Origin of the sequence: Streptomyces sp. NPDC059850 (assembly GCF_042731515.1) — a bacterium.
Lineage (GTDB): Bacteria > Actinomycetota > Actinomycetes > Streptomycetales > Streptomycetaceae > Streptomyces.
This window is the reverse complement of sequence record NZ_JBHWJI010000050.1, coordinates 1-54563: the sequence shown is the minus strand read 5'-3', so window position 1 is coordinate 54563 and position 54563 is coordinate 1. Positions and strand designations below refer to the sequence as shown.

Below are 54563 nucleotides of genomic sequence, written 5' to 3'. Positions count from 1 at the left end.
GGTTCGGCCGCGACCCGGACGGCGCGTACAGGCCGTACCAGCTCGCGCTGTAGCGGTTGGCCGTGAAGCTGGGCTTGGCACTGGACTTGCGCTTGATGTTCGCGCCGACACCGGCGGTGTTCCAGTTCTTCCGACCGGTGTCGAAGTACTTGACCCATTGACTGTTGATGCCAACGGTCTTGACGCTGAACGTCCGCTTGGGCATGCCCCCGCTGTAGTACGTGGCATGGGCGGGTGTCGACCCGGCCAGCGTGCCCACGATGGCCAGCGAGGCGCACGACGTCAGGGTCAGTAACGCACGCGGATATCTTCGGTTCAAAACTGTTCCTCCGTGAATCGAGCAGGCGACTTGGCCGAATGCGTGAGCGCATTTCTCCACGGTTGGTGCAGCGTGAGAAATCCATGTCCTGGGTGTCAGGTCACAGGAAAGGATCCGAAAGGAAATGGGGATGCGGAAAGTCAACGCATCCTGAAATGTACTGTCTTCCCCCTTTTGATCCCCCGTTGACCGGCTGCTTCGCCCGTGCATGCCGAGGCGGTCAGCCGTTTACCGAACATGCACCGCATTTGCCGTGTCGATGTTCGAGGCCAAGCTTCACAGGCGGCGCACACCCGGGCATCCGCCTCAAGAAGGAGCAATGCGGCAATGTCCTCCTACTTGAGGCGGTGTCCCCCTAGGGGATATCCCGTAGCCGGTGGGGCGCCTCACGCGTTGACGGGGACCGGTGGCTGTCCGGCGCGCGGGCTGCGGGCGGCCGCCTTCCGGCGAGGAGGGCCGCGAGGGGCGCGACGGCCAGCGCGGCGGACATCGTGGTGAAGCCCGCCGAGAAGGTGGCCACTTGGGCCGCCAGGCCGAGGAGGAGGGAGCCGAGGCCGGTGCCCGCGTCGTAGCCGATGTTCCAGGCGACGGAGGTGAGGTGGCGGTTCTCCGGGCCCGCGTGGTCGAACGCCTGGACCAGGGTGACGCTTTGCAGCCCTCCGTAGGCCACGCCCAGCAGGAGCAGCCCGGTCAGGAGCAGCGGGGTGGTGACGGGTTCCGGGCCGACGGCCAGGGCGATCAGCAGCAGGCCCGCGCTCGCGGCCACGGTGAGGACGCAGGTGATCGGGCGCGGGGCGATCCGGTCCGCCAGGGATCCGCAGCCCCAGCGGGCCGCCGCGGCCGTGGCGGTGAGGGTGAGCAGGCACGCGGCGGCCAGCGCCGGGGTAGCGGTGAACTGGGGGGCGAAGGTGAGGACGGCGCCGCCTCCCGAGGTGACCAGCAGCAGCACGGCCAGCGGCAGCGCGATGCGCCGGAGCACCGCAGGCGTGGGCGTGGGAGTGGCGGGCCGGTGCCGGTCCTCGGCTGGGGCGGGGCCGTCGACGCGGGCCGCGACGGCGCGGCCGAGCGCGGGCGTCCAGGGCAGGGCGAGTACGGGGAGCACCCCGCAGGCGACGATGGCCGGGAGGGCGAACGCGCCGACCAGCCAGGGCGCCGCCGGGGTGAGGACGACTTGGGGGACGGCGACGGCGAAGCCGTAGAGGCCGATCGCCGCGCCTTGGCGTCCGCGCGGGGCCAGCGCGGCCGCGGCGATGGATCCGCAGACGGTGACGATCCCGAAGCCCGCCCCGCGCAGCGCCGTGGTGAGCAGGATCGTCGGCAACTGGTCGCCGAGCGCCTGCAGCGGCGCGGGCAGGCCGAGCAGCAGGGCGCCGAGGGCGAGCGTGCGGGTCCAGCCGAGCGTGCGCAGCGTGGCGTTGACGCAGAGCTGCGCGAGCACGGTCGTGGCCATCAGGACGGCGGTGACGAGCCCGGCGCCGAACTCGTCGGCGCCGCCGCTGACGGCCCACGCCGGAGAGACGGGCAGCAGGAGCGCGAACCCCGAGAAGCAGCAGAGGACCACCATCAGCAGCTGCGGGATGCCGGGTGCCCCTATGACGGATTCCTTGGGCCGTTGAGTCATACACCTAAGGTTGCCCTCTACCGGGGACGGCCAGGGACGGCCAGGGATAGCCAGCGGACAGCTAGGCGGCGTCCCGGCCCCCACGCCGTACGGGCCACAGGTGCACCGCCACTGCCGCCCCCGCCGATGCCGCGATGGCCAGGGCCATCGGCAGCGCCGCGCCGTCGCCGCCGAGTCCCGCCAGCGGTCCGGCGATGCCGCCCAGCGCGTACTGGAGCAGCCCCAGCAGCGCGGACGCCGTACCGGCCACCTCGGGGTGGCCGGACATCGACAGGGCCGTGGAGTTCGGCATGATCAGGCCGATACTGGAGACCAGCGCGAAGAGCGAGACGAGCACGGCGGCCACGCCCAGGTCGGCGAGTACGGACAGCAGCAGCGCCCCGCCGCCCGCCGCGCACAGCGCGAGCCCGGCCCGGAGCAGCGCGGAGGGCGAACGGCGGCGCAGCAGCCGGGCGTTGCCCTGCCCGAGCACCGCGATGCCGAGCGCGTTGACCGCGAAGACGATGCTGAACTGCTGCGGGTCCAGGCCGTACGTCTTCTGGAGCACGAAGGAGGACGCCGAGATGTACGCGAACATCGCGGCGAACGCGAACCCGCCCGCCAGCGCGGGCCGCACAAACCCCGGGTCGCGCAGCAGCGCCCCGAAGCTGCCGACCGTCTGTCCGAGCCCGCCCCGGCGCCGCCGCGCGGGCGGCAGGGTCTCCCCCACGACGGCCAGGGTGGCCGCGAGCAGCACCACGCCGATGACCGCGAGGACGACGAAGACCCCGCGCCAGGAGGTGAAGCGCAGCAGCTGCCCGCCGAGGACCGGCGCGAGGATCGGCGCCAGGCCGTTGACCAGCATCAGCAGCGAGAAGAAGCGCGCGGCGGCGGTGCCCTCGTAGAGGTCGCGGACGATGGCCCGGCTGATCACGATCCCGGCCGCGCCCGCTATCCCCTGGACGGCCCGCAGCCCGGTCAGGGCCGTGACGTTCGGCGCGAAGGCGCACAGCACGGACGCCACCAGATACCCGGCGAGCCCGATGAGGAGCGGCACCCTCCGCCCCCACCGGTCGCTGAGCGGCCCGGCGATCAGCTGCCCGACGGCGAGGCCGATGAGGCAGCTGGTCAGGGTCAGCTGTACGGCCGCGTCCGGTACGGCGAAGTCCCGCGCGAGGGCGGGCAGCGCGGGCAGGTACATGTCCAGCGACAGCGGACCGAACGCCGACAGCGCCCCCAGCACGATGAGCAGCCGCAGCGCACGAGGGGGCGAGGGCGGGGCGGAAACGGAGGGCGAGGTGGCGACTTCCATGACCACCACCGTACCGAAATCACTGACTGCTCAGCAATTGACGAGTCAGTGATTTACGCGGCACTAGACTGCCCGCCGAGATCACGGGCGAGATCCATACGGGAAGGCAGGCACGCCATGGGGGCACGGAAGCGCACCGCCGCGGAGGCGGCCCGCGGGCCCCTCGTCCACGAGTTCGGCCTGCTGCTGAGGGCGGCGACCCACCTGGAGCAGCGCATCAACGCCGCGATGCGCGCCGAGTCCGGCATCAGCCACGTGATGTTCGAGGTGCTGATCCGGCTCTGCAAGAACCCCGGCGAACAGGTCTCCCAGCGCGCCCTGTCCGACGACCTCGTCCTGACCAGCGGCGGCGTCACCCGCCTGATCGACCGCATGGAGGAAGCGGGCCTCGTCCGCCGCGTCCCCTCCCCCGACGACCGCCGGGTGACACTGGTCGAGGCGACCCCGGAGGGCGAGAAGACGTTCGTGCACGCGGTGGACGTCCACGCCCGCATCGTGGAGCGCTACTACGTAGCCCCCGTGACCGCCGACGACCGCACCCGCCTCGCCGCCTCCCTGGAACGCATCACCACAGCCCTCCAGGACGAGGACTAGACCACGGCGAGCCGGTCCACCAGCAGTTCCACCCTCCGCTCGGTGTCCTCCCGTGGCTGCCGCCCCGACCGGGCCAGGGTCGCGAGGCCGTGCAGGGACGCCCAGAACAGCTCGGTGAACAGCCCCGGGTGGACGCCCTCCCCGGCCACCTCACCCAGACTCTCCAGCAGCGCGGCGAACGCGTCCTTCAGCGGCTCCGGGGTGTCCTCCCGCGCGAACACCAGACCGCCGTCGAGCAGGAACATGGCGTCGTAGACCGCCGGGTGGGACTCGGCGAAGCCGAGGTAGGCGCGGGCCAGGGCGGCGACCCGGGCGCGCGGTCCGTCCGCGGCGGAGGCCGCGGCCCGCACGACCGCCGCCAGTTCGGCGGCACCTTCGAGGGCGACGGCGCCGATGATCTCGCGCTTGCCGCGGAAGTGGCTGTAGAGGACGGGCTGGCTGTACTCGATGCGCTCGGCGAGCCGACGGGTGGTGACCGCGTCCCAGCCCTGCTGCTCGGCGAGTTCGCGGGCCGTCGCCACGATGAGGCGCTCACGATCCGCCCGTTCGCGCTCCTTGCGTTCCTGTACCGACATGATCCGACCCTATCACCGCTAGACAGGCGAGCGGCAGCAGTTCTAGTGTTGCCTCATCACCTAGCACCGCTAGACACCGGAGGGTTCATCGTGCTCACCACACTTGAGGTCGTCACCATCGTGGTCGTCGGGGTGATGGTGGGGGTGGAGTTCGCCGTCGCCTTCGTCATCAACCCGATCCTCAACGCCCTCCCCGAGGACAGTGGCCAACTCGGCCGCGCCCACGGGGCCCGGATGCTCGGCGCCGTGATGCCGGTCTGGTACATCGGCTCGCTCGCCCTCGTCGCGGCCTGGGCCATCGCCGGATGGCACCACGACGGCGTCGGCCTCGTCGTCACCGCAGGCGCGCTGCTGATCCTCAGCGTGATCATGTCGCTCCTGCTGCTCGTCCCGATCAACAACCGGAGCAAGACGTGGACCCCCGAGAATCGGCCCGCCGACTGGAAGCAGCAGTCGAACCGCTGGGACCGCTTCCACTACATCCGCGTCGCCGTCATCGTCGCCGCCTTCGCCCTGCTCGCCGCCGCCCTCGCCTGAGCCCGCTCGCCGCGGGACCGACTCCCCTCCGGCGTACTCAGCGAGGAGCGGTACCGCCCGGGGGCTCCGTTCCCAGGAGCGCGAGCAGCCCGGGAAACCTCTTCTCGATGTCCGCGCGTCGCAGGCGGATGCCCTTGCGGTTGCCGTAGTCGATCTCGTCAATGAGACCCGCCTCGCACAGGACCCGGAAGTGGTGGGTCTGGGTCTGCTTCGAGATCGGAAGATTGAACGAGTTGCAGCCCCGCTCGCTGTCGCTGCGATCGGAGACCAACTCCGTCATCACCGAACGACGGTGCTCGTCGGCGAGGGCGCGAAACACCGCACCCAGATCGAGCGCATCGGCCTCCGGGCCCATCCGATTCCTCCCGGCCACGCGGCACTCCCTTCAGGTACGACTTGCATCGTACCTGAAAGGCGTGCTCCACTGAGGTACGAAATCTTTCGTACCTTGGTCCGGTTGTGCTGCCCCGTGCCGCCGCGCCCTGAGACCCGGCCCCGGCACTCGCCGGGGACCTGGTCATCGAACACTCCGAGAGGTCATCGTCATGAAGAAACCCGAGGTGCTGATAGTCGGTGCCGGAATCGCAGGGCCCGCACTCGCGTACTGGCTCTCCCGGAACGGCTACCGGCCGACGGTCGTCGAACACGCCCGGCAGCTGCGCTCCGGTGGTAGCGCGATCGTCGTGAAGGGGCCCGCGATCCCGGTCGCCGACCGCATGGGCATCCTCCCGCAGCTCCGCGGGCTCGCCACCCGCAATCGGTCGCTGACCCTGCTCGACCCCGGCGGCAGGCGGATCCTGCGACTCCCGCTCACCTCGGACGAGGCGCCGACGGTCGAGGTGACCCGAGCCGACCTGTCCGAGGTGCTCCACCAGTCGGCGCAGACCGAGGCCGAGTTCTTGTTCGACGACACGGTCACCGCTCTCGACCAGGACGAAGGTGGGGTCGACGTCACCTTCCGGCGGTCCGCGCCACGGCGCTTCGACTTGGTCGTCGGTGCCGACGGGATGCACTCCACCGTACGGCGCCTGGTATTCGGACCCGAGCGGCAGTTCGTGAGCGACCTGGGCCTGTACGGCGCGACCGTCCCGCTGGAACCCGACGCCGTCGAGGACCCGAGCGAGATGACGATGCTGACCGCGCCGAACCGGATGCTGGTCCTCCACCCCTCGCGGACCACTCCGCTCGCGATCTTCACCTTCCGGGCCGCACAGCCGACGCCCCACGACCGCAAGAACATCGCCCTTCACAAGCAGATCGTGGCCGACGCCTACGCCGACGTGCGGTGGCGGGCACCGGAACTCGTGGCGGCGTTCCTCGACCACCCGGCTCCGTTCTTCGACCCCCTGACCACCGTCCGGATGCCCTCGTGGTCCCGCGGACGGGTCGTACTGCTCGGGGACGCGGCGGCGGCGACAGCCCTGCTGGGCGACGGGTCCAGCATGGCGATGGCGGGCGCGTACGCCCTCGCGGAAGAGCTAGCCGCCCATCCCGGTGACCACGCCCGCGCCTTCGCCGCCTACGAGTCGCGGCTCCGCCGTGAGGTAGGACCGCGGCAGCGACGCGTCGGTCTGCTCTCCAGGCTCATGGTGCCCCGCACCCGGCCGGGCCTCGCGGTGCGCAACGCGGTGGGCCGCGCGGTCGGTCGCACGAACCGGATCACCTCTCGCGAAACCGCGAACCGGTAGACCGGGTCCGCACCGACCGCTCACCGGTCGGTGCGCAGCTCCGCGGTACGCCCCTGTGACCCGTATCTCGGCGCTACCCGTTCACAGCCCGAGGACCAGTTCGCGGACAGCGGTCGGCCGGGACAGGAACGGGTGGTGCCCGGCGTCGAGTTCCACGACACGGCCCGCCCTCCGGGCGAACTCGCGTTGCAGCTGGGCGGGGGTGCCCCTGTCCTCGGCATAGACGAGGTACGTCGAGGGCACGTGCTGCTACGCCGCCGCCTTCACCGGCTGCCCGAGGACCGCCAGGCTCTGCGAGGCCGTCTTGTCCGCGGCCTGTCGCTGGATCTCCGGATCGCAGTCCTGGAGGAACGTCCCGGCCAGCGCGTCGGGCCGGACGGTGAAGGTGCCGCCCTCGGGATCGACGGCGAGGAACGGGGCGGGCTCCTCGCCACCGAACGAGGACAGGCTCTGCCCCACCTCGGGCAGGTAGCTCGACACGAGGAGCAGGTGGCGCACGGCGTCGATGCCCGCGGCGGCTTCCGCGGTGACGATCCCGCCGTAGCTGTGGGCGACCACGACGGTCGGCTCGTCGCTCGCGCTCAACACGCGCCGCACCGCCGCGACATCGTCGGCCAGCCCGGGCCCTCCCGCGCCCACCGGCTCCCCCGTCTCGCCACAACTCGGCAGCGCAGGCGCCTCGCTGACGACACCCCGCTCGGCCAGCAGCTCACCGGTCCGGTGCCACCACCACCCCTCATGATGGCCTCGTCGCCTTCTTTCCAATCGCCTATGGAGCGATATGAGGCGCACGGTGTCCCCGCACGCCGGGACGGCGACGAATCTCGCCGCCGCGCGGCCCCGCCCGCCGCGCACAACCAGCGGCGGCAGCAGCCCGCCCGGGGGCCTGGGGGCTTGCCCCCAGTTTCGGGAAGGGGCGGGGTGGACGCGAGCGACCCGCTCGCCGCGCACGACCGGCGGCAGCAGCCCGCCCGGGGGGGGCTGGGGGCTTGCCCCCAGTTTCGGGAAGGCGTGGGGTGGGGGCCGCTGGTGACGCTGCCGTGGCCGTGCCCCTCGCAGGTGAGGAGCACGCCGCCGCGGCCGGGCTGCCGGGCCACCGAGACCACCCACGGGTGGCCGGTGGCGGGGTCGTGCAGCGCGTTGGACACGAGGATCGGCGGGGCACCGGATGCGTCCAGGCGGTGCTGCGGGTTGGCGGTCGGCGCACCCAGACACGCCGCTGCCATGTGGATCGGGGGCACATAAGGCAGGTCGGGCCGCCGCAATGCGAATCTGTCCCCTAACGGCATAGATCTCCTCGATCCAGACGTACCGCGGTGATGAGGATGTCCTTGAGCCATGCTTCGTAGTCTTCAGGGGCCCAGTCGGCGTCGATGACGAGGCTGTCGTGGACGTCGGCGCTCATCAAAGCGACGGCGATGTCCACGGCCTTGGGGTGGACGCCGCAGCCGGTGGCGCGGACGCGCTCGATGACCGTCTCGACCCCGAGCCTGTTCCGTCGCGCTCCCTCCGCCTGGGTGGTCGCGATGTCCGGGGAGACCACGGCGCCGGTGTTCAGCATGGTGACGATATCGCCACAGCGCTCCCGCACCTGGCGGCTGGCCCTCGCCAGCAGTCCCAGCAGGGCGTCGGGATCGGTCAGCTCCCCCGCCTCGGCCATCAGCTCCGGCAGACCGGCTTCCTCGTCCATCAGGTCGACCAGCCCGTTGAGCACCCCGGCCTTGGAACCGAAATGCGCGTAAATGGTCTGCGGCGCGACACCGGCTTCTTTGGCGATGGAGCGGATCGGCGTGCGGGCGTAGCCATGTTCGGCGAACAGCCCGCGCGCGGTGGTGAGGATCGTGCGCAGCGTGAGCGCCTCGCGCCGGTCACGCAGCCGGACGACTCCCGGCAGATCCGCCATGTGTATGCTCCCAACTAGAACACCGTTCCAGGCATTGGAACGGTGTTCTGCAGACTATCAAGCTGCCACAGGAGGCGGGAGAACCGCATGAAGCTCGTGGTTTTCGGGGCGAACGGCCCCACAGGACGGCTTGTCACCCAGCGGGCGCTGGCGGAGGGCCATACCGTGACGGCCGTGACCCGGCGGCCCGAAGCCTTCCCGATCGAGGATCCGCGCCTGCGAGTGGCGGGCGCCGACGCGCTGAACGCGGCGGCGGTGGATGAGGTGGTGGCGGGCCATGACCGCGTGGTGTCGACCCTCGGCGTCCCGTACACCAAGGAGCCGGTCACCATCTACTCGCAGGGCGCGCGGAACATCCTGGCGGCGATGAACCGGCACGGCCTGCGGCGGCTGGTCTGCGTGACCTCGTTCGGCGTGCACCCCCAACTCGCGCCCGACGAGAAGTTCTTCTTCCGCAAAGTGGTCGGGCCGCTCCTGCTGTCGATGGGACGCCCGCTGTACGAGGACGCGCGCCGCATGGAAGAGATCGTGCGCGCCACCGATCTCGACTGGACGATCGTCCGCCCCTCAGGACTGTTCGACGCCACGACGGTCACCGACTACCGCATCGCCGTCGCGCCCGAGCGGCTGCCCGGCATGTTCACCTCCCGCGCCGACCTCGCCGACGTGCTCCTGCACGAGGCCACCGGCGATCAGCACGTTCGCGCCTGCATCGAGGTGATCACCACTCAGGGCACCCCGAGCTACGCCCGCGTGTTCCTCAAAGAGGCGCTGCACATCGGCACATGAGACCGCCACAGCCTCGGCCCGCGCCCGGGCCCGCCGGGGGCCTGGGGGCTCGCCCCCAATTCCGGGAAGGGGCGGGTAGGGGAATCAACCCCCCGAGCGACCCGCCCGCCGCGTACGACCGGCAGCAGCAGCCGCACCTGGGCCCGCCCGAACCCACCGGAGGACTGGGGACCTGCCCCCAGATTCGAACCGCCCGCCGCGAACAACCAGCGGCGGCAGCCGCACCACCGGCCCGTCCGGGCCCGCCGGGCTGGGGGCTTGCCCCCAGTTTCGGGAAGGGGCGGGGTGGGGGAATCAACCGCCCGCGAGCGTCAGCCGAGCGTCGCGGCCCACTTCTCGATGGTCGTCACCTCCGCCTGGCGCGGGAACACCTTCTCCGTCAGCACCCGGTGCACCTCCTCGTCCGCGTCGGCGCAGCCGTCGGCCAGGACGGTGAGTTGGTAGTCGAGGTCGGCCGCCTGGCGGACATCCGGGTGGATGGCCGCGCCCGGGTCCCCGGGCGTGAAGGCGCCCTCGGGGAACGCGCCGAACGTCTTGTTGCGCCCGGACACCTCCGGGTGGCCGGATCGGAAGCCCACCACCACATGCATCACGGGGATTCCGGCGCTACGGGCCGCCTCCACCGCCCGAGCAAGTCGCGGCAGGTAGTCGGGGCCAGCGATGCGGCCGACGATGCCGTTCTGGATGTCCATCACGAGCAGTGCGGTGTCCGACATGGCAGTTGGGCCTTTCGTCAGTCAGAAGCAGAAGATGAGCCGATGCGGCCCAGCGAACGGTCCGCGACCGTGATCGCCAGAAATAGACCGGCGACGACGAGCATGAACCACGCCAGACCATGCAACCCACTAGTGTCCGCGCGGGCGCCGTAGAAGACGCCGTTGGCGCCTGAGGCAACCATCGCGCCGAGGTAGAGGAACGTACGCAGCAGCCCGGCCGAAGACCCCATCCGCTCCGGGTCCGCCTGGTGGTACACCGCGTTCTGCAGCGCCAGATTGTTCAGCCCCTGCGGTACGCCCGCGACGACCGCCACAACGACCAGCAGCCACACCGGGCTGTCCCCCCGAAGCAGCAGCACCAGCACCGCGACGGCGATCTGCCCCACCGCCCCCACCAGCAACTTCCCCCGCACCGCAGCCCGTCGCCCCGTCGCCGTGGACACCGCGATCCCCGCCAGGAACAGCGGCAGTTGCGCCAGCCCCGCCTGCGTCGCGGACAGCCCCCGCCCCTCCTGGAGCCACTGGGTGTACCCGTACAGCAGGACGTACGACACGATCGCGACCAGAAGCATCCGCGCATACGTGAGCAGAAGCGGTACGTTCCCGCCCAGCACCCGCAAGTCGATGAACGGCTCCGCCACCCGCAGCTCCCGCACCGCGAACCCGGCCGCCGCCACCACCATCAGCACCGGCAAGTACCACCGCGAGGCCCCCGGCTCCATCAGGAACAGCAGCAGCGATACGAGCATCGCGGCGAACAGCGCCATCCCCGGCAGATCCAGCCCAGCAGCCCCCTCGCGCGACCGGCGCGGCGGCCGGGTCTTCGGCAGCCGCAGAAAACCGAGCAGCAGACCGGCGGCGGCCAGCGGCAGGTTGACGGCGAACGTCGCACGCCAGCCACCCAGCCCGATCAACAGCCCGCCCAGCGACGGGCCGACGACCGCCACGGTCTGGTTGGCGATCGCGAGCGCGGTCAGCACCCCGGCGGGGCTCTCGTGGCCCGTACGCCGCGCCTCGCTCCGGATCAGGTACATCGACGCCGGATACCCCGCGCACGTCCCGAACCCGAGCACCACCCGCGCGACGATCAGCGTCGCCAGGTTCGGCGCCAGTACACCGATCAGCCCCGACAGCCCCGTCAGCGCCGACCCCAGCAGGAACAGGCGGCGCGGCCCGTACAGATCGATCAGCCGCCCCACCACCGGCTGGCCTATCGCCGTCGCCAGATAGAGCGCCGACACCAGCCACGCCGTCTGCGACGGCGGAGCCCCGAAGGCCGCGCCGATCGGCACCAACGACACCGACACGATGGAGGAGTTGACCGGGTTGAGGATCGACCCCAGCATCATCGGCGCGAGCAGCCTGCGGTCGAACCCGCCGCGCGCCTGGGGCTTGGTGGTACGTCGTATCAGGCGTGTGATCATGCGTCGCTGAGCCGGTCGAGCAGGGCCAGCGAACTGAGGATGGCCTGACGCTCTTCCTCGGTGAAGCCGGATTCCAGGGCCTGGGACAGCCACTCCTCGCCCGCGCGCTGCTTGTCCTCCAGGAACGCCTGGCCCGCCTCGCTCACCGAGATCAACTGCCGCCGCCGGTCATCCGGATCGGGCCGTCGTTCGATGAAACCGCGCTCATCGAGCGCGCCGAGGGTCATCGCCATGGACTGCGGCCGTACGCGCTCGGCGGCTGCGAGGGCACTGGCCGAGGAGGGCCCGTCCCTCCTGAGCCTGCTGAGTACGGACGTCTGCGTCGGCGTGAGCCCTTCCGTGTCGTACGACTCCCGGAACCGCCGCCGCAGGCGGCCCACGACGACGCGGATCTCATGCGCGGCCTGCACGGAGGACGCGGACATGCCGGATTGGGGGGTCTCAGGCATACCCCCACCGTAATTTCGTCAGTCCAGCCTGTCCAGTGTGGACTGAACAGGCTGGGCTGTTTAATCAGTCGTTCGTGGCGAACCCGACGAAGGCGTCCCTTGCGCTGTGCGTGAGTGAGTATCGACGACCGTGCGACGAGCATTGGAAGGGAACGGGCGCTCTTGTCTCGTACGCGTGACCTTTGCGGACGGTGCTCGTTGGGTGCTGCGACGGGGGTCTTCGTACTGCGTAGGGGTGGGGGTGGGCAGACTGCGGGAGATGGTGACGCCGTTCGTGGTGCCCGGCCCGTCCGGGGTAGCCATCCGTGCTGGTCTCAAGGGCCTGACCGGGCAGGACGAGACGGTCCTGCGCCTAGTCGGTGATCTGCTGGGCTCTCTGACCTCCCGGGACCTGAAGGCCCGCTGTGCGGCCGGGCTGGATCACGACAGTGATCAGTGGTCGCAGCGGAAGCGGGCGTTGACCGGTAAGTCTTCCTCGCGGTGGGCAGGGAGCATCACCAAAGCCACGCATGATCAGTGGGCGCTGGCCCGGCGCGATCAGCTCGCGTATATCCAGTCCCTTGATGCTGGTGTGCGCACGATCGCCCAGCGGCTGTCGCTGCCGGTCGGGGCGAAGGGATTCCGGGGCTTGCCGGGCGGTTACCGTTCCCGGCAGGAGTGGTTCGCCAAGTCGCGGCGCCTGCACGTGCTGCAAGACCGGCTGGAGCGGGAGCGCGCCGACCGCGAGGCCGGACGTGTACGCGTGGTGCGGGGTGGCAAGAAGCTGCTGCGCAACCGGCACAACCTGCAAGCCGCCCGGCTGACCGAGCCGGAGTGGCGGTCGCGGTGGGAGGCTGAGCGCTGGTTCCTCCAAGCCAACGGCGAGTCGGGGAAGCGGTACGGGAACGAGACGATCCGCGTCAGCCCGGACGGTGAGGTGAGCATCAAGCTTCCCGAGCCGCTGGCCGGGCTGGCGAACGCATCCAACGGTCGGTACGTGCTGGCCTGTCGAGTCGGCTTCCGGCACCGGGGCCAGCAATGGGCCGACCGTATCGCGACCAACCGCGCCGTGGCCTACCGCATCCACTTCGATGTGGGACGTGACCGCTGGTATCTGACCGCCTCCTGGAAGATCCCGCCGGTGAGGACGGTGCCTCTGGAGGCGGTCCGGTCCGGCGGGCTGATCGGTGTGGACACCAACGCCGAACACCTGGCCGCCTGGCGCCTGGACGCCCACGGTAATCCGGTCGGCGAGCCCTGCCGGTTCGATTACGACCTGTCCGGCAGCGCACCGCACCGGGACGCGCAAGTACGGCATGCGATCATCCGCCTCCTGCACTGGGCCGAACGCCACGGTGCGGCCATCGCGATCGAGGGTCTGGATTTCGCAGCGGAGAAGACGCGTGAGAAGCATGGGCGGCGGAAGCGGTTCCGTCAGCTGATCTCCGGTATGCCCACCGCCAAGTTGCGGGCACGGCTGGTATCGATGGCCGCCGAGCTCGGCATCACCATCGTCGCTGTCGATCCCGCCTACACCAGCCGCTGGGGCGCCCAGCACTGGCAAAAGCCCCTCACCAGCAAGAACAGGAAGGCCACTCGCCACCATGCGGCAGCGGTGGCGATCGGAAGGCGCGCCCTGGGGCACCCGATCCGGCGACGGACAGCACCGCCCCCGCACGACCAGAGCGATGGTGCGGGGCATCGGACCGTCCAGGCCGCATCGGATGTCCCGGGGCGTGAGGAAACCCGCCCCCGCGTTCCCGGACCACGGACACGATCCGTCGGCACCGGACGCGGAGCGAAAGCGGGGGACCAGTGTGCCCACAACCGTTCGGAGCACACGGCTGAGCACGAGTTCTGGCACCAGGGCTCGCCCACGCTCAGTCCCTAGGAACGGTATCCGTACGATTTCACCACGCTCATCGCCAGCGAGCTGTGCGCCAATGCGGTGCGTCACGGACGCGTTCCCGGGCGGGACTTCCACGTACGCCTGACCGCGCCGCTGGACGACTCGGGACCGATCCGTATCGAGGTGTCGGACACCCGTGGCGAGCGGCAGCCCACGCTGACGACGGCGACGCCGGAGGCGGAGCGGGGGCGTGGGCTGTTCCTCGTATCGCAGTTCGCGGAGCGGTGGGCGGTTGGGCCACGGCCCAACGGTGGGCCGGGGAAGACCGTTTGGGCGGAGATCGCGACAAAATACGGGTCCTCCGCGCCTATCGTTGACGTCCATGGAACAGCGGATGCAAGCCGCCCTGCGTGTGGAGATCAGCGCGGAGGCGGATGATGGGGATCTCGCGATCCACGACCTGTACCGGTGGCTGAGGCGGGACTCGGACGTCCGGGCGCACGCCGAGCTGAATCTGCTCCCGTCCCGGAACGGCGGGCCGTTGGCCGTCATCGATCTGGTGGTCAGTCAGGGGCTGGGCGCGCTGAACCTGGCCCTCTCCTACGCGGCGTGGCGCGCGGCGCGGCCGACCGCGCCCGCCGTCCTGATCGCCGCCAACGGGCGGTCGATAGCGGTGCGGGGGGAGTGCGACGCCGGGACGGTACGTACCTTCCTGGAGGCGATGGAGACCGCGTCCGCCCCCCGCTCGGCCCCGGCGGCGGACGCGGACGGCCTCAGGTCAGGCTGATGGGTCCTTCGAGGGCCTGCAGCGTCCCCGCGGGGAGCCGGTCGTTGCCCCAGCTGCGCTCGATGTAGCCGATGATCCGCGCGACGTCTTCGGCGGGCACCCGTTCCGGTTCGCCGCGCTCCAGCGGGTCGGCGTGGAAGATGTAGAGCCGCGAGACGAACTGGTCGAACGGCAATGAGGCCTCGCCGAACCGCTCGCCGTTGCCCGCGGTGGAGACGACGACGCCGTCGCCCCAGTCCTGGCCGCTGTCGTTGTTCGGGTTGTAGAAGTACACCCGCATCACGTCCTGTGGGTCCGGCGCGGCCCGCAGGATCGTGATCGCGTGCCAGCCGACGTAGCGGGCCGCGCTGTCGGTGACGGCGACACCGGCGGGCTGCGGGTGGATCAGCGGCTGCTCGCCGTTGTAGGACGGGTGGTAGGTGGCGTGGAACTGCCGCAGGAACGCGTCGAGGTCGACCAGGTTTCCGGTCGCGACGTCGACGTTGATGTGGAACCCACGCCCCGACCACCAGCCGTGGAACTCGGGGTTGACCCACCGGTGCGGGTCCCCTGGCCGCTCGGCGCAGCGCCGCCCCATCTCGGCGTAGATCCGGTCCAGGTGGGGCACCACGATCAGCGACACGGGGTCCAGGTCCATCGGCAGCGTGCTGGCGACTCCGCTCGCGCTCTCCTTCGACGAGATCGGCTGGCCCTCGAAGTGCATGATGACCTCGTCGTCGCGGGCCGCCCAGACCACCATTTGCAGGAGGTAGTCCGGGTCGTTGTAGGACCACATCGACAGCGCGCGGGCCGACTGGCAGGTGGGGTTGTCGCCCTGACCGACGCCGAGCGGCTGGCCCAGCATCGAGAGCACCCCCGCGACCAGCCGCGCCCTCGGCCCCGGCGCCTCGCCGAAGACCGTCGTCAGCCGCTCCCGCGCGACCGGGGACAGCTCAAGCGCCAGCTGGCGCCAGAGCGCGGGCACGATCGGCGGCTGGTAGAGGATGCCTCGGTCGAGGAGCAGCGCCAGCCCGTAGACGCTCTGCGCAGTCTGCGGGTGCACGGCCACCTCGATCAGCCGGTGCACCAGTTCGCTGAAGCGCAGCAGGCAGTTCCGGCCGGTGTCGGACAGCCCGAGCGCCTCACCGACGAGGTAGTCGCTCTCGTTCAGCAGGAACCGGAGCAGTTCCGCGTGGTACGGCGACACCAGGCCGGTGTCGTGCATCGCCCGCGCGAACCCCGCCGCCTCGTACTGGAGGCCGCCGGTGTCCATCGCCTCAAGGCGGGAGCGGAAGACCTCGATGCCCGGGTCCTCGCGGCACGCCTCGGTGGTCCCGTACAGGCTCGTGATGAGCCGGTCGATGCCCAGCCCCGACGACACGCCGAGAGCGACGTCCGGATCGTCGCGGTAGCTCGCCACCCGGGTGATCAGGGCCTGCACCGCCTCGACCTGGATCGGACGCTGGCGCAGGATCCGCCAGATCTCGTCGACCAGGTTGTCCAGGACGCTGTCGTAACCGATCCCGTCGGCGAGGTGCCGGAACAGGGACCGGATGAGCTGTGCGGTCCGGCCCTGCTGGGTTCGCTCCGCCTCGCTGGGCGGGGTGAACAGCAGCTCCAGGTTCATCGCCAGCACCTGGGACAGGAACTGGCGGGCGTCCTCGGCGGGCAGCGTCGGGTGCGTGAAGTCGCCGCGGGCGACAGCGAGCATCCGCAGCTCGCTGGTCGCCTCCATGACCACGGTGTCCGCGTCTCCGCTGTGCAGGCCCGGCCTGACCAGTGACGGGATAAGGATCTCCGGTGTGGCCCAGTCCGTCCCCTGGAAAAGCCCGGCGTCCTCAAGGGCCTGCGCCCTGGCCTGGACCGCTGCGGCGCCGCCCGGCTGCATGAGCACCCGCCGCAATGCTTCCAGAACCCGCCGCAGCTTCGTGTGCTTGCCGAAGTCGCGGGTTTCGGCCATGGCCTGGATGGCGTCGTCGAGTGAGGTCACGCGCTTGTCCAGCGTCGTGACCTCACCCCTGACGTCGACGGTCGGTTTCAAAGGGTTTCCTCGGGTAGGTCTCCTGCGCCCACGGAGTCGTCAGACGTAGAAGTCGAGCTCTTCCTGCTTCTTCAACAGGTCGCGCATCCGGTAGGGGTCATCACCGAAGAAGTACAGCAGGCCCCAGTGGGTGCCGAACGCGGTCCTCTTGGTGACAGTCTCCTCAAGCGGCGTCGAGAGGTCGTGCGACTCGTAGTAGTCGTCGTCCTCGGTCTCCTCCGGGATCTCCAGGGCGCTGACGACGCGCCGGCGCGGGTAGACACCGAAGCAGCCCGCGACCCCGGACGCGTCGACCACCTCGCGCGGAAAGAAGGCGTCGATCTCCTCCTCGGTCGTCTTCGGGTCGAAGGCCAGCACCAGTGCATGGTAGGCGTTGAACCCGTATGCCCGTTCCAGCAGCTCGAACACCTTGAAGCCCGGCGGCCGGTAGGCTACCTCGCCGAAATACATCTCGCCGTCACTGGTGACGAAATACTCTGGGTGCACGAAGCCGAACTCGATGTCAAACGTCTTGATGAGCTTCTCGATCTGCGCTGTGATCTGCGGGCGGTACTGCTCCAGCTCCGGGGTCGCGGGAACGAACACCGAATATCCCAGCGTGACGTATTCGGAGATGTTGAGGAACTTGATCTTCCCGTTGTGTACCCATGCCTCGACCGCGAATTCCCAGCCATCAAGGTGGGATTCCATGAGGACCGGGAACTCCTCATCCGGAATCGAGTCGGCCTCGTCCGGGGTGCGGATGACACGGTGCCCGAGACATCCCGCCTTGTCGAACGCCTTGAGATGGATCGGGTCGTTCGGGTCACCGTCCAGCTTGAGCAGGGTCTGATTGACGCGCTTGAGGAAGCGGATCACGTCGTCCCGGTCGTGGGCTTCCTCGAATATCCCGACCCGGATGCCGCCGAGCTGCGCACGGCGCTTCATCAGCGCCTTGTCCCGCAGCAGCATGGCCTGACCGTACAGACGCGGGTTGTCCAGCAGAACGGAGTTGATCGCACCCGCCCATTCAACCGTTTCCTCGAACAGCGGGATCGCGACGTCGACCCCCTCGTTCTGAAGAGTCTCGGCGATCTCCAGGGAGCGGTCATTGAGCCGTTCGAAATTCCACAGCATGTAGGGGATGCCGTGTTCGACGCAGTATTCCTCGGCCCACTCCGGCGCCACGACAATGTATCGCCGGTCGAACCGATCGAGGGCTTCCACGGCGTTGAGACTCCAGCCGAGAAGCGCTACATAGCCTTTGTCCGGGTTCCTGGTCGTCGGCTCGACTTGTGGCATAGACAATTTCTCCTTCGGCGCGTGCGCGCATCGACGACGTGATGAGCGCCTACCCGACGATCCGCCCCGCAAGCGCCCCACCCCGCGCGCCCCCGTCACCCCGTCACCGCTTGGGCAATGAGTACACCTGGTACGGCACGGCGGTTCCCTCTTCGGCGAGCTGATCGGATGTGCCGGTGCGGGTGAATCCGGCCTTGGTCAGTACGCGTCCGGAGGCCGGGTTGGCGGGGTGGTGCATGGCCTCTACGCGGTCCAGGCCAGCGGTAGTGAAGGTGAAGGTGACGACGTACTTGGCGGCCCTGGCGAGGGCCGTGCGGATCTTCTTCTCGGCCTGGTCCAGGGTGAGGGCCTTGCCGGTGGTGTACCGGACCGAGGCGCCGCTGTAGACGCGCTGGAGGGCCGGGGCGTCGTCGAGGGTCAGCGGTCTCAGGGTCACCATGAGGTGGCCAGCTCCTGTGCGGCGGGCCGGTCGGCCGGGTCCGCCACCCGCACGGCGGCAAGCGCGATGCCGAGCCGGACCGGACCGCCAACCTCCACCGCCCTGGGGACGCTGCTGGTAAGCGTCGGCTTCTCAGGCGCTCTGGCGTGATGCGAGCCACTCGTCGTGGGTGCGTCGCACTGAGGTCCACAGAGCTGCCATGGCTTCGTCAGGCACGTCGTCGAAGGACAGGTCGAATTCACTCTCGAGCACGTCCACCCACTCGGGGAGGGACTCACAGGTGTGCTCTGTGACGTCACCACCGTTGGCATGCGTGAGGACACGTCCGCGCATCAGTGTCACTCCCTCCGCGTGGCGTCGCTGCGCGGTGACGATCTTCGCGTACCCCGATTCGGGAGAGGTCGCGTTGAAGTGGTGCCGTTTGGTGAAGACGTTCATCTCGACAGGCTGGTCGACGAGGATCACCCCTGTGAACCAGCCCGAGGGGTCATGGGTCAGCCGCCACTCCCCTAGGCCTTCAGGCTCGACGGCTTCCATCCCGAACCGCATCGGCCCCTGCGGATAAGCGCCTTGGATGAGCGGCACGGGGTCGTACAGGGCGTCGCCCAGGCCGACGTCGACCCACCAGCGACCGCTCGGACAGGTGTCGGACGGAAGACCTTCGGCGATGATCGTGGTGTGGTTGAACAGCGTGTCCTTGTCCGGTCCGGACTCCAGGTAGACACCGGCCACGTTGAGACTGACCTGGTACCCGAGTTCCATGAGCAGCGTCTGGAACGCGCTGTTGAGCTGGAAGCAGTAGCCCCCGCGTCGCGTGGTGGCGATCCTCTGCGCGCACTCGACCGGGTCAATGCCCCATCCCTGCGCGAGGTGTATCCAGAACGTGTCATACGGGACTCGCTCGACGTGTGCGCGATGCAGACGGGCCAACGCCTCGGCCGACGGCGGTTCAGCCTCGACACCGAGGCGCTTCAGGTACAGGGCTGCGGTGGAATTCATGAGGACCTCTGGATCTGGTTCGGAGCGACGCGGATGACCGCGACGGTCGCGAGGATGGACAGCCACAGCGAGTCGGGCGGCGGCGGGCAGCGCGCCGGTCTGTCGGTGGGCAGCGCCGCCACCCTCGGGCCTTCATCAACGTAACATCGATTCGATGTGCTCCTCGAATCGATGTGAGATGCTGGAGGCATGCTGGAACTCGCGATCCTCGGCTCGCTCGCCGAAGGCCCCCTGCCCGGCCATGAGCTGCGCCGCCACGTCACGTCGCTGACCGGCTACAGCCGTCCGGTCAGCGACGGCACGCTCTACCCGGCACTGAACCGGCTCACCAAGTCCGGCCTGATCGAACGGCACCCCGCACCGGAGGCAGGCGGCGGCCGCTACGTGCTGAGCCTGACCGCCACAGGTCGCGAGGACATGCTGCGACGCCTTCGCGAACCCGCCGACCACGAGATCAGCGACCTCGCCCGCTGGTTCACCCTCCTGGCGTTCCTCTCCCTGCTGCCCGACACCGCCGAGCAGCACGCGGTCCTGCGCCGCCGCCGGGCATTCCTCGAGACCCCGTCGAGCTTCTTCTACGAGGACGAAAAGCCCGTCCGCGCCGAGCAGACCAACGACCCCTACCGGCGCGGCATGCTGCTCGTCGCCCGCGCCATCACCCGAGCCGAACTCGACTGGCTGAACGAGGCGTTGGGCGACAAGCCCGCCGAGGAGGCATGACAGTTGTTGCCTACAGGCCAAACCCCCGGAGCGCGGGGGTCGGCCCATCACCCCGCTCCGGTGGCGACCCCGGCGACGGACGCGGACAGCGCGTAACCGCCGCCGGGCACGGGCCGCGCGCTACCGCTTCCGGGCTCGGGGGTGGGGGTGGGGCGGCACCGCCGCGTACGGCCGGGTCGTCGGTGCGTTCCTTGCCGTGCTCGCCCTCGCGCGGCGCATCACCACGCCCCGGGCGACCGCGTCGGTGACCAGCGGCAACCACTGGGGCCAGAACGAGCGGGACGGGTCGGTGTTCGCGGCGCCAGTGCGCAGGAAGGTCTCGAAGTCCTCGGCCTCGTCGCCGATCCCGTAGATGTCCCGCGCCTCCAGATGGACAGCGCTGTGGCGGGTGGAAGTTCGTCGGCCTCCTCCCCCTGGAGGATCAGGTCGGTGGTCTCCTCTTCCACCCACACCGTCGGTGATCCCTCGCCGCCGGTGTCCGGGGCCATCCCGACGAACCGTAGTGTCATCGCGGGTCTCCCCTGCCCGGGCCGAAGATCTCGTCGCCCTCGCCCCAGACCGCGAGGGTGTCGAGGCCGACCAGTTCGGGCCGGTGCACCCGGTGCGCCACGCACCACTCAGCGGAGGGACACGGGCCTCTCCGGCCGCGCCTTGGCCGAGAGGGCCGGTTGGTACAAGTTCAAAGTGTCCCGGCTCGTCAGACCGGCAGGTCCCAGCCGGGTCCGTCCTCGGTGCCGAGCCACACCCGTTGACCGGCCACTGAAACCGTCATGCCGAATCCCTCCGGGTGGGGTTCGCCAGCGGCCTGCCAGCGCTGCACCGCGCGCTCGACCCGATCCCACAGACGGACGGGCCCGCGCTGCACGACGGTCCACCCGCCATCGGGGTGGGGCGCTGTGCGGGCCTGCGACCCCGTGGCCACGTCCCAGAGGATCTGTTCCGCTCCCGCTCCCATGCGCTCGGCCGAGGGCGCCGCGAGCTGCGCGACCCAACCACCGGTCCAGGTCTCAAGCTTCCCCGGGTCGATCCGGCTCGGGCGCTCGTCACCGGGCAGCAGGGCCAGCGTCGGGCGGGGCGGCCGGTCGTGAGGGCGGGCGATCATGAAGCTGGTGTGGCCGGGCAGGAACCGGCCCGTGGCCTGTCCGGGGCCGGTCACGTCGAGGAGCACGAGGGCGTTGGCGTAGCTCCACCCGGACAGGGTGACCAGGATCTTTCCGCCCGGCTTCACCTGGTGCAGCCATGGGAACGGGATGTACCGGACCGAACACGTGGCGATGAGCCGGTCATACTGCCCTCCGTCCGGGTCGCCGCGCAGCCCGTCACCGATGATCAGCCGGGGCGCGAAGCCGGCTGCCTTGAGCGCCACCGCAGCGGCTCCGCCCACCACCGGGTCGTACTCGATGCTGGTGAGATGGGCGTCCCCGAGGCGGTGCGCGCCGAGGGCGGTCGAGTAGCCGGTTCCGGTGCCGATCTCCAACACCCGGTGCCCGGCCTCCGCGCCGAGCTGCTGCCACATGCGCAGCACCAGAGACGGCAGGGTGGACGATGACGATGGGGAGCCGGTCACGGCACCGTCGGTCACGTCGTAGGGCCTGATGTGACTGTCGAGCTGAGTGATCAGCGTTTCGTCGGAGTAGACCCTCTCCAGCCACCCGGGCTCGCTCTCTCGGACGGGGCGGTAGCTGGTCGGAACGCTGCCCGCCACCGGCAGGAAGTACGACCCCGTGAACAGCTCGCGGGGCACCGCCCTGGCGGCGCTGCTCCACTCGGCTTCCGTGAGGGTGCCGTTCTCGGTGAGTCGGTCCGCCAGGGCGTCGCGGAGCTGAGTCGATGTGCTCACGTGTCGGGGCCTTTCTCCAGCTGAACGGCGAGGGCGTGGGCGATTGCCGCGGTGGTCTCCGGTGGCTGCCACGCCCACTGGCCGTTGGGGTTGCACTCAAGGAAATACCAGTCACCGGCGGCGGTGACGGCGAAGTCGAACGCCCCGTAGATCAAACGGAGTTGGGAACGGTAGGCGGCGATCGCCCGTGCGACGGACTCGGGTACGTCGATCGGTGTGCACGTCATCAGGCCCTGACGGTAGCGCCAGTCGAGATCGGGGCTGTCGACCCGAGCCCCGAACAGTTGGCGGCCTACGGCAGTCACGCGCACGTCGAACACTTTGTCCACCTTGGCTTGGAACAGGTGCGGGCAGACGGATACAGCGTCAGTGATCTCGGCCGCACGTACCTCCCGGACCCATACGCTGTGCGGCTGGTCGTCAACGCGGTAGGGCGTGTTCCACAGCGGTTTGTAGATCACTCCACCGTGCTGAGAGACGGCGAACCGCCGTGCCTCGTCCGGGTCGTTGGTGATCATCGTGTCGGGCACCAGGAGTCCGCAGCGTCGTGCGGTCGAGAGCTGTGCGGGCTTGAACTCGGCAGTCCGGTTGTTCCAAGGGTGGTTGACGTAGTGCGCTCCGGGCAGCGACGCGAGGATGCCCCCTGCTCCCCACAACGCTTGTTCCGCGGCGAACCGGCGATCCTGGTCGCTCAACCCGGACGGCCCCACGTAGGGCGAGGGCCTGCGTACCCAGACGGATCGAATCCGGGTGGTGTCGAGTTCCCGGGTCGCCGTGCGCAGGGTGCCCCGCTGATCGCCCGTGCGATAGGCAACGGTCAGCGAGGCACCCGCGTGCAGGTCGGCGCCGGGGTCGAGACGGACCACGGGGACCCGGCGTTCGGCGAGAAGCCGCAGCACGACGTCCGCTGTCACGTCGCAGGGGTTGGTCAGCACCAGTACCGATCTGCGGTCATCCATCAGCCAGAACTCTGGTCCTGGTCGTACGACTCAGTGCTGTCGGCGTCGGTCGCGCCGCCCGGACCGGAGCCGTCACCGGGGGTGGTCGTGGTGGGCGTCAGGCCGCTCGTGCTGGTGCCGTGGCTACCCAGCTCGACCGTCCGGCCGTGCTCGTCCACGATCACCGCGATCTGCGTTTCGGGATCGATCACGGGCGCGTACTGCGGGACGGTGGTGGTGACCGCGTACGGCCCCATCCGTCGCGTGCCCCACGGTGCGGGCGTCGTCCCGGCCCGGTTTCGCGGCTCGCTCATGCCGTTCCCTTCTCGTCGTCGAGGTCACGACAACGCTAGGAACGGCAGAACCCCAACGCACAGCCGATTGCACGTGATTGCGCAAGAGTCAGACGAGCGAATCCCGCGCCTTGTGGATCAAGTCACGGGCGCGAGCGCCGTAGACAGCCATGTCCGCGAGCATGGTGAAGGCGTCGGCGTACGCGCCCACTTCGCTGGGCTGCGTCAACGTGAGGTGTCCCGAGACAAGCTCGACGTTGACCTGGCCCCTGTCGAAGATCCAGAACCCCTCTACCGGCATACGCGTTCGGCCGAGACGAGTAGGCACAACGCCGATGCTGATATTGGGCAGCGCACTGACCCTGATGAGCCGCTCCAGTTGTTCGGCTTGCGTGTCAGCGTCTCCAAGGCCATTGCTCAACACGGACTCTTCGACCAGGAATGCGAACCGGCGCGGCGCGTCGTGAAGCACGCGTTGGCGCTCCATTCGCACAGCCACAGCGTCGGCGACGTCATCGACGCAGACCCGCCGCCGCTGGACAGCACGCAATACGTTCTCGGTGTATCCGTGAGTCTGGAGAAGCCCCGGCACGAACCATGAGGAATAGGCTCGAAACCAGTGGGTGCGCTCGAACAGAGGCAGTACGGCTTGTTGCGCCCGCCGGAGCCCCGACCGCTCCATCCGTCGCCACTCCACCCACATCCCTTCGACAGCGCGCAGTGAGGCAACGAGGTCTTCCGCTTGGTCGTCGGCGCCGCACGCATGGCACCATGCGCGAATGTCGTCGGCGCTCGGCCGCGTTTTCGCGGTCACAATGCGGGACACCTTGGACGGGTGCCACCCGCAGAGAACCGCTACGCCCTTGCCGTCCAGCCCGGCGTCCTTGACCATCTCTCTCAGACGGTCGGCAAGGAGACGCTTGGCCTGGTGAACGCTCGATGATCCTGAAGCGGGCATGGTTCAGGTCAGCTTGTAGTCCTCATGCGGTGTGGCCCGTTCCCACACCGCCTCAAAAGCCGTGCTCACCAGTTCCAGCACCGCAGGCTCGCTACTCCATTCCCGGTCCACCACGTCCCCGTCTCCGGAAAAGAACGTGAAGAGAACAGCCGATCCGTCGAACATCCACAGATCGGTTCCAGGAAGCGCGAGGTCCGCCGCCTTACGGCGAGGCAGCCAGCGCACCAGCTCTCCCGCCGCCACATTGGCGAACGTCATGTCGTGCTCGTACTGGATGTAGTCGGTCACGGGCTCGGAGACGATACGGGCGCGCCGCATCGTGACCCCCCGGGCCGTGGTCTCGCCCACAAGATCCCGCCACGGCCCCCACCAACCAGGCAAATTGGCAGGGTCATTGGCATACCGGTGACCCGCTCGCCATCGGGCGAACTCAGGATCGTTCGGGGTGTAGCGGTCCCGCATCTCCAAGTGCACGGCGGAGTGTCGAGCCTGAGCCAATCCCTCACGGACGGGGTACTTCACCGTTGCTGCCTTCCGGTCGCGGAACATACTTCAGCATCACTGCCGGAAGCCGGATGATTGTCTCGTGGTCCGGGACGTCCGTGGAGTGGCCAGGAATGGAGCCGATCTCCTGGCACGCCTTCACCTCAGCCTCCGTTGCCTTGTACGACTGGATCAACAGGTCTCCAGTGTCTTCGTCCAACCAGATGGTCGGGGAGTCATCCACGGGGGTGTTCGGGATGATCCCGAGGAACCGTAGCCTCATGCCATCTCCCGCTGTCGATGTGATTCCGCTCGGTTGCACGACCATCACCCCGGCGGCATAGGCCATCAAGTAGGCAAATCCAGCCGCGCCCCACCGGACCGAGGCGCCGCAGTAGACGCGCGGGTGGGGTGGTGCGGTGGCCGGTTGAGCGCACCCGGGCGGGTCAGGCCGGGGGCGCGGCGGTGGTCAGGAAGCCGCGGATGTACCCGGCCACGATGTCCAGGTGGCTTTCGAGGAGGAAGTGCCCGCCCCCGGGGACGAGATGGATCTCCGCATCCGGCCGGTCCCGCGCGAAGGCGCGCGCGCCGTCCGGGCCGAAGATCTCGTCGCCCGCGCCCCAGACCGCGAGCGTGTCGGGGTCGGCCAGCTCGGGCCGGTCCAGTCCGCGTAGGTCCAGGGGGCCTTGACGCCCCCGTCCGCCCGGCGATTCGGCGGTGCTTCTCGGCCGACGCGAAGCCATCGGTCGGCGATTCGGGTGGGAACTTGCGGCCTCCGGACCGCGTCCTTCTGGACATGACGGAATCGCCCGGCCTCTCCAGCCCTGACCACTGCGCGAGCGATGACAGCGACGAAGAGTCCCTGCGGCCTGGTCCGCTCTGGCGCCATGCCCTGTGGGTTGCGGGCCTCACCCTCCTCGGGGTCGGCCCGGGCTGGGCCGACGCGTCGTACCGTTTCGGCCCCGATGAGTACGGGATGCCACTCGCCGTTCCGGGGCAGGTGCGGCCGTACCTGGTGACCTGGACCGTGACCGGCCTGACAGCGGCAGCCGCCCTGCGGGCTGTCGCCGCCAGGGTTCCGCTCATCGGGCCGGATGTCCTCGTACTCATCCTCACCTTCATGGGCACCCGGCTCTCACTGGGCTTCCGCCCGGAGCCACCGCTGCTGGGCGCCTCGGCCGCGGCCGCACTGACGGCAGCGCTCATCTGGTGCGCCCTAGCGCTGCGCCGCGGCCTTAACGGGTGAGTACGCGGCGCGGGTGGCCGGTGTGGCTCCTGGCCGTGTGCGCGGTGCCGACGCTCGGCGCGCTCGCCTGGGCGGCCATCATGCTGCTCACCCCGGCCGGTGACAGCCCGAAGGAAGCGGTGGAGCGCGAGGCGGGGCTGCACCACGACCAGCACCAATCCGCGGGGCGCTACTACATACCGACGTACGCCAAGGTGGAGCAGGACGGCACCGCAGTGCTCCGGTACAAGGTGGGCAGCGGCCCGGACTCCAGCGTCAAGGACTTCCTCCGCACGTACGACATCACCGCCAAGCCGAAGCGCAGCGGCCCGTCCAAGGTGACATACTCCGACCGCTTCGGCGACGTTCGGCGAACGTTCACGATCGCCTACAACCCGTCGCCCGATCCTGGTGGGTACGACTACGCCCGGATCACGGTCCGAGCCACGGGCACCGACGCAGTCTGAAGACGGCGTACGGCACGGCGGTTCCGTCCTCGGTGCGCCGATCGGATGTGCCGGTGCGGGTGAATCCGGCCTTGGCCAGGACGCGGCCGGAGGCCGGGTTGGCGGGGTGGTGCATAGCCTCCACGCGGTCCAGGCCTGCAGTGGTGAAGGCGAACGTGACGACTCCACTGCGCTCGCGGGGTCTGGGCAGCCCTGGCGAGGGCCGTGCGGATCTTCTCCTCGGCCTGGTCCAGGGTGAGGGCCTTGCCGGTGGTGTACCGGACCGAGGCGCCGCTGTAGACGCGCCGGAGGGCCGGGGCGTCGTCGAGGGTCAGCGCTCGCAGGGTCGCCATGCGGTGGCCAGCTCCTGTGCGGTGGGTCGGTCAGCGGAGTCCTGGGACAGGCAAGCGGGTATGGCTTCCTCGAAGGCGGGGAACGGCCAGGGCCGGACCTCGCCGACCGCCGTGGCGCCGCCCTTGGCGATGGCGCGCAGCTTGTCCATCCGGTCGGCGTCATCGTCGTAGTCGACGGGGCGGTGGCCGGTCCAGCACCAGAACAGGGAGGCCCCCAGACCCCAGACGTCGGCGGCCGGTCGCGCCTGGATGTGGCTGTCCGCCGGGGTGGCGAGGACGGCGGTGGCGATCTCGGGGGCGGTGGTGTGGGTGAGGGCACCCCGGTACGGGAGGCGGGGGCCGTCGTACGGGCCGCAGGCGAGGGCGTAGTCGATGACGGCCGCGCGGCCGTCGCGCGTCACGAGGGTGTTGGTGGGCTGCACATCGGCGTGGGCCCCCCGACGGCATGAATCCGGGCCAGGCACTCCGCCCAGCTACGGGCGATCCCCAGAAGCCACGCCCGTACCGAAGCGCGGTCCCCTTCGGCCCCTCGGGCCAGCGCCAACGCCCGCCACAACGGCGCGCCGTCGACCCACCGCACGGCCAGCCAACGGCCGCCCTCCCACGCCCCGGCACCGACCCGATAGCCGGGATCGAGGGCGCCCGCTGCGATGAGGCGGAGAAGGTGCTCGTCCTCCTGACCCATCTCGGCGGCCTTGTCGCCGTCGGGGCTGTTGGCCTTCAACGCCACCGCACCCAGCGCACCGTGGACCTTCCAGACCCGCGAGCCACGCCGATCACTCAGAAGCCGCACCGAGGCGGCCTCACCGACCTGCCCGGCGAGCCGGGCGACCGCTTCACTGGGAGGAGGCGTCTGCTCCACGTACGGATCTCCTTCAGTGTCGCCGCGCCGGATGGCGGCCCTTACGGGGACGAACGAGGCAGGGGCTCTGTGCGTCACCCGTGACGGTGACCTCCACTGGCTGGAGCTGAACCCCAACGGCCAATGGGGTTGGCTCGAAGAGGAGACCGGGCTGCCGATCGCCGCCGCTTTCGCCGATCTACTCGCACAAGGAGCAGCAACGTGACCCACTCCGACCCAGCAGCCCTCCGCCGCGCTCTGGCTGATCGCCTGGAGGAGGACGGCGTCCTCAAGACCCCCGCCTGGCGGAAGGCCGTCGAATCCGTACCCCGGGAGCTGTTCCTCCCGTCGTTCTTCAACGACGCGCTCGGCCCGGACGGCATCACCCAGTACACGCCCGTCACCCGGGCCGCCGACGAGGGCGAGCGGCTGGCGCTGATCTACCGGAACGAAACCTGGGTGACCCAGCTCGACTGCCACCGCACCGCCGAAACCGCCGACACCGCCGACGAACCGGTGACCGGCTTCCCGACCTCCTCCTCCACCATGCCGTCCACCGTCGTGGGGATGCTCGAATCACTGGACGTGGAGGACGGCATGAGCGTTCTGGAGATCGGCACCGGCACCGGCTACTCCACGGGCCTGCTGTGCCACCGCCTGGGCGAGGACAACGTCACCAGCGTGGAAGTGGACCCTGCCGTCTCGCAGCGGGCGGACGCGGCGCTGGAGGAGGCCGGGTACTCGACGTGGACCGTCATCGGGGACGGACTCCTCGGCCACCCGCGCCGCGCACCGTATGACCGAACCATCGCCACCTGCGCCCTCCGCCGCATCCCCTACGCGTGGGTCCGGCAGACCAGGCCCGGCGGGGTCATCCTGGCGACGGTGGGCCCCAGCGCCTGGTCGTACGGAACCGGCCTGGCGAAACTCACCGTCAGGGACGACGGCACGGCCGAAGGCCGGATCATCGGGCGAACCTCGTTCATGCCTGCCCGAGCGGAGGCAGCCGTCCCCCTCTCCGGAGACCTCACCGCCCGCGCCGCCTATGCCAACACCGAGCGGCGAGCCAGCGTCTCCCCCGACATCCTCAACAACTGGATGCCCGCCTTCCTGGCACAACTCGTCGCACCCGGCGCCCAGCTCGTACGAGCCGTCAGCGACAGCCAGGAGACGGTCTACCTGTTCGACACCAGTCGCGAAGCGTTCGCCGCCCTCACCGCAGACGGGGACGAGTGGAAGGTCCGGCAAGGGGGACCGGTCGCCATCTGGGACGCCGTCGAGAGCGCACTCGCCGCATGGCGGGACGCGGGCGAACCCGACATCACCTCCGTCCGCCTGGAGGTCACTCCCCGGGCGCACACCTACCGGATCGGCGATCAACCGTCCCTCCGCTGGAGCCACCCCCACCCGCCGCTGAGCACCTGAGACGCCCGGGGCCTACTTGCCGACGAGGCGCATGTGCTGGGGGTTGTAGCGGTCGCCGTGTACGCCGATGCGGGCAGCCGTGGCGTCGAGGTCGGCCACGTCGTCGGCGGACAGGGTGATCCGTGTCGCGGCGGCGTTCTCCTCCAGGCGGGCGATGCGGCGGGTGCCGGGGATCGGGGCGATCCAGGGGTGCTGGGCGAGGAGCCAGGCCAGGGCGACCTGGCCGGGGGTGGCGTTCTTGGCGCGGGCGAGGGTGGCGACGTGGTCGACCAGGGCCTGGTTGGCGGCGAGGTTGTCCTGGTCGAAGCGCGGGATGGTGGTGCGGATGTCGCCTTCGGTGAACGCGGTCGTGGTGTCGACGGTGCCGGTGAGGAAGCCTTTGCCGAGCGGGCTGAACGGAACGAATCCGATGCCGAGTTCGGCGAGCGTGGGCAGGACCTCGGCTTCGGGGTCGCGCGTCCACAGGGAGTACTCGCTCTGCACGGCGGTCACGGGGTGGACGGCGTGGGCCTTGCGGATCGTCGTCGCGGAGGCTTCGGACAGCCCGAAGTGGCGTACCTTTCCTGCCTGTACCAGCTCCGCGACCGCGCCCGCGACGTCCTCGATGGGGACGCCGGGGTCGACCCGGTGCTGGTAGAAGAGGTCGATCGTGTCCGTGCGCAGTCGGCGCAGCGAGGCGTCGGCGACCTTCTTGATCTGTTCGGGACGACTGTCGAGCCCGACCGACGTGCCGCCCTCGATGCGCCAGCCGAACTTGGTGGCGAGGACGACCTGGTCGCGCACCGGGGCGAGCGCCTCGCCCACGAGTTCTTCGTTGACGTACGGACCGTAGACCTCGGCCGTGTCGAAGAATGTGGTGCCCCGGTCGACGGCGGCGCGGAGCACGCCGATCATGTCCTGCCGGTCTCCGGGGTTGGGGCCGTAGCTCTGGGACATACCCATGCAGCCCAGACCGATGGCCGAGACCTCAAGGCCCTGGCCGAGTGTGCGGGTGTGCATCGTCGCTCCCTACGCGGTGTTGGTGGACGAGGAGACGGAGACGCTGTTCAGCCGTGGTCGGCGGCAGCGGACGCGTCCTCGGTGGCCGCCCACGCGGCCAGCAGGCGCAGCGCGTCGTGGGCCGGTGTGTTGGGCTCGGCGGAGAAGGCGGTCAGGGTCAGGCCCGGCTGCGAGGGCAGTTCCATCGCGTCGAACTCAAGGGTGATGTCCCCGATGGCCGGGTGGCGGACGGCCTTGCGGCCGGTGTGGTGCAGGCGCACGTTGTGCTTGGCCCAGGCGGTGCGGAACTCCTCGCTGCGGGTGACGAGTTCACCGATCAGGCCGGTCAGGTCACTGTCGCCGGGGGCCCGTCCGGCCTCCGTGCGCAGCAGGGACACCGTGGTGTTCAGGGACTCCTCCCAGTCGGGGAAGAAGTCCCGGCCTGCGGGGTTCAGGAACTGGAAGCGGGCGATGTTGACCGTCTGAACGCGGTGATCCTGAACGCGGTGATCCTGAACGCGGTGATCGGGGAACAGGGGTGCGTACAGCGCGCGCCCCAGGCGGTTGGCGGCGAGGATGTCGAGGCGGCCGTTGCGGATGAAGGCCGGGGAGTCCGTCATGGAGTGAAGGACGCGCAGCACACTGTCCGGCAGTGGGCCGGGGGCGCGTTTCGTGCGGCGGCGGGCGGGGCGCCGGGCGACGGCGCGGGCCAGGTCGTCCAGGTGGGCGCGCTCGGCGTCGTCCAGCCGCAGGGCGTTCGCGACGGAGTCCAGGACCTCCTCGGAGGCCCCGGCGAGGTGACCGCGCTCCAGTCGTACGTAGTAGTCGACGCTGACCCCGGCGAGCATCGCGACCTCCTCGCGCCGCAGCCCTGGCACGCGCCGGTTGCCGCCGTACGCGGGCAGACCGGCCTGCTGCGGGGTGATCTTCGCGCGCCGGGAAGCGAGGAACGCGCGGATGTCGCTCTCGGTACTCACGCGTTCCAGGCTAGGTCGGACGGCCCGGACGAGGGAGGCTCTGTCAGTACCTGTGACGGCCGCGCCTCACCGACCGCTCAGGACGGTGGCCTGAGCCACCGCGCGGCGAGGTCGGTGATCATCGCGCCGCCACGGTCGCTCAGGTGAATGTGGTCCACGAACAGTTCGAGGCCGTTGTCGCGGGCGACCTCGTCCCAGCTGTATCCGAGCAGGTAGTACTTCGTGGCCGCCAGGTAGGCCGTGGTGAAGCTGAAGTCGTAGGCGGGCCGGGGGCCCTGGCTCCGGAGGTGGTCGGCGAATCGCTCGTGCAGGGGCACGTAGTCGACCGTGGCGCGGGTGGCGGTCTCCTTTATCGCGGCGTTGTAGTCGCGGAGCTTGTGGTTGATCCCGGAGTCGAGGTCTTCGCCCAGCGGGGGCAGGGACATCAGCGCGATGCGGGCGGACGTCCTGTCCTTGATGCGGTCGATGATCGCGCCGAGGTTGTTCCGGTACTCCTCCAGGGGGACCCCGTCCCGGACATCGTTGGCGCCGATGAGAAGGGTGACCGCGTCCGGGTCACACGCCACGACGTCGCTGTCGACGCGCCCGCGCAGGTCCGCGCTGGTGTTGCCGTTGTCCCCGGCGTTGACGAACTCGTATCCGCGGAACTCGGGTCTCTTCCGCAGGTCGCCCACCCAGTCCCGGCCGAGCGTGCCTTGGGTCATGCTCGCGCCCGCCGCGACGACCACCGGCCCGCTGCCCTTCGGGCGACCGTCGGCGCATGCGTCGGCGGGCGGGTTGGCGGGTGAGCGTAAGAACGTCAGGTAGCCGACGGTGCCAGCGGTGCCCAGTCCGGCGAGGACCAGCGCGCACAGGGCGATGACGATGCGCTTCTTCGTGAACAGCCTGGCGAATCCCTCCCGCAGATACCGCCGCAGCATGGGCTTGACCACGGTCCGGGTGAACGGCCGGTCGAAAACGGTGATACGCATGCTGACCCTCCAGCGTGGATGGGGTTAGTGAACACTAACCCCAGAGTGCGCTAGTGTTCACTAACCTGTCAACGGCAAGGAGAACGGCGAAGGGAGGGCAGCGATGAGCACACGTGAGCGGATCCTCGACGCGGCCGCGAACATCCTGCGAGCCCGTGGCGTCGTGCACGCCACGACCAAGGAGATCGCGCAGGCGACAGGCGTCTCGGAGCCCACCCTGTACAAGTACTTCGGGGACAAGGAGCGGCTGCTGCTCGCCGTCCTAGAGGAACGGGTGCCCGGCCTGTCCCGCGTCTCGGTCCGCCCGGGCGAGGGCGACATCGAGGAAAACCTCGCCGAGCTGGCGCACGCGGCCCTGGACTTCTACCAGCGGTCGATCCCGATGCTGGGCGCGCTCCTGGCGGACCCGGAGCGCATGGCGGCACACCGGGTGGCCATGGGGCGGCACGGCGGTGGCCCCGAGAAAGCGGTCTCCGGCTTCGCCGCCTACCTGCGGGCCGAGCAGGACCTCGGGCGCATCGCCGGGGAGGCGGACCCCGACGCGTCCGCGTCCCTGCTGATCGGCGCGTGCTTCCAGGAGGCGTTCCTGCGCTACTACGCCCAGGGCACGGACGCCGCGCCCGCCCCACGCTCCCACGCCGAGGCCCTCGCCCGGGCGGTTGTCAGACCGCTGCTGTGACGGCGGTGGTCAGGAAGCCGCGCATGTAACCGGCCACGGTGTCCAGGTGGCTTTCGAGGAGGAAGTGGCCGCCTCCGCGAACGAGGTGGATCTCCGCGTCCGGCAGGTCCCTGGCGAAGGCGCGCGCTCCGTCCGGGCCGAAGATCTCGTCGCCCGCGCCCCAGACCGCGAGGAGCGGGACGCGGCGTTCCCGGAAGTAGGCCTGCACCTGGGGGTAGAGGGGCGGGTTGGTGGCGTAGTCGCGGAACAGGGCGAGCTGGGCGAGGTCGTTGCCCGGGCGGTTGACCTCGCGGTGGTCGGCGGCCCAGGTGTCGGGGTCGACCAGCTCGGGCCGGTCCACGCCGTGGGTGTACTGCCAGCGGATGGCGTCGAGCGAGAGGGCGGCGCGGACGGGGGGCTCGGTCTCCGGGCCCGGGTTCTCGGCGTAGGCCCATACGGGCTTCCAGAATTCCGGTACGAAGCCGTCCTCGTAGGCGTTGCCGCTCTGCGTGATCACGGCGGTGATCGCGTCCGGGGTGCGGAGGGCCAGCCGCCAGCCGATGGGGGCGCCGTAGTCCTGGACGTAGATGGCGTAGCGGGTGACGCCGAGCTGGGCGAGCAGCTCTTCGGTGATGTCGGTCAGGGCGTCGAAGGTGTAGGTGAACGCGTCGGCGGGCGGGGTGTCGGAGTTGCCGAAGCCGAGGTGGTCGGGGGCGATGACGTGGAAGCGGTCGGCCAGCGCCGGGATGAGGTGGCGGAACATGCGGGAGCTGGTCGGGAATCCGTGCAGGAGGACGAGGGTGGGCGCCTCGCGGGGGCCTGCCTCGCGGTAGAAGACGCGGTGTCCCCGCACGGTCGCGTACTGGTGGCGGATCTCAACCATAACTAACCCCTTCGAGGCCTTGTGGTGGTTATCCCTCGCGTCCAGTAGACCGCCGCTGGAGTAACCTGTCAAACCACTTGATGGAGTTAGTAGCGGGGAAGGTGGGGTCCGTGCCGTGCTGGACGACCAGGCGCTCATGGAGGCGCTGAACAGCACCCCGGTCGTGGAAGGCCGACGCCGGGATCTGTGGCGTGACGGTGATGAGGTGGAGCGGTGGGCGCGGGACCACGGGGGCGTGGGCGGCGCGGAGGAGGCGCGGTGGTTGCTCGCCGCGCGGGACGCACTCCAGGCGGCGGAGTCGGACCCGGCGGCGGCCGCCTCGCCGGAGCTGCGCCGGGTGCTCGCGGGCGTACGTAAGGTCCCGCAGGCCAGCGCGTCGGGCATCGAGTGGCACGTGGAGGCCCCGCCGGAGCGCGGGCTCGCCGTGGAACTCGTCCTCGCGTGGGCGGACGTCAAGGAGCGACTGCCCGGCCGGTTGCGGCCGTGCGGGAACCCCGAGTGCCGCCTGTTCCTATTGGACCGCAGCCGTGCCAACACCGCACGGTGGTGCTCGATGAAGACTTGCGGGAACCGGCTCAAAGCCCGCCGTCACCAGGCGCGGACGCGGGAGACCCCGGCGTAAACGCGAGAACGGCGGGCTTGATCGTTAACCGGCGGTCTTGCAGGCGGGGTGACCCCAGCCGTCGGGGTTCTTCGTGATGGACTCGCCCTTCGCGTACGGCTGACCGCACCGGCAGCGGCCGGGGAACTTCGCCTTGATCGACCCACCACCGCCACCGCCCGCGCGGGCGGTCTTCTTCCGAGCCGGGCGGCCGCCACCGGTTGAGCGGGCGGCCGACTGCGGCTCCGGCGGCGGCAGGGCGGAGCCGAGCGAGGTCCCGGCGGCCTGCTGCGTACGGGCCGTATGACTGGCGGCCCGGTCCGCGGCGTCGTTGTACGGGTCGCCGTCGACCTGGTGCGCGGGTACGTAGACGAAATCGACGGTGCGGCCCGTCAGCAGCTCGTCGATACGCATCACCAGGCCCTGGTTGGCCACCGGTGAGCCCGAGGCCGTCTTCCATCCCTTCCGCCGCCACCCCGGCAGCCAGGTGGTGACCGCCTTCATGGCGTACTGGGAGTCCATCCGCACCTGCAGCGGCACGGCCGGATCGGTGGCCTCCAACAGCTTCTGCAGCGCGGTCAGTTCCGCCACGTTGTTCGTCGCGGAGCCGAGCGGCCCGGCCTCCCAGCGCCCCACCTCGCCACTCGCGCCCGCGATGGCCCAGGCCCAGGCCGCGGGCCCGGGATTCCCTTTGGACGCGCCGTCACACGCGGCGATGATCTGTTCATCCATGCCCCGATCCTGCCAGGGGTCCGCGACCACACCCGCATTCACGGAGAGGTCACACCCCCCGCACGCTCCGTCGCGGGCCGTTTGAGACCGTTGACAGATGCACGCAATTATTGGAAGGAAACAGCCAGCCGCGCGCATCGCGACCATCCTGGCCGCGTTAGTGATGTCGCTCTGCGGGACTCTCCTCGCCTGGCCCGAAAAGGCTCACGCGGCATCGCCGCCCGACGATTTGTCGCCCGCCACGTGGAACATGCAATACAGCCGGGACAACTGGAACAGAGCGTGGGATCTGGGCGGGGCGCACCACGTGGTCGCGCTTCAGGAACTGCCGCAGGCCCTGCCCGCGGAGGTGCGGGGACAGCAACCACATGTCCAGGGGAACGTGGAGCGTTACACCTGGCAGCGGGGAGACCGCGAGCGCTACCTCTACGTCCTTCGGCAGCCGTCACGGACCCTCGGAATGGTCACGTCCTTCCGGTCGGACGTGCATTTCGAGATCACCTCCCACTACCGGTCGATGCTGGCCGTGGTCGACACCGACCATCACATGATGTTCGCCTCGGCGCACGCGTCCGCCGGGCGCCGCGACCCGTACGCCCCCGGCGGTGCGGACGCGCCCGCGCTCCTTCGCCGAGCCGAGGACACCGCACGGATCGCCGGAGTCGACTGGATGGTGCTGGGCGACTTCAACCGTGAGCCCCGGCGGCTGTTGCCGGACATACCGAACGGCAGCCGCATCTACAACAGCGGTCGGGCGACCCACCGAAACGGCGGCGAGCTGGACTACGCCGTGTCCAACGTGACCACCGACCGGTGGCAGGCGGGTGTCGGCCCGAACGCGGCCAGCGACCACTGGCCCGTCGAGTTCGGCACGCTGCGGGCCGCCGGGGAGCGCGGAGTAGCGGTCCACAACGTCGGCAACGGCGAGGATCTGGGCATCTGGGGCCCCGGGTCGCGCGATGGCGCCCCCGCGAGCACCGAACCGGTGTCCCCGAACCGGGACGAGGACTGGGTGTTCCTGCCGTCCGGTGTCTCCCAGGACGGCAAGGAGAAGACGTACCGGATCGTCAGCATGACGTCACCGGCCGACAAGCCGAAGTGCCTCGACGTCGAACACGGCCCGCTGGGACGGCCCGGCGATCGCTACGTCCTCCAGGACTGCCGCCCCCTCCAGCACCCTCCGGGCCTCCCGGACCTCGGCGCCAGCCAGAACTTCAGCCTGACCTCCCCTGACCCGCGCCTCCCCAACATGCACGTGCTCACCAACGAGGCCACCGGTTTCGACGCGTCCGTCCTGGACCGGGCGCCGGGCCTCGGACACTGGATCGGCCTTGGAGATAGGCAGCCGAAGGACGCCCGCACGTACTACTTCTACCTCAACCCGGTGACGGCCGGTCCCGCGTAACGCGACCAGCCCCGCCCCCACCCCCGGCCGCAGCCGCTTCCGGCGGCTGCGGCCGGTCTTGCGGTGTCGCCCTCGTCGTACGGGGCGGCCTGTACGGGACGTCCGCCGTGACGTCAGCAGCACTGCCACGTGAACATGGCCCGGTCGAAACGGCCTGCGGCGAGGTCGTCCGGGCGGATCAGCCAGTACAGGGCGCCGCCGTCGCCCCACATCAGGTCCGCGTCCTCGTCGGAGTCGAACTGGGCCAGCAGCACCCAGCGCCGCGCCTCCTCCTCGATCCGGGGGTCCTCCCACACCACGCCCCCGCCGCCCCGCGCGCCCAGCGCACCGTGGGCCACTACGGTCTCCACGGCGCCCTGGATCGACTGCGGATGGCCGCCGATCTGATGCGCGGTGCCGCTCTCGTACTCCCACAGCGCCCTCTCGAACGCGTCCGGAAGCTCCATGCCGTCGAGGACGGGCGATTCGGTGTCGGGGGCGCTCGGCCCTATGCGCGCGGTCAACGGCACCGCCGGATACGGGGTGAGCCCGGCCGGGGCGGGGCGTTCGGAGCCCTTGTGCGAGTCGGGCGGCAGATGGAGTACGCGGGCTCCGGCCCAGGTGGTGGGGTCGGCGGTGTCGACCAGGGCGTCGTCGTCCTCGTCGCCGTAGTAGAAGAAGGCCAACCGCCCCTCCGTGGGCAGCGGTACGTCCAACTCGCCCGTGGGCAGCGCGGCGAGCGCGGCGAGCGCGGCGCAGTCGACCGCCGCCACGAACCGCAGCGGGCCCTTGCCCTCCCATACCGGCCACGCCACGTCGTCGGGCAGCCGGGGCAGACCGCCGAGCTGCCCGACGACCGGATCGCCCGCCTCCGCCGCCCGGAGGTGGGCGGCGGGCCGCAACAGGGCGGTCCAGCGGCGGGCCGCGTCGGCGGGGAGGTGGGCGCGGGCGAGGTCGTGCAGCGCGTCGTTCGTCATACGGGCCATCATCACGGCCCCCACCGACACGGGCCCCTGGGCGGGGTGCCTGAACGGGCGCCCGGGCGGCGGCGCCCACCTGCCCACCGCCCCCGCGCCCGGCAGCGGACCTCGGGGTGTGCTCATCAGCCGGGCTCTGGGGCGTCCCCACCCACCGCCGCGCGCCCGGCAGTGGGGTCAGGGGTGTCCCCGGTTTCGGGAAGGGGCGGGGTAGGGGAGAGGAACCGGTCTCAGCGGCACCGGGTGGCGGTTACCCCGCTGCCAGGCCCTCTGGGGAGGGCGCCCGGGGACCGAGCGAAAATCGGGGGCTCTCTTGGCCGGGCTTGCCTATGATCGGCCGCATGGCGACGCGGCTGGTTCAAATCTCGATGAAGGCTCAAGACAACTCCGCACTGGGCCGGTTCTGGGCGGACGCGCTCGGCTGGGAAGTCACCGGCGACAAGGGCGATGAGACCAACGTCGAACCCGGGGGCATCACCTATCCCGACCCCACCGCCCTCTGCGTGGACCTCATCCGCGTCCCGGAAGCCAAGACGGTGCAGAACCGTGTGCACGTCGACCTCGCCACCACCTCCGCGGCCCACCAGGCGGAGCTGGTCAGCCGTCTGAGGGAGCTGGGCGCGACGCCCGCCGACGTGGGACAGGGCGACGTGCCGTGGACGGTTCTCGCCGATCCGGAGGGCAATGAGTTCTGCGTGCTGGAGCCCCGGGAGGTCTACCGGGACACCGGGCCGATGGCAGCCGTGGTGACCCACTGCGCGGATCCGCGGGCCATGGCCCGGTTCTGGGGCGAGGCCATGGACTGGACGGTGCACGAGGTGGCCGACGATCACGCGGTGATGCGCTCCGCCCAGGGTGTCGGCCCGTACCTTGAGTTCCTGCGCTCGCCCGACCCGAAGACCGTGTGGAACCGCGTCCACTTCGACCTCCGGCCGTACCCCGGAGACGATCAGGCGGCCGAGGTAGCCCGGCTGCGGGCGCTCGGCGCCACCGATCTCGACATCGGCCAGAGCGACGACGTGCCGTGGACGGTCCTCGCCGACCCGGAGGGCAACGAGTTCTGCGTCCTCACCCCGCTTTGATCCGTTGGGTGACTCGGCAGGTCAAGGAACCGTAAAGGGGGGACGTTCGTTACCCCGGACATGACCGCTATGACTCCCGGCTCGAACCTCCCCCTCACCGTCGCGCGCGTGGCGGTGGACGTCACCGCGCCCGTGCGGCTCGACGTGTCGGGCCTGCTGCTCACCGCAGACGGCAAGGTGCGCTCGGACGACGACTTCGTGTTCTACAACCAGCCCACCGGCCCCGGCGTGACCCACCGCGCCGGGGCCGGGGGCGGTGGTGACGCGATCACCGTGGACACCGCCGCCGTGCCCCCCGACATCGACAAGATCGTGGTGACCGCGAGCCTGGACGCCCCCGGCGCGACCTTCGCGGGCACCGAGCCGACGGCGACCGTGCGCGGGGCCGATGACGGCGCCGTGATCGCCAGCTTCACCCCGCCGCAGCTGGGGACCGAGACCGCGCTCGTGATCGTCGAGGTGTACCGGCGGGGCGGGGGCTGGAAGGTTCGGGCGGTGGGGCAGGGCTATGCGAATGGGTTGGCGGGCATCGCGACGGACTTCGGCGTATCGGTAGAGGAGCCCGCCGCCCCGGCGGCGCCCGCTGCCGCCCCTGCTGCCGCCCCGGCCGCGCCCCCGGTGACCCAGGCCGCGCCCCCCACCGGCCCGGCGGCCCAGGTGCCCCCGCCCCCCATGCCGTCCGCTCCTCCCTCTTCGGGAAAGATCAACCTGGACAAGGGCCGGGTGAACCTCCAGAAGAACCAGACCGTGTCCCTGGTCAAGGGCGGCCGCCCGATGCTGTCGTCCGTGAAGATGGGCCTCGGCTGGGAGCCCGCCTTCCGGGGCGCGAACATCGACCTCGACGCCTCCGTGATCGCCTTCGGCGTCGACCGCAAGAAGATCGACGCATGCTTCTTCGGCAAGCTGGCCATCCTGAACGGCGCGATCCAGCACTCCGGCGACAACCTCACCGGTGAGGGCGGCGGCGACGACGAGTCCATTACCGTCCACCTGGGCGGCCTCCCTCCGGAGGTGACGGGCCTCGTCTTCACGGTCAACTCCTTCTCCGGCCAGAAGTTCACGGACGTGGCGAAGGCCTACTGCCGCCTGGTCGACGCCCAGACGAACGAGGAGCTGGTCCGCTTCGACATCACGCATGCCGAGCCGCGGACGGGCGTGATGATGGCGAAGCTGATTCGGCAGTTCTCGGGTGAGTGGGAGATGACGGCGATGGGCGAATACGTCGACTCCCGCACGGTCCGAGGAATGGCCAAGCCAGCGGGCAAGGCGCTCTGACGTCCCGGGGCGGGGGAAACCTCATCGTGGGCGGGGGCGTCAGGCTTGCTGGGCCTGGCGGGCGCGTTCGGCCATCATCGGGGTCAGCGAATCGAGCAAGGCGGAGTCGTCGATCTTGGCAATCACCGTGACCACCGACCCCGTCCGCACCATCGTGACGCTGACGTCCCTGTCCATGGTCAGCCCGCTGTCACCGAACGATTGCTTCTGGGGCGAGGAATACGCCCGGCTCTCGTCACCGGCCGACGGCATGGTCAGGGATTTCACCTCCGCGCTCCGCGGGGGCGCCATCGCCGCGTAGCCCGCGCGCGCCTTCTCGACGCTGGGGTACGCGACGACGTGGAACTCGATCCCGCCGCCGTCACCCGGGATGTACTTGACCCGGCCCGTGAAGGTCGATCCGTCGCCCCGGGACGAGGCCCCCACCCGGGGTGCGCTCGACTGCGTCCAGCCCGCCGGGAGGCTCGACCCGTCGGCGTCGGGGAGGACGCTCTCGACGGCCGCCGCGTCGGCCAGCGGCACCAGCTTCTCGGCCGCCGGGCTGCCGGAGGCCGGGGTGCCCTCGGAGCCCGGGCCGCCCGGGTCCGGGTCCGGGGCCCCGGTGCCGGACCCGGCGTCCCACTGGGCCCCCGGGCCGCCCTGTTCCCACGTCGTCGCCCCGGGACCGTCATCCGCCGCGATCAGCCGCACCCCGCCGTACGCCGCGAAGGCGAGCAGCACGGCCATCACCACCGACAGGGCGGTCAGGGCCGCGCGCCCGGAGGGGGTGTTGTTGAAGGTCATCGGCCCCAGCGAGATCTGGGTGCGCCGCACCCGCGCGCCGCCGTCGATCGTCACGCTGCCGACGACCTGCCGGGGCGCCGCGTCCGGCGGAGGCGGCGGCGGGCCCGCCAGCGCGGCGTTGAGCCGGGCCGCGAACTCCCCGTCCGCCGCCATCGCCGCCCGCACCGCGTCCCTGAGCCCCGTCACGGCCTCCGGATCCTGGGGCCGGTCGTCCACGGCGCTCAGCGCCGCCTGCCCGTCGGCCGACCCGCCGAGCCGCTCCCGTACGAGGACGGAGACGGTCCGCCCGACCTCGGTCCCCACGGCCGTCACCGCCCCCGTCGCCAGATCCGTGACGATCCGCACGGCTGCTGTAGCCACCGATTCCATGACGCCCCCCGGTTCCGTCATCCTCAGTCCGCACTGCGGTTGTTCCCGCTCCTGGGGCGACGTACCGGGATGGCCGGAAAAATTGGGACGCGCCCGGCGGCACCACCGGAGTACGGTCCCCGCCATGGGTGAAGCAGACGAGAAGGACGGCTACTTCGGAGGGCGCGTCGCGGCGACGTACGACGAGTCCGCGGCGGAGATGTTCGAGCCGGGCGCCGTGGACCCGGTGGTCGACGTACTGGCCGAGCTGGCCGGGGACGGCCCGGCGCTGGAGCTGGGCATCGGCACGGGCCGCATCGCGCTGCCGCTCGCGGAGCGCGGCGTACCGGTCCACGGGATCGAGCTGTCCCGGGCGATGACCGCCCGGCTGCGCGAGAAGCCGGGCGGGGACGCGATCGGGGTGACCATCGGCGACTTCGCCACCGCCCGAGCCGAGGGCAAGGGCACCTTCACCGTCGCCTACCTCGTCTTCAACACGATCATGAATCTGACGACGCAGGACGCCCAGGTGGCCTGCTTCCGCAACGTCGCGGACCACCTCGCCCCCGGCGGCCGCTTCGTCATCGAGGTGATGATCCCGGAGCTGCGGAAGCTGCCCCCGGGACAGCACATCGTGCCGTTCCGGCTCGACGCCGCGCGCTGGGGGTTCGACACGTACGACGTCGCCACCCAGGAGATGAGTTCGCACCACCTGTTCCTCACGGAGGACGGCCGGGCCACGTACACCCCGATGCCCTTCCGCTACGTATGGCCCGCGGAACTCGACCTGATGGCCCGGCTCGCCGGAATGCGGCTGCGCGACCGGTGGGAGGGCTGGGCCCGCGAGCCGTTCACGAACGACAGCCCCCGGCACGTCTCGGTGTGGGAGAAGCCCGCCCACTAGCACTGCCCGGTCAGCACCGCCCGGTCAGCACCGCCCGGTGCGCAAAACCCCCATGGCAAAATCGGCGGGTGCAGATCGGGATGCTGGGCCCATTCGAAGTGCGCACGGACGAAGGCGACGGCGGCGGCAGCCTCACCGACGTGCCGGGGGCGCGGCTGCGGGGGTTGCTGGCGGCGCTCGCGCTCACGCCGGGGACCGCCGTTCCGAAGGCGTCGCTCGTCGACTGGATCTGGGGCGAGCACCCGCCCGCCGATGCGACGAACGCCCTGCAGCGGCTGGTGTCCCGGCTGCGGAAAGCGCTGCCGGACGGGGTGATCGAGGGGCGGCCGGACGGCTACCGGCTGGCAATGGAGCCGGGTGCCGTCGACACCGTGCGGTTCGAACGCCTCCTCATCACAAGTCAGACATGCGCCGGGGACACCTCCCGGCGGGCGCGGCTGCTGCGCGAGGCGCTGGGGCTGTGGCGCGGCGCGGCGCTGCAGGACGTCGGTCTGCGGGACAGCGCCGCGTTCGACGTCGCGGCCGCCCGGCTGGAGGGGCTGCGGCTGACCGCCAGGGAGGAGTGCGCCGACGCGGAGATCGCCCTCGGGCGCGGCGCGGAGCTGGTCACGGAGCTGACCGACCTGGTGGCCGCGCACCCGGTACGGGAGCGGCTCGTCGCCGCGCTGATGCGCGCCCTCGCCGCCGCCGGTCGCGACAGCGAGGCGCTGCTGGTGTACCAGCGGGCGCGGGAGGCGCTGGCCGACGCGCTGGGCGTCGACCCCTCGCCGGAGCTGGCCGCGACGCATGTCGCGCTGCTGCGGGGCGAGTTGGGGCGGCGGGAGGAGGGCCGCAGGTCCAACCTGCGCGCCGAGCTGACCACCTTCGTCGGCAGGGGCGCCGACATCACCTCGGTCCGTGAGCTGATCGCCGAGCACCGGCTCACGACCGTGATCGGGCCGGGTGGAGCGGGAAAGACCAGGCTGGCCACGGAGACCGCGCGCACACTGCTCGGCGAACTGCCGGGCGGGGCCTGGCTGGTGGAGCTGGCCGCCCTCGGCGCGGACGGCGATGTGGCGCAGGTGGCGCAGGCGGCCCTCACCGGGCTCGGTCTGCGGGACGCCCTGCTCGGCGCGGCCCCGCACGCGGAGCCGACGGACCGGCTCATCGCCGCGATCCGCGAACGGGAGGCGCTGCTGATCCTGGACAACTGCGAGCACGTCATCGAGTCGGCGGCGACGTTCGCCCACCGGGTGCTCGGGGAGTGCGGGCGGCTGCGGATCCTGGCGACGAGCCGGGAACCGCTCGGCATCACCGGTGAGGCGCTGTGGCCCGTAGAGCCGCTGGCCCTGCCGGACGCGTACCCCGGCCGCGCCGAGATGGAGTCCTCGCCCGCCGTGCGGCTGCTGCGGGACCGGGCCGGGGCGGTGCGCCGGGATCTCGCGGCCGACACCCCCACGCTGGCGACCATGGTGCGCGTCTGCCGGGCGCTGGACGGAATGCCGCTGGCGATCGAACTGGCCGCCGCCCGGCTGCGCACCATGTCCGTCGACCAGCTCGCCCACCGGCTCGACGACCGGTTCCGCCTGCTGACCGGCGGCAGCCGCACCGCGCTGCCCCGGCACCGGACGCTGCGCGCGGCGGTCGACTGGAGCTGGGAGCTGCTCACCGACGCCGAGCGGAGGGTCCTGCGCAGGCTCGCGGTGTTCTCCGGCGGGGCCAGCCTGGAAGCCGCCGAACAGGTCTGCGCAGGCGACGCCGTCGGGCCGGATCAGGTGCTCGAACTGCTCACCGCGCTGACCGAGAAGTCCCTGCTGCTCGCCGAGGGCGAGGGCCACACCGCCCCGCGCTACCGCATGAGCGGCACGATCAAGGAGTACGCCGGGCACCGGCTCGCGGAGGCGGGGGAAGCGGAGCGGGCGCGCCACGCGCACCTGGCGTACGTCACCGAGCTGGCCGAAACCGCCGAGCCGCACCTGCGCCGCGCCGAGCAACTGGAGTGGCTGGCCACGCTGGAGGCCGAGCACGACAACATCGCCTCGGCGATGCGCGGCGCGCTCGCGGCGGGCGAGGCGCAGGCGGCGATGCGGCTCGCGGCGGCCGCGGGCTGGTACTGGTGGCTCGGCGGGCACAAGAGCGAGGGCCTGGAGCTGATCACCGCGGCCACCAGGACGCCCGGCGAGGTGACGGACGAGGTACGGGCCACGGTGTACGCGCTGGTCGTGCTGTTCGTGACCTCCGGGCGGGGCGATGAACACCAGGCCGCGGAGTGGATTCACGAGGCGCACCGGTTGAGCCTGCGCGGTGGGCCCCACTCCCCGCTGCTGGGGCTCGTCTCCGCGCTGGAACGCCTGCTGGAGGCGCCCGGCGCGTTCCGGCCCGCGTTCGAACCGCTGCTGGACAACGAGGACCCCTGGGTGCGCGCGCTGGCCCGGCTGCAGCTGGGCAAGATGCGCGTCGTGCTCGGCCTGGGCGGGCAGGACGGCGAGGTCGCCGACGCGTATCTGGAGGCGGCGCTCGCCGAATTCCGGGCGCTCGGCGAGCGGTTCGGGATCTCGTTCGCCCGCACCGAGCTGGCGGACCGGATCGCCATGCGCGGCGAACTCGCCGGTGCGTGCGAGCACTACGAGCAGGCGATCGCGGTCGTCACCGAGGTTGGTGCCACCGAGGACGTCATCCGCATGCGGTCGCGGCAGGCGCAGCTGTACTGGCTACTGGGCGACCAGGACGCGAGCGCGGCCGCGATCGCCGAGGCGCAGCGGTGCGCGGAGCGGGTCACCTGGCCGGACGCGCTGGCCGAGCTGGCCTTCGCGCGGGCGGGACTCGCCCGGTGGCGCGGCGACGCCGAGGAGGCGCGCGAACAACTCGGCGTCGCGACGGCCCTGCTGGGCGACGAGGCGGAGCAGGCGCACATCCGCGCGATGACGTACGACCTGCTCGGCTATCTCGCCGACGACCTCGGCGAGGCCCGGGTGCACCGCGCGGCGGCCTGCGCGGCGGCGGCCGAGGCGGGCCATCCGCTGGGCATCGCGCAGGTGCTCGTCGGGGTCGCGGACCTGGCGCTGCGCGGCGGCGAGCCCGAGCAGGCCGCGCGGCTGCTCGCGGCGAGCACGGACGTACGCGGTCTGCGGGACCACTCCCACCCGGACGTGGCCCGGATCGAGCGGACCGTACGGCGTCTCCTCGGCGAGGTGACGTTCGCCGAGGCGGCCCGGGAGGGGACCCGGACCAGCTGGTCGCGGCTGGCCGAGGTCACGCTGTCCCGTCGCTCGGTTCCGTCCAGGTGACCGGCAGCGCGTGGACGCCGTAGATGTTCATATCCGTCTTGAGTCTCACCTCGTCGGCGGGAATGGCCAGCTTGAGGGTCGGAAAGCGGCGCAGCAGACCGGCGAAACCGGCGCGCATCTCGATGCGGGCCAGCTGCTGGCCGAGGCATTGGTGAATGCCGTGACCGAAGGTCATATGGCCTCGGGCCTTGCGGTGGATATCCAGGACATCGGGCTTGTCGAAGCGCCGGGGGTCGCGGTTGGCGGCCAGCAGGGAGACAACGACGGTCGATCCCTTGGGGATGATTTCGCCGCAGAGTTCGATGTCCTCCGTGGCGTAGCGATAGAAGGTATCGGCAATGGAAAGGTAGCGCAGCAGTTCCTCCACGGCGCCGGGGAACAGCTCCGGGTCGGCGCGCAATTCGGCCAGCTGCTCGGGGTGTTCCAGGAGTGCGAAGGTGCCCAGTGCCAGCATGTTGGCGGTGGTCTCGTGGCCCGCGAACAGCAGCAGGAAGCCGATACCGGCCAGTTCCTCGATGGTGAGGTCGTCATGGCGGGCCAGGTCGGACAGGAGGTCGTCGCCGGGGGTGGCACGCTTACGCGTGACCAGTTCGGTGAGGTACGTCATCAATGCGGTGTACGCGGCGATCTTCTCGTCGATCGTCACGTCCTTTTCCAGGAACTTGGCGGAGTTGACCTGAAAGGTCTCCCGGTCCTCGTAAGGGGCACCGAGCAGTTCGCAGATCACCAGCGACGGCACCGGCAGCGCGAATTCCTTGACCAGGTCGACCGGCGGGGCAAGGCGCGCCAGCTCGTCCAATTGCCGCTCGGCGATCTCGATGATGCGCTCTTCGAGCTGCTTCATGCGTTTGACGGTGAACGCGCCGGTGAGCTTGCGCCGCAGCCGGGTGTGGTCCGGCGGGTCCATGGCGATGAACAGGCCCGGTTCCTGCGGGGACGGTTCGGTGGGGGTGGGCATGCCGGGCGTTTCGAACGGCACATGGAGAATGCCGATGTCCTGGCGGGAGCTGAACCGGGTGTCGGCCATGAGCTGGCGGACCGCTTCGTAGCCGGTGACGATCCAGCCCTCGTGACCGTCGGGGAAGACCATGGGACAGACGGGGCGGGCCTCGCGCATCCGGGTGATGTCGCGAGGCGGGTCGAAGGGGCCCGCGTCGCGCTCCGTGGGGAGGACGCGCGGGGTGGGAACCGTCTCGCTCATCGATGGTCCTTTCGTGGCGGCTGTTGGGACCACGATCACCGACCGGCCTGACACCCCGCTGTCACGCCCCTGACACGGGGCTCATTTGGGGATTTTCCACAGCCGTACCGTGTGGGCCCTGGCGTCGTTGCCCGCGACGAGGCGGCCGTCCGGGCTGAAGGCCACGTCCTGGATCTCGTGGTCCCCCTCCCCTGCGTCGACCGACAGGATGGCGCGTGGTTTATGGCTGGCCACGTTCCACAGCAGCACTCCGTTTTTGGCGGGGGTGGCGAGCGTCTTGCCGTCCGGGCTGAACGCCAGGTGCCCGACCGTGCCCTGGTAGTAGTCGCTGAGGATGGCTGTGCGGCGGCCGGTGGCCACGTCCCACAGCCGCACATCGCCGACGGAACTGCCGGTGGCGAGGGTCTTGCCATCCGGGCTGAACGCCACGCTCAAGACCCCTTGGGGCGTGGAGAAGGTGGCACGTGGATCGCCTTGGCCGTGCGGCTCCGGGTCACGGCCCGCCACGTCCCACAGCAGCGCCGCGTGCTTCGGGGTGAGATTGCTGTCGGAGTCGTCACCCGCGGAGACCAACGTCCGGCCGTCCGGGCTGAAGACCACATCCTTGACGCGCGTGCCGGGGTCGAAGAAGGCGAGTGACTCGTCCCCACGGCCGTTGGTGTCCCACAGGTCCACCGCCTTGCTCTCATCGCCAGTGGCGAACAGCTTGCCGTCCGGGCTGAAGGCCACGCTTTCGCCGCTGCCATAGAGGAACCGGATCTGCCGGTGCTCGGCCACGTCCCACAGGGTCACCCAGCCAGTCGAATTGGCGGCGGCGAGGACCTTGCCGCCACGGCTGAGCGCCACGTCGCGGATCTCGAACCCCTCATTGCCGACGCCGTCGCGTTGGGTGAAGGTGGCTTTGACTTTGCGGCTGGCGACATCCCACAGCCGCACCTTGCCCTCGTAGCTGCCGGTGGCGAGGGTCTTGCCATCCGGACTGAACGCCATGCCTCCGGCCGCCCCGGACTTCCCGGTCGGGCCGATGGAGGCCGTGGGCGGATACGAGCGATAGGGGAGGCTGGGGCCTCGGTCGGGGGAAGAGTCGGGGAGGTAGACGGCGATCAGGATGATGGCGAGGACGAAGATCCCGACTCCGCCGAGCACGAGGGGAAACCCCGGGGCGGGGACGGCGAGGGGGTCCGCCGGAGCGGGCGGCGGTACGGGAGCGGCGGGCTCGGGCGGCGGTACGGAGGCGGCGGGCTCGGGCGCCGGTACGGGAGCGGCGGGCTCAGGACCGCGCGGCGACCGTGCGGTACGCGTCTCGGCGTCGGGCGAGCCGGGGGCGCTGGGCGAGCCCGGGGCGCTGGGTGTCACGGGCCCGGCCCCCGACAGCGACACGGCGGTACGCGTATGGGCGTCGGCGATCTCTGCCCCGTTCACCCTTCGGCACAGCTCGATGACCTCGGCCGGGGTCGGCCGCTGCTCCGGGTCCTTCTCCAGGCAGCGGGCGGCGATGGCCCTGACGGGCTCGGGGCAGCCGTCGAGGTCGGGAGCCTGCTCCAGGACGCGGTAGATCACGGCGTGGTCGGCGCCGCCGCCGAAGGGGAGCCGTCCGGTGGCGGCGAAGTGGGCGACGCCCCCGAGCGCGAACACATCACCGGCCTCGGTGACGTCCTGCCCCCTGATGTACTCGGGCGCCATATAGGCGGGCGTTCCCGTACGCATTCCGGTGGCGGTCACCGAGGTGACGTCCGCGGCCCGGGCGATACCGAAGTCGATGACCTTGGGCCCGTCACCGGTGAGGATGATGTTGGACGGCTTCAGGTCGCGGTGGATCACCCCGGCCGCGTGGATGGACTGCAGGGCTTCGGCCACCCTGGCGACCAGGCCCACCACCGTCTCGACCGGCAGCGGCTCCCCGTCGGCCACCGCCTGCTGCAGCGAAGGCCCGGGAACGTAGGCCGTGGCCAGCCACGGCTCGTCGGCCTGGAGATCCGCGTCGACCACCGGCACCGTGTAGAGACCCTGCACCCGCCGGGCCGCGGCCACCTCCTGCTCGAACCGCTTGCGGAACGACGCGTCGCCCGCGTACTCGCGGTGCACCACCTTGACCGCCACCGCGCTCCCGGCGGGCGTACGCCCCAGGTACACGCGGCCCATCCCGCCCGCGCCGAGCACCCCCTCCAGCCGGTACGGACCGGTCCGGGCGGGGTCACCATGCCCCAGTGGGCGCGGTGTCGGCGGCGCGGTCGGCCAGCCCAGTTGTCGGGACATTCCGACTTTCACCCCCGTTGAACTGCCGCCCCTTGTCCGGGCAAGCGAGCGACAGCGTAAACGAACCCGGGACCCCCGGAAAGATCTACCCCCGGTACGCCGAGGGGCTAGGCCGACACCGGAGCCCCCGCCAGGCCCGCCACCCGGGCCAGCCGCCGGTAGGAGTCGAGGAGGGCGTCCCGGTCGTACGTACTCGTCGTCACCAGCACCTCGTCCGCGCCGCTGCGCCCGATCAGCTCGTCGAGCGCGGCGGCCACCTCGTCCTCCGTGCCGTACAGCTGGCCGCGCAGCCCCTCCTCGTAAAAGCCGCGCTCCTTCTCGGACATCTCCAGCGCGGCGATCTCCTCCGGCGGGGTGAGCGGAGGGAAGGTGCCACGGGTGCGGGAGTGGGCCATCGCCCAGGCCTCGGGGGCGAGGAGGCGGCGCGCCTCGTCGGCCGTGTCGGCGACCGCCACGTTGCCCGATACGACGACGTACGGCGCGGACGACCACGCGGAGGGCCGGAAGCCCGCCCGGTAGCGGTCGATCGCGCCCAGCATCCGGTCCCGGCCGCGCAGATCGCCGATGACCAGCCCCAATCCGGCCTCGGCCGCCACCTCCGCGCCCGCGCCCGTCGCCAGGACGAAGGCGGGCAGGGTCAGGCCCTCCGCCGGGTGGGCGTGGACCTGGGGGTACGCGCGCTGCTCGCCGGTGAACCAGCCCAGCAGCTCGGCCAGTTGCGCGCCGAAGTCCTGCGCGGCGTCCTTCTCGGCGCCGAGCGCCCGGCGGATGCCGTCCGTGAAGCCGACCGAGCGGCCGAGGCCCATGTCGATCCGGCCGGGGAAGAGGGAGGCCAGCACCCCGAACTGCTCCGCCACCACCAGCGGGCGGTGGTTCGGCAGCATCACGCCGCCCGTGCCCACCCGGATGCGGTCCGTCGCCGCCGCGACGGCGGCCGCCAGCACGGTGGGCGCCGATCCGGCGACGCCGGGGACGCTGTGGTGCTCCGAGACCCAGAAACGGCTGAAGCCGAGCGCCTCGGCCTGCCGCGCGAACCGCACGGTGTCGCGCAGCGCCTCGGACCGCTCCCGCCCCTGCCGGGTGCGGGAGCGGTCCAGGATGGAGAAGGGGACGTTACGAAGCCACGAGGTCACCTACGTGTCAACGCGCATCCCCGCCCGGAGGATTCCCCGGCTCAGCCCTGACGGCGCCAGGGGCCGGTGATCGCCAGCATGATGCCGGGGACCTGGATGTTCGCGTACAGGGTCCGCCCGTCGGGCGAGAAGACCACGCCGGTGAACTCGCTGAACTCCGGCTCCTCCGCCGAGCCGATGTTCAGGTCGTTGCGCGCGATCGGGTACGTACGGCCGTCGTCCGTCGCCCCGAACAGGTGCTGGATGCCCTCGCCGTCCTCGGCGATCACCAGACCGCCGTACGGCGAGACGGTGATGTTGTCCGGGCCGTCGAACGCGCCGTCCTTCGACGGGTCCGGGTTGACGCCCAGCAGCACCTTGAGGGTGAGGGTGCGGCGCTTGGGGTCGTAGAACCAGACCTGGCCGTCGTGCTGGGCCGGGCTCTCCTCACGGGCGTACGAGGAGACGATGTACGCGCCCCCGTCGGCCCACCACATGCCCTCCAGCTTGCGCGCCCGGGTGATCTCGCCGTCCTTGAACTGCTTCCGGACGGAGACGGACTTGGCGTCGCGGTCCGGCACCGGCTCCCAGTCCACGCCGTAGACCGTGCCGGTCTTGGTGGCGCGGGACAGGTCGTCCACGAACTTGCCGCCGGAGTCGTAGCACCGGGGCGCCTGGAGCACGCCCGCGTCGTCCTTCAGGGTGCGCAGTCGGCCCCGGCCGTGCTCGAAGCCGTGCGGCGGGACCCAGCGGTAGAGGAGACCGTTCGGACCGGAGGCGTCCTCGGTGAGGTAGAGGTGGCCGCGCTTGGGGTCGACGACGACCGCCTCGTGCGCGTACCGGCCCAGCGCCTTGATCGGCTTGGGGTCACGGTTCGCCTCGCGGTCGAGCGGGTCGACCTCGAAGACGTAGCCGTGGTCCTTGGTCATGCCGTTCTGACCGGCCTTGTCCTCGGTCTCCTCGCAGGTCAGCCAGGTGCCCCAGGGAGTGCGCCCGCCCGCGCAGTTGGTGGCGGTGCCCGCGATGCCCACCCACTCGGTGACGTGGTCGCCGTGCTTGGCGACCTCGACCACGGTGCAGCCGCCGGACGCCGCCGGGTCGTAGACGAGGCCGTCGATCAGCGGGACCGGGTGCGGCCAGTCCTTGCGGGGACCAGCCAGCTCGTGGTTGTTGACCAGCAGCGTCGCGCCGCGGCGGCCCTCGAAGGTGGCGGTGCCGTCGTGGTTGGACGGGGTCGTCTCGCCGGACTCCAGCTTTGTCTCGCCGGTGCGGGTGATGATCCGGTACGTGAAGCCCTTGGGCAGGGCCAGGAGGCCCTTGGGGTCGGCGACGAGCGGGCCGTAGCCGAGCCGGGCGCCGCCGCCTCCCTGCTCCGCGGCGGTGTCGGCGACCTCGGTCGCCAGCGCGCCGGGCGCGGTGCCGAGCACACCCGCGCTCCCGACCAGGGCGAACCCGGCCCCGGTGTACGCGGAGCGCTTCGCGAAGTCTCTTCGAGTGACGGCCATCTTCATCTCCTGAGCGGCAAGGGCCTGGCTGCGGACGCCATGCTGTGCGCTGCTGCGCACTGCGCGCATAGATTTTCGCCCTAGACCGAACAACAGTTGAACGGAATGAGACATCGACGGACCAAACGGGCCCGTCGATGTCTCGTCAGCCGCTAACCGCCAGCAGTCAGGCCCGGGAGCGGGCCTTGAACGCGGCCTTCCGGGCCTCCTTCGCGGCCTTCTTGTCCGGGTGCAGCCGCCCCATCGCCTCCAGCACGTCGGCCGTCGCCGGGTGGTCCACCTTCCAGGCCGACTCGAAGAAGCCGCCGGACTGGTCGACCAGCCCGCGCACCAGGTCCCGCAGCTCCTCGGAGTCGTCCTCCGTGGCGAGCTGCGCGGCCAGGGTGTCCACCGTCAGCCAGAAGACCATGGTCTCCGACGGCTCCGGGATGTCCTTCGCACCGTGCTCGGCCAGCCAGACCCGGGCCAGCCCGCCCAGGTGGCGGTCGTCCAGCACCTCGCGCAGCGCGGGCTCGGCCGCGGCGCCGACCAGCGACAGCGTCTGCTGGCAGGTGAGGCGGCGCAGCGGGGCGTCCTCGTCGTCGCCTCGGGCGGCGGCCAGGAGTTCCCGGGCGGCCTCCTCGGGCGTACGGCGGCCGAGCCACAGCTCGGCCTCGGCGTGGGCGGCGGGCTCGGGGTGGCCGGGGAGGGTGTTCAGCAGGACGTCCGCGCCCTGGTCGGCCAGGTCGCCGACGACCGGGGCGTCGACGCCCGCGTCGAGCATGCGGGAGCGGACCGCGTAGACGCCGAGGGGGGTGAGGCGGACCATCCCGTAGCGGGACACGTCCTCCTCGTCGTCCTGCGGCTGCTCCCGCTCCGGGTCGGACTCGTGGAGCCGTACCTCGCCGTCGACCTCCTCGATCAGCGCCTCGTCCACCGGCTGGTAGTCGATCAGGCCGGTCGGGGCGAGCAGCCGGAACTGGTCGTCCAGCCGCACCATCGCCTCCGACACCTCTTCGAGGATGTCGTCGGTCGGCTCGTCCATGTCGTCGGGGACGACCATGGAGGCGACGAGCGCGGGCAGCGGCACCGAGCCGACGGCCGCCTCCTCGTCCATGGCGGTGAGCAGGTAGAGGTTGCCGAGGATCCCGTCCAGGAACTCGCCCTCCTCCTCCGGGTTCCAGTCGATCGAGTCGAGGTCGATCTCGCCACCCTCGCTGATCTGGTCCACGATGTCGGCGAGGTCGGGCGCGGCGGCGTCGGCGAGGACGGTCTCGAAGCCGTCGAGCCAGATGTCGAGGACGTCCTGCGGGCTGCCGCCGGTGATCAGCTCCAGCTCTTCGCCGCTGGTCGCGGTGGCGGTGGGCTCGCTTTCACCGTCGGCCGCGGTGTCGTCGTCCGCCGCTTGATCGTGGTTCTCCGTGGACTCCTGGATCGCCACCAGCCCGGTGTCGACGGCCAGCTGCCACGCCTGGGCGACGTGGTCGGGGCCGTCCTCGTCCGCCGCGAGGTCCAGCAGCTCTACGGCCGCCCGCAGATCGTCAGCCGACAGCACGCCCCCCGCCGCCACCGGCTTTCCGGGCTCGGCCCAGCGGGCGAGCCGCACCGCGCGGGCGAGGAGCGGCGCGGCGAGCGCGTCCCTGGCGAGTTCCGCGTCGGTGCGGAGCCGCACGGGCGGCATGGTGGGGCGGTCTCCTGGCATATGCGGAAGTCTCCTCGGCGCATGGCGGTACGGGGGTACGAGGCGCGCGGCCCGACCCCCCAGCGTAGACGGAACGCGGGGGCAGTTTCGTCCCGATGTGGCCGCCCACCGCGTTCCCCCACGCGGTGACGTGTCTGTTCATCCGGCGGCCCGGGCCCGTACACCTGACCGGTCTTGACAACTGTTGTGCGGAGACAAGAGATTGACGCGCGTAGAGGCCACCTTGTCCCTCTGTTCACTCCGCACCGGAGGCCATCACCATGTCCCCACGCGCCCGGCGTACGTCTGTCGCCGTCACCGTCACCGCTGTAGCGGCGGGCCTGCTCGTAGGCCCGTCGTCCGCGTTCGCCGCCCCCGCTGCGGACGCTACCCGCATCCACGACATCCAGGGCGACACCCGGATATCCCCGCTGGCCGGGAAGCAGGTGTCCGACGTCTCCGGCACGGTCACGGCGGTGCGCACCTTCGGCTCGTCGCGCGGCTTCTGGATCCAGGATGCCCGGCCGGACGCCGACCCGGCGACCAGCGAGGCGGTCTTCGTCTTCACCGGCTCGACCACGCCGTCCGTCGCGGTCGGGGACGCGGTGCTGGTCAGCGGGACGGTGAGCGAGTACTACCCGGGCGGGGCGGCGGCCGGTCTCCAGTCCCTGACCGAGATCTCCAAGGCCACGTGGACGGTCCAGTCGCAGGGCAACGCCCTCCCCGCCGCCTACCGCCTCAACCCCTCCACCGTCCCCGACCGGTACACCCCCGGCGGCGCCCTGGAGGGCCCGGAGCTGCGGCCGCGTTCGTACGCGCTGGACCGGTACGAGTCGCTGGAGGGCATGCGGGTGTCGGTCGCCGACGCGCCCGTGGTCGGCGCGACGACTACGTACAAGGAGCTGTGGGTCACCGCCGAACCGCGCCACAAGCGCACCGCGCGCGGCGGCGCCCTCTACGACACGTACCGCGACCCGAACGCGGGCCGTCTGAAGATCGCCTCCCTCCTCCCCTACGCCGAGCACCCCTTCCCGGCGGCCGACGTCGGCGACGAGCTGACCGGGACGACGGCCGGGCCGCTGGACTACGACAACTTCGGCGGCTACACGATCGCGGCGAGCGCGCTGGGGACGCTGGAGGACCGAGGGCTTACGCGGGAGCACACCCGCAAGCAGAAGTCCGGCGAGCTGTCGGTCGCGACCTACAACGTCGAGAACCTCTCCCCCAAGACCGCCCAGTCGAAGTTCGACCGCCTGGCGTCCGGCCTGGTCGACAACCTCGCCTCTCCCGACATCGTCGCCTTGGAGGAGGTCCAGGACGACAACGGCGCCACGAACGACAGTGTCGTGAGCGCCGACGCCACCCTGAAGAAGCTCACCGACGCCATAGCCGCCGCCGGGGGCCCTTCGTACTCATGGCGGCAGATCAACCCGACGGACGACCAGGACGGCGGCGAGCCGGGCGGCAACATCCGGGTGGCGTTCCTCTACAACCCGAAGCGGGTCTCCTTCACCGACACCCCGGGCGGCGACGCGACGACGCCGGTCGCGGTGGTGCGGAAGAATGGCAAACCCGCTCTCTCCACCTCCCCGGGCCGCATAGACCCCGGGAACGAGGTGTGGAAGGACAGCCGCAAGCCGCTGGTCGGGCAGTTCGCCTTCCGGGGCCGCCCGGTGTTCGTGGTCGCCAACCACTTCAACTCCAAGGGCGGAGACCAGGGCCTCGACGCCCGCGTCCAGCCGCCCGTCCGCTCCTCGGAGACCCAGCGCACGGGCCAGGCGGCGGCGGTCAACACCTTCGTCAAGTCCCTGCTGGCCGCCGACCCGAAGGCGGCGGTGGTCGTCGCGGGCGACCTCAACGACTACCAGTTCTCCCCCACCCTCTCCGCCCTGACGAAGGGCGGCGTGCTGACCGACCTGGTGACCCGCCTCCCGCGCGACGAGCGCTACGGCTACGTCTACAACGGCAACTCCCAGGTCCTGGACCACATCCTCACCAGCCGCGCCCTCCGCGCCCCGGACTACGACATCGTCCACATCAACGCGGAATTCACCGACCAATCCAGCGACCACGACCCCCAGGTGGTCCGCGTCCGCCCCTGACCACCCCGCCGTTCATTCCCCCACCCCGCCCCTCCCCGACCCCGGGACTCCGCCCCGGCCCCCGCTCCTCAATCGCCGGAGGGGCTGAATGTTGGAAACGGGGCCCCCGCCCGCGCCTGGCGCGGG

At 70.8% G+C, this 54563-nt stretch carries 54 protein-coding genes and 4 pseudogenes (1 of these 58 running past the window's edge); 20 read left to right on the top strand and 38 right to left on the bottom strand.

Features of this window, described 5'->3' with window-relative positions; all coding sequences use genetic code 11:
• The 3 genes from ACFV9T_RS32045 to ACFV9T_RS32035 form a co-directional block, all read right to left on the bottom strand.
• Positions 1-319: the 5' portion of a hypothetical protein gene (locus tag ACFV9T_RS32045; protein ID WP_385445968.1), read on the bottom strand. The gene continues 233 nt to the left of window position 1, outside the view; 319 of the gene's 552 nt are visible here — the first part of the coding sequence; it begins with the start codon at positions 317-319; its stop codon lies beyond the left edge, outside the window.
• Between the two features lie 355 nt (positions 320-674).
• Positions 675-1940, bottom strand: a complete 1266-nt coding sequence (locus ACFV9T_RS32040; RefSeq protein ID WP_385445967.1) for an MFS transporter — start codon at positions 1938-1940, stop codon at positions 675-677.
• Positions 1941-2001: 61 nt separating this feature from the next.
• The gene (locus ACFV9T_RS32035; RefSeq protein WP_385445966.1) at positions 2002-3231 is read right to left on the bottom strand and encodes a Bcr/CflA family multidrug efflux MFS transporter; all 1230 of its coding nucleotides are present in this window, start codon (positions 3229-3231) and stop codon (positions 2002-2004) included.
• A 117-nt stretch (positions 3232-3348) separates the two neighbouring features.
• Between ACFV9T_RS32035 and ACFV9T_RS32030 the strand changes: the two genes are divergently transcribed.
• Complete coding sequence (locus tag ACFV9T_RS32030; protein WP_385445965.1) at positions 3349-3825, top strand: MarR family winged helix-turn-helix transcriptional regulator; 477 nt, start codon at positions 3349-3351, stop codon at positions 3823-3825.
• Here ACFV9T_RS32030 and ACFV9T_RS32025 read toward each other — a convergent pair.
• Positions 3822-4400: a TetR/AcrR family transcriptional regulator gene (locus ACFV9T_RS32025; protein ID WP_385445963.1), complete on the bottom strand. Its 579-nt coding sequence runs from the start codon at positions 4398-4400 to the stop codon at positions 3822-3824. The two genes, ACFV9T_RS32030 and ACFV9T_RS32025, sit on opposite strands and share 4 nt — an antisense overlap.
• 90 nt (positions 4401-4490) lie before the next feature.
• Between ACFV9T_RS32025 and ACFV9T_RS32020 the strand changes: the two genes are divergently transcribed.
• Positions 4491-4937 (top strand): anthrone oxygenase family protein, encoded by a 447-nt coding sequence (locus ACFV9T_RS32020; RefSeq protein ID WP_385445962.1) that lies wholly within the window; start codon positions 4491-4493, stop codon positions 4935-4937.
• 37 nt (positions 4938-4974) lie between these two features.
• Here the strand turns inward: ACFV9T_RS32020 and ACFV9T_RS32015 are convergent, their stop codons facing one another.
• Positions 4975-5310 carry an ArsR/SmtB family transcription factor gene (locus ACFV9T_RS32015; RefSeq protein ID WP_385445961.1) on the bottom strand — a complete coding sequence of 112 codons (336 nt, stop codon included), beginning with the start codon at positions 5308-5310 and terminating at the stop codon, positions 4975-4977.
• A gap of 172 nt (positions 5311-5482) precedes the next feature.
• On the opposite strand from ACFV9T_RS32015, the gene ACFV9T_RS32010 reads away from it, so the two are divergent.
• Complete coding sequence (locus ACFV9T_RS32010) at positions 5483-6625, top strand: FAD-dependent monooxygenase (RefSeq protein WP_385445960.1); 1143 nt, start codon at positions 5483-5485, stop codon at positions 6623-6625.
• Between the two features lie 81 nt (positions 6626-6706).
• Here ACFV9T_RS32010 and ACFV9T_RS32005 read toward each other — a convergent pair.
• The 3 genes and pseudogenes from ACFV9T_RS32005 to ACFV9T_RS31995 form a co-directional block, all read right to left on the bottom strand.
• Positions 6707-7390: pseudogene (locus ACFV9T_RS32005) on the bottom strand (alpha/beta fold hydrolase).
• Positions 7391-7644: 254 nt separating this feature from the next.
• Positions 7645-7881 (bottom strand): annotated as a pseudogene (locus ACFV9T_RS32000) (alpha/beta hydrolase); the annotation flags it as partial.
• A gap of 23 nt (positions 7882-7904) precedes the next feature.
• The gene (locus tag ACFV9T_RS31995; RefSeq protein WP_385445959.1) at positions 7905-8528 is read right to left on the bottom strand and encodes a TetR/AcrR family transcriptional regulator; all 624 of its coding nucleotides are present in this window, start codon (positions 8526-8528) and stop codon (positions 7905-7907) included.
• Between the two features lie 87 nt (positions 8529-8615).
• Between ACFV9T_RS31995 and ACFV9T_RS31990 the strand changes: the two genes are divergently transcribed.
• The gene (locus ACFV9T_RS31990; protein WP_385445958.1) at positions 8616-9317 is read left to right on the top strand and encodes an NAD(P)-dependent oxidoreductase; all 702 of its coding nucleotides are present in this window, start codon (positions 8616-8618) and stop codon (positions 9315-9317) included.
• 311 nt (positions 9318-9628) lie between these two features.
• Here ACFV9T_RS31990 and ACFV9T_RS31985 read toward each other — a convergent pair whose 3' ends face one another.
• From ACFV9T_RS31985 to ACFV9T_RS31975, 3 genes are read right to left on the bottom strand one after another with little or no spacing between them, the layout of a single operon-like run.
• Positions 9629-10033: a cysteine hydrolase family protein gene (locus ACFV9T_RS31985; RefSeq protein WP_385445957.1), complete on the bottom strand. Its 405-nt coding sequence runs from the start codon at positions 10031-10033 to the stop codon at positions 9629-9631.
• Between the two features lie 17 nt (positions 10034-10050).
• Positions 10051-11457, bottom strand: a complete 1407-nt coding sequence (locus tag ACFV9T_RS31980) for an MFS transporter (protein WP_385445956.1) — start codon at positions 11455-11457, stop codon at positions 10051-10053.
• Positions 11454-11906 (bottom strand): MarR family transcriptional regulator, encoded by a 453-nt coding sequence (locus tag ACFV9T_RS31975; protein ID WP_385445955.1) that lies wholly within the window; start codon positions 11904-11906, stop codon positions 11454-11456. The genes ACFV9T_RS31980 and ACFV9T_RS31975 overlap by 4 nt, the downstream gene beginning before the upstream one ends.
• Before the next feature lie 259 nt (positions 11907-12165).
• Here ACFV9T_RS31975 and ACFV9T_RS31970 point away from each other — a divergent pair, with 259 nt between their 5' ends.
• From ACFV9T_RS31970 to ACFV9T_RS31960, 3 genes are read left to right on the top strand one after another with little or no spacing between them, the layout of a single operon-like run.
• Positions 12166-13776 (top strand): IS200/IS605 family accessory protein TnpB-related protein, encoded by a 1611-nt coding sequence (locus tag ACFV9T_RS31970; protein ID WP_385445954.1) that lies wholly within the window; start codon positions 12166-12168, stop codon positions 13774-13776.
• A 30-nt stretch (positions 13777-13806) separates the two neighbouring features.
• Positions 13807-14172 carry an ATP-binding protein gene (locus ACFV9T_RS31965; protein ID WP_385445996.1) on the top strand — a complete coding sequence of 122 codons (366 nt, stop codon included), beginning with the start codon at positions 13807-13809 and terminating at the stop codon, positions 14170-14172.
• Positions 14117-14521: a hypothetical protein gene (locus ACFV9T_RS31960; protein WP_385445953.1), complete on the top strand. Its 405-nt coding sequence runs from the start codon at positions 14117-14119 to the stop codon at positions 14519-14521. Before ACFV9T_RS31965 ends, ACFV9T_RS31960 begins: the two co-directional genes overlap by 56 nt.
• On the opposite strand, the gene ACFV9T_RS31955 is transcribed toward ACFV9T_RS31960, so the two are convergent.
• The 4 genes from ACFV9T_RS31955 to ACFV9T_RS31940 all read right to left on the bottom strand — a co-directional run bounded on the left by ACFV9T_RS31955 (position 14508) and on the right by ACFV9T_RS31940 (position 19260).
• A complete protein-coding gene (locus ACFV9T_RS31955; RefSeq protein ID WP_385445951.1) occupies positions 14508-16541 on the bottom strand; it encodes a hypothetical protein in 2034 nt (677 codons plus the stop codon). The genes ACFV9T_RS31960 and ACFV9T_RS31955 overlap by 14 nt on opposite strands.
• Before the next feature lie 39 nt (positions 16542-16580).
• Positions 16581-17822: an acetyl-CoA carboxylase biotin carboxylase subunit family protein gene (locus ACFV9T_RS31950; RefSeq protein WP_385445950.1), complete on the bottom strand. Its 1242-nt coding sequence runs from the start codon at positions 17820-17822 to the stop codon at positions 16581-16583.
• Positions 17823-17925: 103 nt separating this feature from the next.
• Positions 17926-18261 (bottom strand): GNAT family N-acetyltransferase, encoded by a 336-nt coding sequence (locus ACFV9T_RS31945; protein ID WP_385445949.1) that lies wholly within the window; start codon positions 18259-18261, stop codon positions 17926-17928.
• A 132-nt stretch (positions 18262-18393) separates the two neighbouring features.
• Positions 18394-19260: an arylamine N-acetyltransferase gene (locus ACFV9T_RS31940; RefSeq protein ID WP_385445948.1), complete on the bottom strand. Its 867-nt coding sequence runs from the start codon at positions 19258-19260 to the stop codon at positions 18394-18396.
• Positions 19261-19449: 189 nt separating this feature from the next.
• Between ACFV9T_RS31940 and ACFV9T_RS31935 the strand changes: the two genes are divergently transcribed.
• Positions 19450-19980 (top strand): PadR family transcriptional regulator, encoded by a 531-nt coding sequence (locus ACFV9T_RS31935; protein WP_385445947.1) that lies wholly within the window; start codon positions 19450-19452, stop codon positions 19978-19980.
• A 204-nt stretch (positions 19981-20184) separates the two neighbouring features.
• On the opposite strand, the pseudogene ACFV9T_RS31930 reads toward ACFV9T_RS31935, so the two are convergent.
• The 8 genes and pseudogenes from ACFV9T_RS31930 to ACFV9T_RS31895 form a co-directional block, all read right to left on the bottom strand.
• Positions 20185-20430, bottom strand: a pseudogene (locus tag ACFV9T_RS31930) (DUF6879 family protein); the annotation flags it as partial.
• Positions 20431-20677: 247 nt separating this feature from the next.
• The gene (gene tgmC / locus ACFV9T_RS31925; protein ID WP_385445946.1) at positions 20678-21820 is read right to left on the bottom strand and encodes an ATP-grasp peptide maturase system methyltransferase; all 1143 of its coding nucleotides are present in this window, start codon (positions 21818-21820) and stop codon (positions 20678-20680) included.
• Positions 21817-22779 (bottom strand): ATP-grasp ribosomal peptide maturase, encoded by a 963-nt coding sequence (gene tgmB, locus ACFV9T_RS31920; protein WP_385445945.1) that lies wholly within the window; start codon positions 22777-22779, stop codon positions 21817-21819. Before tgmB ends, tgmC (ACFV9T_RS31925) begins: the two co-directional genes overlap by 4 nt.
• Positions 22779-23072 (bottom strand): putative ATP-grasp-modified RiPP, encoded by a 294-nt coding sequence (tgmA, locus tag ACFV9T_RS31915; protein ID WP_385445944.1) that lies wholly within the window; start codon positions 23070-23072, stop codon positions 22779-22781. The genes tgmB and tgmA overlap by 1 nt, the downstream gene beginning before the upstream one ends.
• 88 nt (positions 23073-23160) lie before the next feature.
• Entirely contained in the window at positions 23161-24009 is an 849-nt protein-coding gene (locus ACFV9T_RS31910) for a helix-turn-helix domain-containing protein (RefSeq protein ID WP_385445943.1), read from the bottom strand.
• Positions 24010-24012: 3 nt separating this feature from the next.
• A complete protein-coding gene (locus ACFV9T_RS31905) occupies positions 24013-24558 on the bottom strand; it encodes a DUF6879 family protein (RefSeq protein WP_385445942.1) in 546 nt (181 codons plus the stop codon).
• On the bottom strand, positions 24512-24775 hold the full coding sequence (locus tag ACFV9T_RS31900) for a hypothetical protein (RefSeq protein ID WP_385445995.1): 264 nt from the start codon (positions 24773-24775) through the stop codon (positions 24512-24514). The genes ACFV9T_RS31905 and ACFV9T_RS31900 overlap by 47 nt, the downstream gene beginning before the upstream one ends.
• Before the next feature lie 163 nt (positions 24776-24938).
• Positions 24939-25298 carry an alpha/beta fold hydrolase gene (locus tag ACFV9T_RS31895; protein WP_385445994.1) on the bottom strand — a complete coding sequence of 120 codons (360 nt, stop codon included), beginning with the start codon at positions 25296-25298 and terminating at the stop codon, positions 24939-24941.
• Between ACFV9T_RS31895 and ACFV9T_RS31890 the strand changes: the two genes are divergently transcribed.
• Together ACFV9T_RS31890 and ACFV9T_RS31885 are read left to right on the top strand one after the other, a co-directional pair.
• Positions 25289-25738, top strand: coding sequence for a hypothetical protein (locus ACFV9T_RS31890; RefSeq protein WP_385445941.1), 450 nt, complete (start codon positions 25289-25291; stop codon positions 25736-25738). The two genes, ACFV9T_RS31895 and ACFV9T_RS31890, sit on opposite strands and share 10 nt — an antisense overlap.
• A complete protein-coding gene (locus ACFV9T_RS31885) occupies positions 25735-26184 on the top strand; it encodes a hypothetical protein (protein ID WP_385445940.1) in 450 nt (149 codons plus the stop codon). Before ACFV9T_RS31890 ends, ACFV9T_RS31885 begins: the two co-directional genes overlap by 4 nt.
• Here ACFV9T_RS31885 and ACFV9T_RS31880 read toward each other — a convergent pair.
• The 3 genes from ACFV9T_RS31880 to ACFV9T_RS31870 form a co-directional block, all read right to left on the bottom strand.
• Entirely contained in the window at positions 26150-26299 is a 150-nt protein-coding gene (locus tag ACFV9T_RS31880; RefSeq protein WP_385445939.1) for a hypothetical protein, read from the bottom strand. The two genes, ACFV9T_RS31885 and ACFV9T_RS31880, sit on opposite strands and share 35 nt — an antisense overlap.
• A 195-nt stretch (positions 26300-26494) precedes the next feature.
• Positions 26495-26917 (bottom strand): hypothetical protein, encoded by a 423-nt coding sequence (locus tag ACFV9T_RS31875; protein ID WP_385445938.1) that lies wholly within the window; start codon positions 26915-26917, stop codon positions 26495-26497.
• Positions 26914-27378 (bottom strand): hypothetical protein, encoded by a 465-nt coding sequence (locus ACFV9T_RS31870; RefSeq protein ID WP_385445937.1) that lies wholly within the window; start codon positions 27376-27378, stop codon positions 26914-26916. The genes ACFV9T_RS31875 and ACFV9T_RS31870 overlap by 4 nt, the downstream gene beginning before the upstream one ends.
• Before the next feature lie 67 nt (positions 27379-27445).
• On the opposite strand from ACFV9T_RS31870, the pseudogene ACFV9T_RS31865 reads away from it, so the two are divergent.
• Together ACFV9T_RS31865 and tgmC (ACFV9T_RS31860) are read left to right on the top strand one after the other, a co-directional pair.
• Positions 27446-27583, top strand: a pseudogene (locus tag ACFV9T_RS31865) (ATP-grasp ribosomal peptide maturase); the annotation flags it as partial.
• Positions 27580-28782 (top strand): ATP-grasp peptide maturase system methyltransferase, encoded by a 1203-nt coding sequence (gene tgmC, locus ACFV9T_RS31860; protein ID WP_385445936.1) that lies wholly within the window; start codon positions 27580-27582, stop codon positions 28780-28782. The pseudogene ACFV9T_RS31865 and the gene tgmC (ACFV9T_RS31860), both read left to right, overlap by 4 nt.
• A gap of 12 nt (positions 28783-28794) precedes the next feature.
• On the opposite strand, the gene ACFV9T_RS31855 is transcribed toward tgmC (ACFV9T_RS31860), so the two are convergent.
• The 3 genes from ACFV9T_RS31855 to ACFV9T_RS31845 all read right to left on the bottom strand — a co-directional run bounded on the left by ACFV9T_RS31855 (position 28795) and on the right by ACFV9T_RS31845 (position 31708).
• Positions 28795-29781, bottom strand: a complete 987-nt coding sequence (locus ACFV9T_RS31855; RefSeq protein WP_385445935.1) for an aldo/keto reductase — start codon at positions 29779-29781, stop codon at positions 28795-28797.
• 47 nt (positions 29782-29828) lie between these two features.
• Entirely contained in the window at positions 29829-30737 is a 909-nt protein-coding gene (locus ACFV9T_RS31850) for a helix-turn-helix transcriptional regulator (RefSeq protein WP_385445934.1), read from the bottom strand.
• A gap of 77 nt (positions 30738-30814) precedes the next feature.
• Positions 30815-31708: an SGNH/GDSL hydrolase family protein gene (locus tag ACFV9T_RS31845; RefSeq protein ID WP_385445933.1), complete on the bottom strand. Its 894-nt coding sequence runs from the start codon at positions 31706-31708 to the stop codon at positions 30815-30817.
• A 103-nt stretch (positions 31709-31811) separates the two neighbouring features.
• On the opposite strand from ACFV9T_RS31845, the gene ACFV9T_RS31840 reads away from it, so the two are divergent.
• Positions 31812-32387 carry a TetR/AcrR family transcriptional regulator gene (locus ACFV9T_RS31840; protein WP_385445932.1) on the top strand — a complete coding sequence of 192 codons (576 nt, stop codon included), beginning with the start codon at positions 31812-31814 and terminating at the stop codon, positions 32385-32387.
• Here the strand turns inward: ACFV9T_RS31840 and ACFV9T_RS31835 are convergent.
• Complete coding sequence (locus ACFV9T_RS31835; RefSeq protein WP_385445931.1) at positions 32371-33249, bottom strand: alpha/beta fold hydrolase; 879 nt, start codon at positions 33247-33249, stop codon at positions 32371-32373. The two genes, ACFV9T_RS31840 and ACFV9T_RS31835, sit on opposite strands and share 17 nt — an antisense overlap.
• Positions 33250-33364: 115 nt before the next feature.
• Between ACFV9T_RS31835 and ACFV9T_RS31830 the strand changes: the two genes are divergently transcribed.
• Complete coding sequence (locus ACFV9T_RS31830) at positions 33365-33871, top strand: CGNR zinc finger domain-containing protein (RefSeq protein ID WP_385445930.1); 507 nt, start codon at positions 33365-33367, stop codon at positions 33869-33871.
• A 24-nt stretch (positions 33872-33895) separates the two neighbouring features.
• Here ACFV9T_RS31830 and ACFV9T_RS31825 read toward each other — a convergent pair whose 3' ends face one another.
• A complete protein-coding gene (locus ACFV9T_RS31825; protein ID WP_385445929.1) occupies positions 33896-34582 on the bottom strand; it encodes a ribonuclease H in 687 nt (228 codons plus the stop codon).
• 97 nt (positions 34583-34679) lie between these two features.
• On the opposite strand from ACFV9T_RS31825, the gene ACFV9T_RS31820 reads away from it, so the two are divergent.
• Positions 34680-35987: an endonuclease/exonuclease/phosphatase family protein gene (locus ACFV9T_RS31820; protein ID WP_385445928.1), complete on the top strand. Its 1308-nt coding sequence runs from the start codon at positions 34680-34682 to the stop codon at positions 35985-35987.
• 113 nt (positions 35988-36100) lie between these two features.
• Here ACFV9T_RS31820 and ACFV9T_RS31815 read toward each other — a convergent pair whose 3' ends face one another.
• A complete protein-coding gene (locus ACFV9T_RS31815; RefSeq protein ID WP_385445927.1) occupies positions 36101-36943 on the bottom strand; it encodes a YwqG family protein in 843 nt (280 codons plus the stop codon).
• A 341-nt stretch (positions 36944-37284) separates the two neighbouring features.
• On the opposite strand from ACFV9T_RS31815, the gene ACFV9T_RS31810 reads away from it, so the two are divergent.
• Both ACFV9T_RS31810 and ACFV9T_RS31805 read left to right on the top strand, forming a co-directional pair.
• A complete protein-coding gene (locus ACFV9T_RS31810; RefSeq protein WP_385445926.1) occupies positions 37285-38025 on the top strand; it encodes a VOC family protein in 741 nt (246 codons plus the stop codon).
• 69 nt (positions 38026-38094) lie between these two features.
• Positions 38095-39300: a TerD family protein gene (locus ACFV9T_RS31805; protein WP_385445993.1), complete on the top strand. Its 1206-nt coding sequence runs from the start codon at positions 38095-38097 to the stop codon at positions 39298-39300.
• A 39-nt stretch (positions 39301-39339) separates the two neighbouring features.
• On the opposite strand, the gene ACFV9T_RS31800 is transcribed toward ACFV9T_RS31805, so the two are convergent.
• Positions 39340-40443 carry a hypothetical protein gene (locus ACFV9T_RS31800; RefSeq protein ID WP_385445925.1) on the bottom strand — a complete coding sequence of 368 codons (1104 nt, stop codon included), beginning with the start codon at positions 40441-40443 and terminating at the stop codon, positions 39340-39342.
• A gap of 133 nt (positions 40444-40576) precedes the next feature.
• On the opposite strand from ACFV9T_RS31800, the gene ACFV9T_RS31795 reads away from it, so the two are divergent.
• Together ACFV9T_RS31795 and ACFV9T_RS31790 are read left to right on the top strand one after the other, a co-directional pair.
• Positions 40577-41335: a class I SAM-dependent DNA methyltransferase gene (locus ACFV9T_RS31795; RefSeq protein ID WP_385445924.1), complete on the top strand. Its 759-nt coding sequence runs from the start codon at positions 40577-40579 to the stop codon at positions 41333-41335.
• A gap of 68 nt (positions 41336-41403) precedes the next feature.
• Complete coding sequence (locus tag ACFV9T_RS31790) at positions 41404-44601, top strand: BTAD domain-containing putative transcriptional regulator (RefSeq protein ID WP_385445923.1); 3198 nt, start codon at positions 41404-41406, stop codon at positions 44599-44601.
• Here ACFV9T_RS31790 and ACFV9T_RS31785 read toward each other — a convergent pair.
• The 5 genes from ACFV9T_RS31785 to ACFV9T_RS31765 form a co-directional block, all read right to left on the bottom strand.
• The gene (locus tag ACFV9T_RS31785; protein WP_385445922.1) at positions 44567-45802 is read right to left on the bottom strand and encodes a cytochrome P450; all 1236 of its coding nucleotides are present in this window, start codon (positions 45800-45802) and stop codon (positions 44567-44569) included. The two genes, ACFV9T_RS31790 and ACFV9T_RS31785, sit on opposite strands and share 35 nt — an antisense overlap.
• Positions 45803-45883: 81 nt before the next feature.
• Complete coding sequence (locus tag ACFV9T_RS31780; protein WP_385445921.1) at positions 45884-48058, bottom strand: WD40 repeat domain-containing serine/threonine protein kinase; 2175 nt, start codon at positions 48056-48058, stop codon at positions 45884-45886.
• A 107-nt stretch (positions 48059-48165) separates the two neighbouring features.
• On the bottom strand, positions 48166-49191 hold the full coding sequence (locus tag ACFV9T_RS31775; protein WP_385445920.1) for an MsnO8 family LLM class oxidoreductase: 1026 nt from the start codon (positions 49189-49191) through the stop codon (positions 48166-48168).
• Positions 49192-49232: 41 nt separating this feature from the next.
• Positions 49233-50675, bottom strand: coding sequence for an alkaline phosphatase PhoX (locus tag ACFV9T_RS31770; RefSeq protein WP_385445919.1), 1443 nt, complete (start codon positions 50673-50675; stop codon positions 49233-49235).
• A 166-nt stretch (positions 50676-50841) separates the two neighbouring features.
• Positions 50842-52356 (bottom strand): hypothetical protein, encoded by a 1515-nt coding sequence (locus ACFV9T_RS31765; protein ID WP_385445918.1) that lies wholly within the window; start codon positions 52354-52356, stop codon positions 50842-50844.
• Positions 52357-52616: 260 nt separating this feature from the next.
• Here ACFV9T_RS31765 and ACFV9T_RS31760 point away from each other — a divergent pair, with 260 nt between their 5' ends.
• Positions 52617-54437, top strand: coding sequence for an endonuclease/exonuclease/phosphatase family protein (locus ACFV9T_RS31760; protein WP_385445917.1), 1821 nt, complete (start codon positions 52617-52619; stop codon positions 54435-54437).
• The last annotated feature ends 126 nt before the right edge of the window (positions 54438-54563 follow it).

What these genes read in the sequence shown, in the direction of transcription:
- ACFV9T_RS31805 (WP_385445993.1), top strand. Translation starts at nt 38,095, where the DNA reads ATGACTCCCGGCTCGAACCTCCCCCTCACCGTCGCGCGCGTGGCGGTG.
- ACFV9T_RS31940 (WP_385445948.1), bottom strand. Translation starts at nt 19,260, where the DNA reads ATGAATTCCACCGCAGCCCTGTACCTGAAGCGCCTCGGTGTCGAGGCT.
- ACFV9T_RS31935 (WP_385445947.1), top strand. Translation starts at nt 19,450, where the DNA reads ATGCTGGAACTCGCGATCCTCGGCTCGCTCGCCGAAGGCCCCCTGCCC.
- ACFV9T_RS31960 (WP_385445953.1), top strand. Translation starts at nt 14,117, where the DNA reads ATGGAACAGCGGATGCAAGCCGCCCTGCGTGTGGAGATCAGCGCGGAG.
- ACFV9T_RS31780 (WP_385445921.1), bottom strand. Translation starts at nt 48,058, where the DNA reads ATGTCCCGACAACTGGGCTGGCCGACCGCGCCGCCGACACCGCGCCCA.
- ACFV9T_RS31890 (WP_385445941.1), top strand. Translation starts at nt 25,289, where the DNA reads ATGACGGAATCGCCCGGCCTCTCCAGCCCTGACCACTGCGCGAGCGAT.
- ACFV9T_RS31820 (WP_385445928.1), top strand. Translation starts at nt 34,680, where the DNA reads ATGCACGCAATTATTGGAAGGAAACAGCCAGCCGCGCGCATCGCGACC.
- ACFV9T_RS32030 (WP_385445965.1), top strand. Translation starts at nt 3,349, where the DNA reads ATGGGGGCACGGAAGCGCACCGCCGCGGAGGCGGCCCGCGGGCCCCTC.
- ACFV9T_RS32010 (WP_385445960.1), top strand. Translation starts at nt 5,483, where the DNA reads ATGAAGAAACCCGAGGTGCTGATAGTCGGTGCCGGAATCGCAGGGCCC.
- ACFV9T_RS31795 (WP_385445924.1), top strand. Translation starts at nt 40,577, where the DNA reads ATGGGTGAAGCAGACGAGAAGGACGGCTACTTCGGAGGGCGCGTCGCG.
- ACFV9T_RS32040 (WP_385445967.1), bottom strand. Translation starts at nt 1,940, where the DNA reads ATGACTCAACGGCCCAAGGAATCCGTCATAGGGGCACCCGGCATCCCG.
- ACFV9T_RS31950 (WP_385445950.1), bottom strand. Translation starts at nt 17,822, where the DNA reads ATGCCACAAGTCGAGCCGACGACCAGGAACCCGGACAAAGGCTATGTA.
- ACFV9T_RS31765 (WP_385445918.1), bottom strand. Translation starts at nt 52,356, where the DNA reads ATGCCAGGAGACCGCCCCACCATGCCGCCCGTGCGGCTCCGCACCGAC.
- ACFV9T_RS31910 (WP_385445943.1), bottom strand. Translation starts at nt 24,009, where the DNA reads ATGCCCGCTTCAGGATCATCGAGCGTTCACCAGGCCAAGCGTCTCCTT.
- ACFV9T_RS31880 (WP_385445939.1), bottom strand. Translation starts at nt 26,299, where the DNA reads ATGCACCACCCCGCCAACCCGGCCTCCGGCCGCGTCCTGGCCAAGGCC.
- ACFV9T_RS31835 (WP_385445931.1), bottom strand. Translation starts at nt 33,249, where the DNA reads ATGGTTGAGATCCGCCACCAGTACGCGACCGTGCGGGGACACCGCGTC.
- ACFV9T_RS31855 (WP_385445935.1), bottom strand. Translation starts at nt 29,781, where the DNA reads ATGCACACCCGCACACTCGGCCAGGGCCTTGAGGTCTCGGCCATCGGT.
- tgmB (WP_385445945.1), bottom strand. Translation starts at nt 22,779, where the DNA reads ATGGATGACCGCAGATCGGTACTGGTGCTGACCAACCCCTGCGACGTG.
- ACFV9T_RS31900 (WP_385445995.1), bottom strand. Translation starts at nt 24,775, where the DNA reads ATGAGGCTACGGTTCCTCGGGATCATCCCGAACACCCCCGTGGATGAC.
- ACFV9T_RS31760 (WP_385445917.1), top strand. Translation starts at nt 52,617, where the DNA reads ATGTCCCCACGCGCCCGGCGTACGTCTGTCGCCGTCACCGTCACCGCT.
- ACFV9T_RS31845 (WP_385445933.1), bottom strand. Translation starts at nt 31,708, where the DNA reads ATGCGTATCACCGTTTTCGACCGGCCGTTCACCCGGACCGTGGTCAAG.
- ACFV9T_RS31985 (WP_385445957.1), bottom strand. Translation starts at nt 10,033, where the DNA reads ATGTCGGACACCGCACTGCTCGTGATGGACATCCAGAACGGCATCGTC.
- ACFV9T_RS31840 (WP_385445932.1), top strand. Translation starts at nt 31,812, where the DNA reads ATGAGCACACGTGAGCGGATCCTCGACGCGGCCGCGAACATCCTGCGA.
- ACFV9T_RS31990 (WP_385445958.1), top strand. Translation starts at nt 8,616, where the DNA reads ATGAAGCTCGTGGTTTTCGGGGCGAACGGCCCCACAGGACGGCTTGTC.
- ACFV9T_RS31945 (WP_385445949.1), bottom strand. Translation starts at nt 18,261, where the DNA reads ATGGTGACCCTGAGACCGCTGACCCTCGACGACGCCCCGGCCCTCCAG.
- ACFV9T_RS31770 (WP_385445919.1), bottom strand. Translation starts at nt 50,675, where the DNA reads ATGGCCGTCACTCGAAGAGACTTCGCGAAGCGCTCCGCGTACACCGGG.
- ACFV9T_RS32035 (WP_385445966.1), bottom strand. Translation starts at nt 3,231, where the DNA reads ATGGAAGTCGCCACCTCGCCCTCCGTTTCCGCCCCGCCCTCGCCCCCT.
- ACFV9T_RS31905 (WP_385445942.1), bottom strand. Translation starts at nt 24,558, where the DNA reads ATGTTCCGCGACCGGAAGGCAGCAACGGTGAAGTACCCCGTCCGTGAG.
- ACFV9T_RS31810 (WP_385445926.1), top strand. Translation starts at nt 37,285, where the DNA reads ATGGCGACGCGGCTGGTTCAAATCTCGATGAAGGCTCAAGACAACTCC.
- tgmA (WP_385445944.1), bottom strand. Translation starts at nt 23,072, where the DNA reads ATGAGCGAGCCGCGAAACCGGGCCGGGACGACGCCCGCACCGTGGGGC.
- ACFV9T_RS31980 (WP_385445956.1), bottom strand. Translation starts at nt 11,457, where the DNA reads ATGATCACACGCCTGATACGACGTACCACCAAGCCCCAGGCGCGCGGC.
- ACFV9T_RS31975 (WP_385445955.1), bottom strand. Translation starts at nt 11,906, where the DNA reads ATGCCTGAGACCCCCCAATCCGGCATGTCCGCGTCCTCCGTGCAGGCC.
- ACFV9T_RS31785 (WP_385445922.1), bottom strand. Translation starts at nt 45,802, where the DNA reads ATGAGCGAGACGGTTCCCACCCCGCGCGTCCTCCCCACGGAGCGCGAC.
- ACFV9T_RS31825 (WP_385445929.1), bottom strand. Translation starts at nt 34,582, where the DNA reads ATGGATGAACAGATCATCGCCGCGTGTGACGGCGCGTCCAAAGGGAAT.
- ACFV9T_RS31970 (WP_385445954.1), top strand. Translation starts at nt 12,166, where the DNA reads ATGGTGACGCCGTTCGTGGTGCCCGGCCCGTCCGGGGTAGCCATCCGT.
- ACFV9T_RS31815 (WP_385445927.1), bottom strand. Translation starts at nt 36,943, where the DNA reads ATGACGAACGACGCGCTGCACGACCTCGCCCGCGCCCACCTCCCCGCC.
- ACFV9T_RS31995 (WP_385445959.1), bottom strand. Translation starts at nt 8,528, where the DNA reads ATGGCGGATCTGCCGGGAGTCGTCCGGCTGCGTGACCGGCGCGAGGCG.
- ACFV9T_RS32025 (WP_385445963.1), bottom strand. Translation starts at nt 4,400, where the DNA reads ATGTCGGTACAGGAACGCAAGGAGCGCGAACGGGCGGATCGTGAGCGC.